Origin of the sequence: Actinomadura sp. SCN-SB (assembly GCF_043906805.1) — a bacterium.
Lineage (GTDB): Bacteria > Actinomycetota > Actinomycetes > Streptosporangiales > Streptosporangiaceae > Spirillospora.
On sequence record NZ_JBIMPP010000058.1, the window covers coordinates 1 to 51,994 of the forward strand.

At 71.7% G+C, this 51,994-nt stretch carries 51 protein-coding genes; 37 read left to right on the plus strand and 14 right to left on the minus strand.

Translation table 11 applies throughout. From position 1 onward, the window contains the following. A partial coding sequence (locus ACGWYJ_RS29260; protein WP_395109653.1) for a hypothetical protein occupies nucleotides 1-244 on the plus strand: 244 nt, incomplete at its 5' end. Nucleotides 245-268: 24 nt separating this feature from the next. Here the strand turns inward: ACGWYJ_RS29260 and ACGWYJ_RS29265 are convergent. After that, on the minus strand, nucleotides 269-2,425 hold the full coding sequence (locus tag ACGWYJ_RS29265; protein ID WP_395109654.1) for an acyl-CoA dehydrogenase: 2,157 nt from the start codon (nucleotides 2,423-2,425) through the stop codon (nucleotides 269-271). 154 nt (nucleotides 2,426-2,579) lie between these two features. Here ACGWYJ_RS29265 and ACGWYJ_RS29270 point away from each other — a divergent pair, with 154 nt between their 5' ends. Beyond that, complete coding sequence (locus ACGWYJ_RS29270) at nucleotides 2,580-3,596, plus strand: TIGR03617 family F420-dependent LLM class oxidoreductase (protein WP_395109655.1); 1,017 nt, start codon at nucleotides 2,580-2,582, stop codon at nucleotides 3,594-3,596. A gap of 36 nt (nucleotides 3,597-3,632) precedes the next feature. On the opposite strand, the gene ACGWYJ_RS29275 is transcribed toward ACGWYJ_RS29270, so the two are convergent. Next, complete coding sequence (locus ACGWYJ_RS29275; RefSeq protein ID WP_395109656.1) at nucleotides 3,633-4,391, minus strand: SDR family NAD(P)-dependent oxidoreductase; 759 nt, start codon at nucleotides 4,389-4,391, stop codon at nucleotides 3,633-3,635. Nucleotides 4,392-4,503: 112 nt separating this feature from the next. Continuing rightward, nucleotides 4,504-5,277, minus strand: a complete 774-nt coding sequence (locus ACGWYJ_RS29280; RefSeq protein ID WP_395109657.1) for an enoyl-CoA hydratase/isomerase family protein — start codon at nucleotides 5,275-5,277, stop codon at nucleotides 4,504-4,506. A 504-nt stretch (nucleotides 5,278-5,781) separates the two neighbouring features. Between ACGWYJ_RS29280 and ACGWYJ_RS29285 the strand changes: the two genes are divergently transcribed. The 9 genes from ACGWYJ_RS29285 to ACGWYJ_RS29325 all read left to right on the plus strand — a co-directional run bounded on the left by ACGWYJ_RS29285 (nucleotide 5,782) and on the right by ACGWYJ_RS29325 (nucleotide 15,106). After that, nucleotides 5,782-7,035: an ABC transporter substrate-binding protein gene (locus ACGWYJ_RS29285; protein WP_395109658.1), complete on the plus strand. Its 1,254-nt coding sequence runs from the start codon at nucleotides 5,782-5,784 to the stop codon at nucleotides 7,033-7,035. Between the two features lie 58 nt (nucleotides 7,036-7,093). After that, nucleotides 7,094-7,951 (plus strand): mycofactocin-coupled SDR family oxidoreductase, encoded by an 858-nt coding sequence (locus ACGWYJ_RS29290; protein ID WP_395109659.1) that lies wholly within the window; start codon nucleotides 7,094-7,096, stop codon nucleotides 7,949-7,951. 50 nt (nucleotides 7,952-8,001) lie between these two features. Then, on the plus strand, nucleotides 8,002-8,817 hold the full coding sequence (locus tag ACGWYJ_RS29295; RefSeq protein WP_395109660.1) for an NAD(P)-dependent oxidoreductase: 816 nt from the start codon (nucleotides 8,002-8,004) through the stop codon (nucleotides 8,815-8,817). 219 nt (nucleotides 8,818-9,036) lie between these two features. Further along, nucleotides 9,037-10,242, plus strand: a complete 1,206-nt coding sequence (locus ACGWYJ_RS29300) for a cytochrome P450 (protein ID WP_395109661.1) — start codon at nucleotides 9,037-9,039, stop codon at nucleotides 10,240-10,242. A gap of 72 nt (nucleotides 10,243-10,314) precedes the next feature. Continuing rightward, the gene (locus ACGWYJ_RS29305) at nucleotides 10,315-10,503 is read left to right on the plus strand and encodes a ferredoxin (protein ID WP_395109662.1); all 189 of its coding nucleotides are present in this window, start codon (nucleotides 10,315-10,317) and stop codon (nucleotides 10,501-10,503) included. After that, nucleotides 10,503-12,200 (plus strand): thiolase C-terminal domain-containing protein, encoded by a 1,698-nt coding sequence (locus tag ACGWYJ_RS29310; protein ID WP_395109663.1) that lies wholly within the window; start codon nucleotides 10,503-10,505, stop codon nucleotides 12,198-12,200. The genes ACGWYJ_RS29305 and ACGWYJ_RS29310 overlap by 1 nt, the downstream gene beginning before the upstream one ends. A gap of 9 nt (nucleotides 12,201-12,209) precedes the next feature. After that, on the plus strand, nucleotides 12,210-13,691 hold the full coding sequence (locus tag ACGWYJ_RS29315; protein WP_395109664.1) for an aldehyde dehydrogenase family protein: 1,482 nt from the start codon (nucleotides 12,210-12,212) through the stop codon (nucleotides 13,689-13,691). Between the two features lie 42 nt (nucleotides 13,692-13,733). Continuing rightward, a complete protein-coding gene (locus ACGWYJ_RS29320) occupies nucleotides 13,734-14,879 on the plus strand; it encodes an amidohydrolase family protein (protein ID WP_395109665.1) in 1,146 nt (381 codons plus the stop codon). Beyond that, nucleotides 14,876-15,106, plus strand: coding sequence for a hypothetical protein (locus tag ACGWYJ_RS29325; protein WP_395109666.1), 231 nt, complete (start codon nucleotides 14,876-14,878; stop codon nucleotides 15,104-15,106). The genes ACGWYJ_RS29320 and ACGWYJ_RS29325 overlap by 4 nt, the downstream gene beginning before the upstream one ends. A 19-nt stretch (nucleotides 15,107-15,125) precedes the next feature. On the opposite strand, the gene ACGWYJ_RS29330 is transcribed toward ACGWYJ_RS29325, so the two are convergent. After that, nucleotides 15,126-16,358 (minus strand): CaiB/BaiF CoA transferase family protein, encoded by a 1,233-nt coding sequence (locus ACGWYJ_RS29330; RefSeq protein WP_395109667.1) that lies wholly within the window; start codon nucleotides 16,356-16,358, stop codon nucleotides 15,126-15,128. 177 nt (nucleotides 16,359-16,535) lie between these two features. Here ACGWYJ_RS29330 and ACGWYJ_RS29335 point away from each other — a divergent pair, with 177 nt between their 5' ends. After that, nucleotides 16,536-18,041 carry a FadR/GntR family transcriptional regulator gene (locus ACGWYJ_RS29335; RefSeq protein ID WP_395109668.1) on the plus strand — a complete coding sequence of 502 codons (1,506 nt, stop codon included), beginning with the start codon at nucleotides 16,536-16,538 and terminating at the stop codon, nucleotides 18,039-18,041. Between the two features lie 86 nt (nucleotides 18,042-18,127). Continuing rightward, nucleotides 18,128-19,048, plus strand: coding sequence for a TIGR03619 family F420-dependent LLM class oxidoreductase (locus tag ACGWYJ_RS29340; protein ID WP_395109669.1), 921 nt, complete (start codon nucleotides 18,128-18,130; stop codon nucleotides 19,046-19,048). Here the strand turns inward: ACGWYJ_RS29340 and ACGWYJ_RS29345 are convergent. Together ACGWYJ_RS29345 and ACGWYJ_RS29350 are read right to left on the minus strand one after the other, a co-directional pair. Beyond that, the gene (locus ACGWYJ_RS29345) at nucleotides 19,029-19,901 is read right to left on the minus strand and encodes an alpha/beta fold hydrolase (RefSeq protein WP_395109670.1); all 873 of its coding nucleotides are present in this window, start codon (nucleotides 19,899-19,901) and stop codon (nucleotides 19,029-19,031) included. The two genes, ACGWYJ_RS29340 and ACGWYJ_RS29345, sit on opposite strands and share 20 nt — an antisense overlap. Before the next feature lie 102 nt (nucleotides 19,902-20,003). Next, complete coding sequence (locus ACGWYJ_RS29350; RefSeq protein WP_395109671.1) at nucleotides 20,004-20,135, minus strand: hypothetical protein; 132 nt, start codon at nucleotides 20,133-20,135, stop codon at nucleotides 20,004-20,006. Between the two features lie 134 nt (nucleotides 20,136-20,269). Between ACGWYJ_RS29350 and ACGWYJ_RS29355 the strand changes: the two genes are divergently transcribed. Further along, nucleotides 20,270-21,778, plus strand: coding sequence for a FadR/GntR family transcriptional regulator (locus ACGWYJ_RS29355; protein ID WP_395109672.1), 1,509 nt, complete (start codon nucleotides 20,270-20,272; stop codon nucleotides 21,776-21,778). Nucleotides 21,779-21,809: 31 nt separating this feature from the next. Here ACGWYJ_RS29355 and ACGWYJ_RS29360 read toward each other — a convergent pair whose 3' ends face one another. Then, nucleotides 21,810-22,442: a cysteine hydrolase gene (locus ACGWYJ_RS29360; protein ID WP_395109673.1), complete on the minus strand. Its 633-nt coding sequence runs from the start codon at nucleotides 22,440-22,442 to the stop codon at nucleotides 21,810-21,812. Between the two features lie 105 nt (nucleotides 22,443-22,547). Between ACGWYJ_RS29360 and ACGWYJ_RS29365 the strand changes: the two genes are divergently transcribed. Beyond that, a complete protein-coding gene (locus ACGWYJ_RS29365; RefSeq protein WP_395109674.1) occupies nucleotides 22,548-23,930 on the plus strand; it encodes a phosphotransferase family protein in 1,383 nt (460 codons plus the stop codon). Nucleotides 23,931-23,945: 15 nt separating this feature from the next. Here ACGWYJ_RS29365 and ACGWYJ_RS29370 read toward each other — a convergent pair whose 3' ends face one another. Beyond that, nucleotides 23,946-25,010, minus strand: a complete 1,065-nt coding sequence (locus tag ACGWYJ_RS29370) for a hypothetical protein (RefSeq protein WP_395109675.1) — start codon at nucleotides 25,008-25,010, stop codon at nucleotides 23,946-23,948. Between the two features lie 145 nt (nucleotides 25,011-25,155). On the opposite strand from ACGWYJ_RS29370, the gene ACGWYJ_RS29375 reads away from it, so the two are divergent. Both ACGWYJ_RS29375 and ACGWYJ_RS29380 read left to right on the plus strand, forming a co-directional pair. Next, nucleotides 25,156-25,704, plus strand: coding sequence for a DUF2243 domain-containing protein (locus ACGWYJ_RS29375; RefSeq protein ID WP_395109676.1), 549 nt, complete (start codon nucleotides 25,156-25,158; stop codon nucleotides 25,702-25,704). Nucleotides 25,705-25,760: 56 nt separating this feature from the next. Continuing rightward, on the plus strand, nucleotides 25,761-26,516 hold the full coding sequence (locus ACGWYJ_RS29380; protein WP_395109677.1) for a cytochrome c oxidase assembly protein: 756 nt from the start codon (nucleotides 25,761-25,763) through the stop codon (nucleotides 26,514-26,516). A gap of 21 nt (nucleotides 26,517-26,537) precedes the next feature. On the opposite strand, the gene ACGWYJ_RS29385 is transcribed toward ACGWYJ_RS29380, so the two are convergent. Continuing rightward, entirely contained in the window at nucleotides 26,538-26,936 is a 399-nt protein-coding gene (locus ACGWYJ_RS29385; RefSeq protein WP_395109678.1) for a VOC family protein, read from the minus strand. Further along, entirely contained in the window at nucleotides 26,933-27,688 is a 756-nt protein-coding gene (locus ACGWYJ_RS29390; protein WP_395109679.1) for an ArsR family transcriptional regulator, read from the minus strand. Before ACGWYJ_RS29390 ends, ACGWYJ_RS29385 begins: the two co-directional genes overlap by 4 nt. Nucleotides 27,689-27,766: 78 nt before the next feature. Between ACGWYJ_RS29390 and ACGWYJ_RS29395 the strand changes: the two genes are divergently transcribed. Further along, nucleotides 27,767-29,137, plus strand: coding sequence for an MFS transporter (locus ACGWYJ_RS29395; protein ID WP_395109680.1), 1,371 nt, complete (start codon nucleotides 27,767-27,769; stop codon nucleotides 29,135-29,137). 112 nt (nucleotides 29,138-29,249) lie between these two features. Here the strand turns inward: ACGWYJ_RS29395 and ACGWYJ_RS29400 are convergent, their stop codons facing one another. Beyond that, complete coding sequence (locus ACGWYJ_RS29400; protein WP_395109681.1) at nucleotides 29,250-30,107, minus strand: SAM-dependent methyltransferase; 858 nt, start codon at nucleotides 30,105-30,107, stop codon at nucleotides 29,250-29,252. Nucleotides 30,108-30,470: 363 nt separating this feature from the next. Here ACGWYJ_RS29400 and ACGWYJ_RS29405 point away from each other — a divergent pair, with 363 nt between their 5' ends. The 19 genes from ACGWYJ_RS29405 (at nucleotide 30,471) to ACGWYJ_RS29495 (ending at nucleotide 49,053) form a co-directional block, all read left to right on the plus strand. Continuing rightward, on the plus strand, nucleotides 30,471-31,796 hold the full coding sequence (locus tag ACGWYJ_RS29405) for an aromatic ring-hydroxylating dioxygenase subunit alpha (protein ID WP_395109682.1): 1,326 nt from the start codon (nucleotides 30,471-30,473) through the stop codon (nucleotides 31,794-31,796). Beyond that, nucleotides 31,793-32,314, plus strand: coding sequence for an aromatic-ring-hydroxylating dioxygenase subunit beta (locus ACGWYJ_RS29410; protein WP_395109683.1), 522 nt, complete (start codon nucleotides 31,793-31,795; stop codon nucleotides 32,312-32,314). The genes ACGWYJ_RS29405 and ACGWYJ_RS29410 overlap by 4 nt, the downstream gene beginning before the upstream one ends. Further along, entirely contained in the window at nucleotides 32,314-32,508 is a 195-nt protein-coding gene (locus ACGWYJ_RS29415; RefSeq protein ID WP_395109684.1) for a ferredoxin, read from the plus strand. Before ACGWYJ_RS29410 ends, ACGWYJ_RS29415 begins: the two co-directional genes overlap by 1 nt. A gap of 86 nt (nucleotides 32,509-32,594) precedes the next feature. Next, complete coding sequence (locus ACGWYJ_RS29420) at nucleotides 32,595-33,788, plus strand: amidohydrolase family protein (protein WP_395109685.1); 1,194 nt, start codon at nucleotides 32,595-32,597, stop codon at nucleotides 33,786-33,788. Nucleotides 33,789-33,832: 44 nt separating this feature from the next. Beyond that, nucleotides 33,833-34,408, plus strand: a complete 576-nt coding sequence (locus ACGWYJ_RS29425) for an amino acid synthesis family protein (protein WP_395109686.1) — start codon at nucleotides 33,833-33,835, stop codon at nucleotides 34,406-34,408. Next, nucleotides 34,405-35,079: a hypothetical protein gene (locus ACGWYJ_RS29430; protein WP_395109687.1), complete on the plus strand. Its 675-nt coding sequence runs from the start codon at nucleotides 34,405-34,407 to the stop codon at nucleotides 35,077-35,079. The genes ACGWYJ_RS29425 and ACGWYJ_RS29430 overlap by 4 nt, the downstream gene beginning before the upstream one ends. Before the next feature lie 2 nt (nucleotides 35,080-35,081). Continuing rightward, complete coding sequence (locus ACGWYJ_RS29435) at nucleotides 35,082-36,095, plus strand: dihydrodipicolinate synthase family protein (protein WP_395109688.1); 1,014 nt, start codon at nucleotides 35,082-35,084, stop codon at nucleotides 36,093-36,095. Then, nucleotides 36,092-37,096 carry an ornithine cyclodeaminase family protein gene (locus ACGWYJ_RS29440; protein ID WP_395109689.1) on the plus strand — a complete coding sequence of 335 codons (1,005 nt, stop codon included), beginning with the start codon at nucleotides 36,092-36,094 and terminating at the stop codon, nucleotides 37,094-37,096. The genes ACGWYJ_RS29435 and ACGWYJ_RS29440 overlap by 4 nt, the downstream gene beginning before the upstream one ends. Next, complete coding sequence (locus tag ACGWYJ_RS29445) at nucleotides 37,093-38,544, plus strand: NAD-dependent succinate-semialdehyde dehydrogenase (RefSeq protein ID WP_395109690.1); 1,452 nt, start codon at nucleotides 37,093-37,095, stop codon at nucleotides 38,542-38,544. Before ACGWYJ_RS29440 ends, ACGWYJ_RS29445 begins: the two co-directional genes overlap by 4 nt. A 58-nt stretch (nucleotides 38,545-38,602) precedes the next feature. Continuing rightward, on the plus strand, nucleotides 38,603-39,403 hold the full coding sequence (locus tag ACGWYJ_RS29450; protein WP_395109691.1) for a VOC family protein: 801 nt from the start codon (nucleotides 38,603-38,605) through the stop codon (nucleotides 39,401-39,403). A gap of 39 nt (nucleotides 39,404-39,442) precedes the next feature. Then, complete coding sequence (locus tag ACGWYJ_RS29455; RefSeq protein WP_395109692.1) at nucleotides 39,443-40,123, plus strand: GntR family transcriptional regulator; 681 nt, start codon at nucleotides 39,443-39,445, stop codon at nucleotides 40,121-40,123. Between the two features lie 153 nt (nucleotides 40,124-40,276). After that, the gene (locus ACGWYJ_RS29460) at nucleotides 40,277-41,980 is read left to right on the plus strand and encodes a thiamine pyrophosphate-binding protein (RefSeq protein ID WP_395109693.1); all 1,704 of its coding nucleotides are present in this window, start codon (nucleotides 40,277-40,279) and stop codon (nucleotides 41,978-41,980) included. Nucleotides 41,981-41,998: 18 nt separating this feature from the next. Beyond that, nucleotides 41,999-43,552, plus strand: coding sequence for an aldehyde dehydrogenase family protein (locus ACGWYJ_RS29465; RefSeq protein WP_395109694.1), 1,554 nt, complete (start codon nucleotides 41,999-42,001; stop codon nucleotides 43,550-43,552). Further along, entirely contained in the window at nucleotides 43,549-44,712 is a 1,164-nt protein-coding gene (locus ACGWYJ_RS29470; protein ID WP_395109695.1) for an NAD(P)/FAD-dependent oxidoreductase, read from the plus strand. Before ACGWYJ_RS29465 ends, ACGWYJ_RS29470 begins: the two co-directional genes overlap by 4 nt. A gap of 23 nt (nucleotides 44,713-44,735) precedes the next feature. Further along, nucleotides 44,736-45,581: an SDR family NAD(P)-dependent oxidoreductase gene (locus ACGWYJ_RS29475; protein ID WP_395109696.1), complete on the plus strand. Its 846-nt coding sequence runs from the start codon at nucleotides 44,736-44,738 to the stop codon at nucleotides 45,579-45,581. Between the two features lie 77 nt (nucleotides 45,582-45,658). Continuing rightward, nucleotides 45,659-46,681: an ABC transporter substrate-binding protein gene (locus ACGWYJ_RS29480; protein WP_395109697.1), complete on the plus strand. Its 1,023-nt coding sequence runs from the start codon at nucleotides 45,659-45,661 to the stop codon at nucleotides 46,679-46,681. Nucleotides 46,682-46,683: 2 nt separating this feature from the next. Then, nucleotides 46,684-47,475: an ABC transporter permease gene (locus tag ACGWYJ_RS29485; RefSeq protein ID WP_395109698.1), complete on the plus strand. Its 792-nt coding sequence runs from the start codon at nucleotides 46,684-46,686 to the stop codon at nucleotides 47,473-47,475. After that, nucleotides 47,472-48,254: an ABC transporter permease gene (locus tag ACGWYJ_RS29490; protein ID WP_395109699.1), complete on the plus strand. Its 783-nt coding sequence runs from the start codon at nucleotides 47,472-47,474 to the stop codon at nucleotides 48,252-48,254. Before ACGWYJ_RS29485 ends, ACGWYJ_RS29490 begins: the two co-directional genes overlap by 4 nt. A 13-nt stretch (nucleotides 48,255-48,267) precedes the next feature. After that, nucleotides 48,268-49,053, plus strand: coding sequence for an ABC transporter ATP-binding protein (locus ACGWYJ_RS29495; RefSeq protein ID WP_395109700.1), 786 nt, complete (start codon nucleotides 48,268-48,270; stop codon nucleotides 49,051-49,053). On the opposite strand, the gene ACGWYJ_RS29500 is transcribed toward ACGWYJ_RS29495, so the two are convergent. The 3 genes from ACGWYJ_RS29500 to ACGWYJ_RS29510 form a co-directional block, all read right to left on the minus strand. After that, complete coding sequence (locus tag ACGWYJ_RS29500) at nucleotides 49,016-50,419, minus strand: MFS transporter (RefSeq protein WP_395109701.1); 1,404 nt, start codon at nucleotides 50,417-50,419, stop codon at nucleotides 49,016-49,018. The two genes, ACGWYJ_RS29495 and ACGWYJ_RS29500, sit on opposite strands and share 38 nt — an antisense overlap. Further along, the gene (locus tag ACGWYJ_RS29505; protein WP_395109702.1) at nucleotides 50,406-51,107 is read right to left on the minus strand and encodes a cysteine hydrolase family protein; all 702 of its coding nucleotides are present in this window, start codon (nucleotides 51,105-51,107) and stop codon (nucleotides 50,406-50,408) included. Before ACGWYJ_RS29505 ends, ACGWYJ_RS29500 begins: the two co-directional genes overlap by 14 nt. 216 nt (nucleotides 51,108-51,323) lie before the next feature. Continuing rightward, complete coding sequence (locus ACGWYJ_RS29510) at nucleotides 51,324-51,701, minus strand: hypothetical protein (protein ID WP_395109703.1); 378 nt, start codon at nucleotides 51,699-51,701, stop codon at nucleotides 51,324-51,326. Nucleotides 51,702-51,994 lie beyond the last annotated feature (293 nt).

Genomic DNA, 51,994 nt, shown 5'->3' on the forward strand with positions numbered 1-51,994 from the left:
CTACATCGGCGACGTGACCTGGGTACGGGGCGAGGTCCGCGACAAGGTCCAGCGGGACGGCCGCAACGAGGTCCACATCGAGGTGCGGTGCGAGAACCGGCACGGCGAGGCCACGACCCCCGGCACCGCGGTCGTCCTGCTGCCCACCCGCGACCGGCCCCGTGTCGAGCTCCCCGAGCCGCCCGCGCCCACGCTGGACGGCATGCTGCGCCACGAGCTGGACCGGTACGGCGTCGGTTCGTGAGCCGGCGCCGTACCGGCGTCGCGGTCACTTGATCAGCGGGTCGCGGGGAAGGCCGAGGATGCGCTCGGCGATCTGGTTGCGGGAGATCTCGGAGGTGCCGCCCGCGATGGTCATCGCGCGCCAGGCCACGGCCATCCTCGCGGCGGCGCCGCCGAGCCCGTCGTCCTCGAACGCGGCGTCCTGCCCGGCGAAGGCGAGCAGCAGCGACGCGGTGCCGCGGCCGTGCTCGGCCAGGACGAGCTTGGTGATGTTGCCTTCCGGGCCCGGCTCGCCGCCCGCCACGGCCCGCTCCGCGCTGCGCAGGTTCAGCAGCCGCAGCGCCGCGTCTTCCGCGACGTGCTCGCCGATGCGCCGCGCCGCGGCCGGAACGCGGTCGCCGTAGCGCCTGTACAGGTCGAACAGGTCGGGGAGGTCCGTCTCGCCGCCCGCCCTGCCGCCGATGCTGACCCGCTCGTTGCCGAGCGTGGCGCGCGCGACCGCCCAGCCGTGGCCGGGCTCGCCCACCACGTCGGCGTCGGGGACGAAGACGTCGGTGAGGAAGACCTCGTTGAAGTCGGAGGCGCCGGTGGCCTGGCGCAGGGGCCGCACCTCGACGCCGGGATGCTCCATGTCGATGATCATCATGGTGACGCCGCGGTGCTTGGGCGCGTCGGGGTCGGTGCGGACCGTGGCCAGGCCGCGCCGGCAGTGGTGCGCGCCGCTCGTCCAGACCTTCTGGCCGTTGACGATCCAGCCGCCGTCGGCGCGCACGGCACGGGTCTTGACCGCGGCGGCGTCCGAGCCCGCGGAGGGCTCGCTGAACAGCTGGCACCAGATCTCCTCCCCGGCGAGCGCGGGACGGACCAGCCGCTCGATCTGGTCGGGGGTGCCGTGCTGGATCAGCGTGAGGATGACCCAGCCGGTGATGCCGAGCTGCGGGCGGCTCACCCCGGCGGCCTTGAACTCCTCCTCGATGACCAGTTGCAGCCCGGCGGGCGCCTCGATGCCCCAGGGCTTCGGCCAGTGCGGCTGGAGATACCCGGACTCGACCAGCCTGGCGCGCCGCCGGTCGGCGGGCAGCGCCGCGATCTCCCGGGCGAGCGCGCGGACGGCGGCGCGCTCGGCCTCGGCCTCGGGCGGCAGGTCCAGCGAGGGCTCCCGGACGACCCCCGCGGCGCCGAGCCGCGTCACGTCGGCGGCGGCGTCCGCGGGGTCGTACACCGCCTCCAGCGTGGTCGCGCGGCGCTGCAACAGGTGCGCGTCGTGCTCCCAGGTGAACCCGATGCCGCCGTGGACCTGGGTGTTGAGCGAGGCGTTGTGGGCGAACGCCGGGATCGCGAGGGCGCCGGCGATCGCGGCGGCCAGCTCGAACTGGTCGGCGGGACCCTGGGACGCGCGCGCGGCGTCCCACACGGCCGCGGTGCCGAGCTCGGCGGCGACCAGCATGTTCGCGAGATGGTGCTTGACCGCCTGGAAGGTGCCGATGGAGCGGCCGAACTGCTCGCGCACCTTGGCGTACGCGGTCGCGGCCTCCACGCACTCCAGGGCGCCGCCGATCGCGTCCGCGCTCGCCAGCGTCCGCGCGATCGCCAGGGCGTGCGCCCGCGCCCCCGGCAGCGCCTCGCACCTCGCCTTGTCCAGGCGCAGCCTCGCCGAGCGGCGGGCACGGTCGAGGCTCGGCGGGGTCTGGACGGTCACGCCCGCCGCGCCGGTGCGCACCACGGCCAGGTCGTCGCCCGCGGCGACCAGCACGAGCCCGGCCAGGGCGCCGCCCAGGACCGTTCCGGAGGTGCCGGTCACGGTGCCGTCCTCGATCCGCGCGTCACCGCCGAACGCGACCGCGCCGATCGTCGTGCCGTCCGCGAGGCCCGGCAGCAGCCGCGCCCTCTGCCCGTCCGTCCCCAGGGCGGCGATCACCGCGGACGCGGTCACGGTCGGCAGCGCGGGGCCCGGGGCGGCGGCGCGGCCGAGCTCCTCCAGCACCACCACCAGCTCGGGCAGGCCCGCGCCCCCGCCCCCGTACCGCTCCGGCAGGTGCACGCCGAGCAGTCCCAGCCCGGCGAACTCCTTCCAGAAGGAGGGCGGCGTCTCGGCCGCGGCCTCCAGCAGCGCCCGGTTCGCGTCACGCGCGCCGTGCGACGCCAGGAACGCGCGCGTGGTGCTCGCCAGCTCACGGTGCTCGGCACTGATGGCGATGGGCATGGCCCCTCCAGCCTGAGATCGACGAGGTAATTACCTTAACCTGTATTCCGGGCCGCCTTCAGAGCCGGGCCGGAGCATAGGCACTTTTCATTGAGCAGTCGGATAAAAGAGGCTACTGTTTAGCGAGTTTATCCGATCGACCGGTGGAGTGCGGATGAAGATCGACGCGAATCTGCGCGCTGACCTGACCGAGGCCCCGGCCGCCGCGGCGGCGCTGGAGAAGGACGGGTACGGCGGCGTCTGGATCGGGGAGGCCGGCAACGACCCGTTCCTGCTGAGCCTCCAGGCGATCTCGGGAACCGGGTCGGTGACCGTCGGCACGTCGGTCGCCATCGCGTTCGCCCGCACTCCCATGACCTTGGCCACGGTGGGCTTCGACCTCGCCAGGCATTCCCGGGGCCGGTTCGTCCTCGGCCTGGGATCGCAGATCAAGGCGCACATCGAGCGGCGGTTCTCGATGCCGTGGTCGCGCCCGGCCGCGCGCATGCGCGAGCTGATCCTGGCCATGCGCGCCATCTGGGCGTGCTGGCAGGACGGGGAGAAGCTGGACTTCCGCGGCGACTTCTACACCCACACCCTGATGACGCCGTTCTTCGCCCAGCAGCCCCACCCCCACGGCCCGCCGCCGGTCTACCTGGCCGGTGTCGGGGAGCAGATGACCGAGGTCGCGGGCGAGGTCGCCGACGGATTCTTCGTGCACCCGTTCACCACCGAGCGGTATCTGCGTGAGGTCACGCTTCCCACGCTGAGGCGCGGGCGCGCGAAGGCCGGCAAGAAGGGCTTCGACGGCTACACCGTGTGCGGCTCCTCCATGGTGGTCACCGGCCGCACGGAGGAGGAGATGGCCAAGGCGGCCAGGACCGTCAAGCGGCAGATCGCCTTCTACGCCTCCACCCCCGCCTACCGGCCCGTGCTGGACCTGCACGGCCTCGGCGACCTCCAGCCCGAGCTCACGGCCCTGTCCAAGGAGGGCCGGTGGCGGGAGATGACCGGCCTGATCGGCGACGACGTGCTGAACGAGTTCGCGGTGACCGGGGCGCCGGAGGAGATCGGGCCGGCGCTCCAGGCGAAGATCGGTGACGTCTACGACCGGGTGAGCCTCTACACCCCGTACCCCGTCGACCTGTCGTCGTTCGCCCCGCTCCTCGACGGCCGCGGAACGAGCGCGTGACCGGTGACCGGCGCGGCCCGGACCCGGGCCGCGCCGTCAGCGGGGCGCGAAACGCTGGCCCGCGTCCAGGCGCAGGCACTGCCCGTTGAGCATCGGGTTGTCGACGATGGCGAGGACGAACTTGGCGTACTCCACGGGACGCCCCATGCGCTTGGGGAAGGCGGCGTCCTTGGTGAGGTTCCTGGCGACCTCGTCGGTGATACGGGAGGTGATGCCGGTCGCGAACAGGCTGGGCGCGATCGCCAGGACCCGGATGCCGAGCGAGCCCAGGTCGCGGGCCATGGTCAGGCACATCCCCGCGATCCCGGCCTTGGCGGCGGTGTAGGCGACCTGGCCGATCTGCCCCTCGAACGCGGCGATGGAGGACGTGTTGACGATGACGCCGCGCTCCGCGTCCTCGGGCTCGTTGCGGCTCATGTGCGCGGCGGCCAGCCGGGAGATGTTGAACGAGGCGACCACGTTGAGGTCGAGGACCCGGCGGAAGGCGTCCAGGTCGTGCGGCCCCTCCCGGGTGAGGGTGCGCTGGGCGATCCCGCCTCCGGCGGTGGTGACGATGACGTGCAGCCCGCCCAGGCCGGCCACGGCGGCGTCGATCGCCTGCTCGGTGCCGGCGAAGTCGGTGACGTCCACGGGGTGGAACGGGCCGCCGAGCTCCTTGGCCACCTTCGCGCCGTCGGACCCCTCGCGGTCCAGCACCGCCACGGACGCGCCGCGCGCCGCGAGCAGCTCGGCCGTCGCCCGGCCCATCCCGGATGCGCCGCCGACCACGATCGCCTTCTTGCCGCTGATCTCCATGGTGCGTCCTCCGTCCGCCGGTACGGCGATGGCAACTGAGTTAACTAGGTTAGCCTAGAGCGGTCCGGGGGCGTCCAGACCGGATCGCCCGGTCTCTCCGGCGGCGCACCGCTCATCGCAGCGTCCACGAGCGGGTGGGCACCGCCGAGCGGTCGACCTGGGCGCTCCCGATCGGGTTGCCGATGTGCGTGTACAGCAGGCCGGACCGCAGCGCCTCGGACCTGGTGGCGTCGAGCGACTCCCACACGGCCCGGACCGTGCCCTGCACCGCGGCGGGCGGCTTCGCGGCGATGATCCGCGCGAGCTCGTCGCCCCGCGCCCACAGCTCCTCGCGCGGCAGCACCTCGCTGACCAGCCCGATCTGGTGCGCCCGCTGGGCGGACATGCGCTCGTCCAGGCCGAGCAGCGCGATCCGCATCACCTCGCCGATCGGGATCCTGCGCGCCAGGCCGATCGGTTCGAGCGCGGCGGTCAGCCCGTAGTTGACGTGCGGATCGAAGAACGTCGCGTCGTCGGAGGCGATGACGATGTCCGACTCGTTGATCCAGTAGAACGCGCCGCCCGCCGCCATCCCGTGCACGCACGTGATCACCGGCTTCCAGACCCGGTTGAGCTTGGGCGACAGCCGCTCGCCGGGGTCCTCCTGCGACCAGACGTTGTCCGGCCGGTCGAAGCCCTCCTTGACGTCCACGCCGGTGCAGAACGCCCGCTCGCCCGCCGCGCGCAGCACCACCACGTGCACGTCGTCGTCCTCGCGCACCATCGTCCAGAGCCGGGCGAAATCGCTGAGCATCGCCTCGTTGAAGCTGTTCATGGCCTCGGGCCGGTTCAGCGTGACCGTCGCGACATGGTCGGCCACCTCGTAGATGACCGTGGTGAACGCCATCAGCCCTCCCGGATCCGGAGCGTGCATCGTCCTGAGATCTATAGCGCCTCGCCGCCGCCGCACGCCAGGACGGGGCCGACCAGGCGTTCCTGGACAGTAACTTAGGTCACTACGTTGACGACGATACCTGGGTAGGCCGACACTCGAACGACCGCGCCGGTGGCGCCCGCCCCGCCGGGCGGGGAGGCCGGCGGAACGCCACCGTGCGGCCGCTACCACAAGTGCCCGTCAATATAGTGCACTCAGTTGTCCGAGCCCGTCATGGACTCCCGGTGTCCTCACCTGGCCGCAGTACGGCCGTGATGGGGCATCTTCCCAGTTCACAGCCATTTACAAGGATCTTGGACGTCGCCTCAGATTACGCTTAGGTTACGAGACCTCGCCTTGTCGCAGAAAATTGAGTTTACTTGGCTACCTATGAGGCCGGATGGTGCGGACCGTCCCGCAGTGGCGGGGACGGGCGTACAAGGCCGCCCGGTATATCGCCGGACGAAGGGAAGAACCATGCGAAGGTCAGCTCTCGTCACCACGGGCGCCGCCTGCGCCGCCATGCTCGCCGCGCTCCCCCTCGCGGGATGCGGAGCGAACTCCGGCGCGGGCTCGGGCGGCTCCTCCGCCATCAAGATCGGCATCGTCACGTCGCTGACCGGCCAGGCGAGCGCGGGCTTCACCGGCGTGGAGGAGGGGGCCAAGGCCCGGCTGTCGGCCTCCAAGGAGGAGCCGGGCGCCTGCACCCGCGACATCCAGGTCGTCATGGCCGACGACACCTCGACGCCCCAGGGGGCGCTCTCGGCGACCCAGAAGCTGGTGCGGCAGGACAAGGTGTTCGCCCTGCTTCCGGTCAGCTCGTTCTTCTATGGCGCCGGCCAGTACGCGGGCACGCAGGCCAAGGAGACGCCGGTGCTGGGCGCGGGCTTCGACGGCGGCAAGCAGTGGCTGAACAAGGACTACCGGAACCTCTTCAACGCCATCGGCAACGTCGACAACGAGAACATCTCCTCGGCCATGGGCACGTACTGGAAGAGCATCGGCGGCACCAAGGCGGCCGCGGTCGCCTTCGACACCCCGAGCGCGTCCGCCGCGGCCCTGGCCAACATCGAGTCCGCCGAGCGCGCCGGTCTCCAGCGCGGCTACGTCAACGTGAAGGTGCCGTTCGGCAGCAAGGACGTCGGATCGCTGGTGCTCGGCATCAAGAACTCCGGCGCCGACGTCCTGTACCTGCCGGTCACCCCCGAGACCGCCTTCGCCGTCGTCGGCGGTCTGAAGCAGGCCAGGGTCGAGCTGAAGTCGGTGATACTGGCCACCGGCTACGGCGCCGACCTCCTGAAGTCGGAGCCCGCCGTGCGGGCCGCGCAGGGCATCGGCTTCTCCACGAGCGTCGCGCCCATGGAGATCCCGACGCCGGGAGGCCAGGCGATGTCGGCCGCCCTGCAGAAGTACGCCGGGGCGACGACCAAGCTGCCCTCCTTCTCGCAGTCGATGGGCTGGCTCACCACCGACCTGCTGTTGCACGGGCTGAAGAAGGCCGGGTGCGACGCGTCCCAGAGCGAGCTGATCGACGCGCTGCGCGACAGCAAGGACTGGACCGCCAATGGCCTGTACCCGAGGCCGCACGACTTCACCAAGTACGGCGACCTCGCCAGCGGCCAGGGGCCGGGCAACTGCTTCTTCGTGTCGATCCTGCGCGGCAGGGAGTTCCAGACGGACCCGAAGGCCAAGCCCATCTGCGGAACCCTGCTCGGAAAGGTCAAGCGCTAGCGTCCCGCCCACCCCGGATCACGGTGCGCCCCGCATCGAGAACGACAGAGGAGCACGGATGTCAGGACGAGTCTCAGGCAAGGTCGCCTTCATCACCGGTGTGGCCCGCGGCCAGGGCCGCAGCCACGCGATCCGGCTCGCCGAGGAGGGCGCGGACATCATCGGCGTCGACGTGCCCCGGCCGATCGACGACATGCCCTACCCGCTGGGCACGCAGGAGGAGCTGGACGAGACGATCGAGCTCGTCCGCAAGCTCGGCCGCCGCATCGTCGCCAAGCCCGCGGACGTGCGCGATCGCGACGCGATGCGGCGGGTGGTGGACGAGGGCGTGGCCGAGCTGGGACGGCTGGACATCGTCGTCGCCAACGCCGGCATCTGCCCGCTCGGCCCCACACCGCCCGGCACCTTCCTGGACGTGCTGGACGTCGACCTCGTCGGAGTGATCAACGCCTACAACGTCGCCTACCCGCACCTGCCGGACGGCGCCTCCATGATCGCCACCGGGTCGGTCGCGGGCCTGGTGCAGGGCACCGTGGACAACCCGGCGACCGGACCGGGCGGCGCCGCCTACTCGCTGGCCAAGCGGACCATCGCCGAGCTCACGCGCGACCTGGCGATCGCCCTGGCGCCGAGGCGGATCAGGGTCAACGCGGTGCACCCCACCAACGTCGACACCCCGCTGCTCCACAACGATCCGATGTACAGGCAGTTCCGTCCCGACCTGGAGGCCCCCACCCGCGAGGACGCGATGGCGGCGTTCCCCGCGATGCAGGCCATGCCGATCCCGTTCATCGAGCCGGCCGACGTCAGCGAGGCGGTGCTGTTCCTGGCCTCGGACGCCTCGCGGTACGTGACGGGCATGCAGATGCGCGTGGACGCCGGCTCGGTGGCCAAGCAGATGCCGCGGTCGCTGTGACCGCGCCGCGAGGCACGGCGGTCCGCCCGTACCGAGGGAGCTGAGTCCACGTGGCCGACCCGGTGATCGGGTTCGTCGGCGCCGGGCGGCTCGGCGAGCCCGCGGCCGTACGGCTCCTTGACGCGGGCGCGCCCGTGCGGCTGTACGCCCGCCGTCCGGAGGTCCGGGACCGGCTCGGCCGCCGCCGGGCCGTGGTCGTGGACACGGTCCGGGAGGCCGCGCGGGACGCCGACGTGCTCCTGGTGTTCGTGTTCTCCGATGAGCAGGTCCGCGAGCTGCTGATCGGGGACGGCGGGGCGATCGCCGCCATGCGTCCGGGCACGGTCGTGCTCGTCCACACCACGGTCGCGCCGCGGACCCTGGACGCGCTCGCCCGCGCCGCGGCACCCGGCGGGATAGCGGTGGTGGACGCGCCGGTCAGCGGGAACGCGGACGACGTCAGGCGGGGCGCCCTCACCGTCCTGCTGGGCGGTGAGCCGGACGCGGTGGACCGATGCGAGAAGATCGTGGCCGCCTACGCCGATCCGATCCTGAGGGTGGGGCCTGCGGGGGCGGCGATGAAGACGAAGCTGCTCAACAACGTGCTGTTCGCGGCGCAGCTCCAGTTGGCCGCGCAGGTCGCCGGCATGGCGGAGGGGCTGGGACTGGATCCGATGCCCACGCTCCAGAGCCTCCTGCGGTGCAGCGGGGCCAGCGCGGCGATGGAGCACATGGCGCGGTCGGGCGACATCGCCGCGTTCGCCGCGAGCGTCGGGCCTTACCTGCGCAAGGACGTCCGGGCCTGCGAGGCCGCCTCGCGGGAGCTGTCCCTGAGCCTCGGCCTGGTGGGGGAGGTCGCCCGCGAGGGGCCCCTCGACATCGCGTGAGCGATCCGAAGGGATCAAATAAGGCTACACAATAGCCATACCGCCCGACGGTCACCGATCGTGGGCAACGGCCGTGACACTCACGGTATCCGCAGATAGAGCAGAGGTTCAGAGGAAGTCTTGACATGACGGCACCGCTGGAACAGGCTGAAAAACGCGCTAAAGCGTCTAAGGAATCCAGATCGATCGGTCAAGGCGGACGTCGCCGAGGAGGGCGTTATGACCGTTGCCGGTGACCCCCCGGTGGAGCAGGAGCCGACGATCCGCTACGAGGACATCAACGTCCCGGTCTCCGCTCCGTGCGCCCACTTCGACAGCTACGACAGGCTGCGCGAGCAGGCGCCCGCCCACTTCGGCACCGCGCTGGGCCACGAGTTCTGGCTGCTCACCCGGATGGAGGACATCCGGGCCGCCTTCCAGGACGCGGCCACCTTCTCCAGCAGCGCGGTCACCCCGTACGAGCCCGACCCGCCCTACAAGTGGATCCCGGAGATGCTGGACCCGCCGCTGCACACCAAGTGGCGTCACCTGCTGGGCCCGTTCTTCGCGCCCGGCGCGGTCAAGCGGCTGCGGCCGAGGGTGGAGGCGCGGTTCGAGGAGATCATGGATGAGATCGTGGACCGGGGGAGCTGCGACTACGTGGCCGACGTGGCGCTGCGGTTCCCCAACACCATCTTCATGGAGCTGATGGGCCTGCCCGTCTCCGACGCCGACCGGTTCCAGCGGTGGGAGACCGCGATCCTGCACGCCGGGACGTCGGACAGGGACGCCGCCTACCAGGCGATGGGCGAGGTCAACGCCTACTTCGCCGAGCTGATCGCCGAACGGCGCAAGAGCCCCCGCGAGGACATCGTCAGCGTCGCCTCCACCTGGAAGATCGACGGCGAGCCCGTCACCGAGGAGGACCTGCACGCCCTGTGCCTGCTGCTGTTCATGGCCGGCCTCGACACCGTCGCGCAGCAGCTGTCCTACTCCATGTACCACCTGGCGAACCACGCGGAGGACCGGCGGCGGCTCGTCGAGGACCCGGGCCTGTTCGAGCCCGCGATCGAGGAGTTCCTGCGCTACTACGCCTTCGTCTCGCCCGGCCGCAAGGTGACCAGGGACGTCGAGGTGGCCGGCTGCCCGATCAAGGCGGGACAGATGGTGTGGCTGCCGATCGCCTCCGCCAACCGCGACCCGGAGGAGTTCCCGGACGCCGACAAGGTGATCATCGACCGGCGGGACAACCGGCATCTGGCCTTCGGCGGCGGCCCGCACCGCTGTCTCGGCTCGCACCTGGCGCGCCAGGAGCTGCTGGTCGGGCTCACCGGCTGGCACCGCCGCATCCCCGACTACCGGCTCGATCCCGACGTCCCGGTGAGCGAGCACGGGGGGCAGGTCGGTCTCAGCAACCTGCCGCTCGTGTGGGAACCCCGGGCCTAGACCGCGGCCGGCGCCGTCCCGCCCGGGCCCCGGGCGTCCCGCCGCCCCCCTGCCAGCGACGAGAGAGGCTTCATGAAAATCGTGATCGACAAGGACAGGTGCCGGGGCCACGCGCGCTGCAACGCGCTCGCGCCCGAGCTCTTCGACCTCGACGACCTCGGGTACGCCGCCGCCGGCGAGCTGGAGGTCCCCGAGGGCGGCGAGCGGGCGGCCCTCGCCGGCGTCCGGGGCTGCCCGGAACGCGCGATCACCACCGTCTGATGACGGCCGCCGACCTCCAGGGCGGCGGGCCGATCTCGCGTCCCCTTCCGCAGCCCACGCTGAGCTCGGAGGGCTTCTGGCGCTCGGGCGAGGACGGGTTGCTCCGCATCGCGCGCTGCCACGACTGCGAGCGCCTGATGCACCCGCCGCTGCCGATCTGCCCGACCTGCCGTGGCCGCAAGGTCGAGCTCGCCCCGGTGTCGGGACGGGCGACCGTGGTGGGTTTCAGCGTGAACCACCAGACCTGGCTGCCGTCCTTCCCGCCGCCGTACGTCGTCGCGATCGTGGCGGTGGAGGAGGACGACCGGGCACGGCTCACCACCAACATCGTCAACTGCGATCCGGACGAGGTCCACGTCGGCATGCGCGTCCGCGTGCTCTTCGAGCATGCCGAGGACGTGTGGATCCCCCTCTTCGAACCGGATCCCGGCGCGGGCTTGGACGCCCCGCGGCCCGGCCCCGTGCCGGAGCCGCGGGACGTCCGCGCCTCCCTGCGCGCGCCCGCCTCGACCGTGAGGTTCGAGGACAAGGTGGCGCTGACCGGCGTGGGCCAGTCGCGCGTCGGCCGCCGCCTGATGGTCGACCCGCTGTCCCTCACCGTCGACGCGTGCTTGGCGGCGATCGACGACGCTGGACTGACCGTCGCCGACATCGACGGCCTGTCCACCTATCCCGGCCCGCAGTTCGGCGGCATGTCCGAGGGCGGCGTCACCGCCGTCGAGGAGGCGCTGGCCATCCGGCCGACCTGGGTGAACGGGGGACCGGAGACCGCCGGCCAGAACGGCTCGATCATCACCGCCATGCTGGCGGTGGCGGCCGGGCTGTGCCGGCACGTGCTGTGCTTCCGTACGGTCTGGCAGGCGTCGGAGGCGGCGATGCTGCGCTCGGGCCGGATCCAGCCGCCCGACGCCCGCGCCACGGGGATGATGGAGTTCCGCGCCCCGTTCGGCGCGATGTCGGCCGCGCAGTGGATCGGGATGCACGCCTCGCACTACTTCCACCGGTACGGCGCCGGACGGGAGCTGCTCGGCACCATCGCGGTCAACGCGCGCGCGAACGCGGCGCGCAACCCCGAGGCCGTGTACCGCGACCCGATCACCCTGGACGACCATCTGTCCGCCCGGATGATCACCACGCCGTTCGGGCTCTACGACTGTGACGTGCCGGTGGACGGGGCGGTCGCCGTGATCGTCTCGGCCGTCGAGACCGCCGTGGACCGGCCGAGGCCGCCGGTCCTGGTGGAGGCCGTGGGCACGCAGATCCTGGAGCGGCCGTCCTGGGACCAGGACACCCTCACCCACATGCCGCAGGCGCTCGGGCCCGGCGCGCACCTGTGGACCAGGACCTCGCTGCGGCCCGAGGACGTCGACGTCGCGCAGATCTACGACGGCTTCACCTTCAACACCGTCTCCTGGATCGAGGCGCTCGGCTTCTGCGGGCTCGGCGAGGCCGCGGACTTCCTCGACGGCGGGCGCACGATCGCCCTGGACGGCCCGCTGCCCCTCAACACCCACGGCGGGCAGCTGTCGGCGGGGCGGACGCACGGCTACGGCTTCGTCCGGGAGGCGATGCTTCAACTGCGCGGCGAGGCGACAGGCCGGCAGGTGCCGGACGCGAAGGTCGCGGTGGTCGCCTCCGGCGGGGGCGTGCCCGCCGGGGTGATGCTGCTGCGCCGCGGTGACCACGGCCACGACTAAGGAGCGAACATGACCGGCGTACCGACCGCACGACTGTTCATCGACGGCGCCTGGACCGAGGGCGACGGGGACGCCTGGACCGACGTGCGCAACCCCGCCACCGAGGAGGTCATCGGCCGGGTCCCGCGGGGCACGCCGCAGGACGTGCGCCGGGCGATCGAGGCCGCGCGGCGGGCCTTCGACGAGGGGCCGTGGCCCCGGATGACGCCTCGTGAGCGCGCGGCCGTCATGCTCCGGATGGCCGACGCGATGGAGCGGCGGCTGCCCGAGCTGCTCGACCTCAACATCGCCGAGGCGGGGTCGGTCCGCCCGCTGGCCGAGTCGATCCAGGTCGGCATCCCGATCGCCCACTTCCGCGACATGGCCGAACGGGTCATGCCCTCGTTCGCCTGGGAGACGCCGCTGGCCGCGACGGTCGCGGGGCCCGGCCTCGGCATCGGGCAGGGCGTGCGGCGGCGCGAGCCCTTCGGCGTGGCCGCCCTCATCTCCGCCTACAACTTCCCGTTCTTCCTGAGCGTCATGAAGCTGGCCCCGGCGCTGGCGTCGGGATGCACCGTGGTGCTCAAGCCGGCGCCGACGACCCCGCTGGAGGTGCTGATCCTCGGTGAGTTCGCCGAGGAGGCCGGCCTGCCCCCGGGCGTGCTGAACATCGTGACCGGGGACGTCGACGCGGGCCGGGAGCTCACCACCCACCCGATGGTGGACATGGTGAGCTTCACCGGCTCGGACTCCGTGGGCCGGATGGTCTACGGGCAGGCCGCCGGGACCATGAAGAAGGTCGTCCTGGAACTGGGCGGCAAGTCCGCGGTCATCGTCAACGACGACGCCGACCTGGACAGGGCGATGGGCGACTCGCTGTTCGGCATGACGGTCCACGCCGGACAGGGCTGCTCGCTGATGACCCGGACGCTGGTGCACCGCTCCCGGCACGACGAGCTCGTCGAACGGCTCACCGCCGCGCTCGCGCACGTCACGGTGGGCGATCCCGCCGATCCCGGCACCGCGATGGGGCCGCTGATCAGCGACGCCCAGCGCGCCAAGGTGGAGAAGCTCATCCGCGCCGGTGAGGAGGAGGGCGCCCGCGTCGCGTTCGGCGGCGGCCGCCCGCCCGGCCTCGACCGCGGCTACTTCGTCGAGCCGACGCTGTTCACCGGTGTCGACAACGGCATGACCATCGCGCGGCAGGAGTTCTTCGGCCCGGTCGGCGTCGTCATCCCGTTCGACGACGACGAGGAGGCCGTGCGCATCGCCAACGACAGCCCGTACGGGCTGGCCGGTTCGGTGTGGGCCAAGGACCCCTACCGCGCGTACGAGATGGCCAAGGGGATCCGGGCCGGGCTGGTGTCGGTGAACGGCGGCGGAGGAGGCGTCAGCCCGCACGTTCCGTTCGGCGGCTACAAGCAGAGCGGCCTGGGACGTGAATGGGGCGAGTTCGGACTGGACGAGTACCTCCAGACCAAGGGCATCACCTGGAGCGCCGCCGCCGGCTGAGGTCGGGCCCGGCGACCGGTCCGTCATGGAAAGGAAGACATCATGCCCCTGCAGCCGCACATGAAGCTGCTGTCCACCGACGATCACTTGATCGAGCATCCGGCGGTGTGGTCGGACCGTCTGCCCGCGCGCTACCAGGACGCGGGGCCGCGGATCGTCGAGCAGGCCAAGCCCGGCGGCGGCGCGCCCGCGGAGGTCTGGAAGTACGAGGACCGGATCTACCCGTACATCGGGCTGAACGCCGTCGCGGGCAAGCGGCCCGAGGAGTTCGGCATCGAGCCGATCCGCTACGACGACATGATCCCGGGCTGTTACGACCCGGTGGCGCGGCTGGCCGACATGGACATCGACGGGGTCTGGGGAGCGCTCAACTTCCCCTCGTTCCCGCGCTTCGCCGGCACCGTGTTCCTTGAGGGCCGGGACCGCGAGCTGGCCCTGCTGTGCGTGCAGGCGTGGAACGACTTCGTCCTGGACGAGTGGTGCGCCGCCGCCCCCGACCGCTTCATCCCGCTGGTGATCCTGCCGCTGTGGGACGCCGGCCTGTGCGTCCAGGAGATCCACCGCACGGCGGCCAAGGGCGCCAAGGCGGTCGCCTTCCCCGAGAACCCGGTCCCGCTGGGGCTGCCGTCGTTCCACACCGACCACTGGGACGGGGTGTTCTCCGCGGTCGAGGAGACCGGCATGCCGCTGGTCATGCACTTCGGCACCTCCGGCCAGGCGCCGTTCACCGCGCCCGAGGCGCCCTTCGCGGTCGCGATCTCGCTGTTCGGCTGCAACTCCATGTACACGACGGCCGACCTGCTGTTCTCGCCGGTCTTCCACCGCCATCCCCGGTTGAAGGTGGGGCTGAGCGAGGGCGGAATCGGCTGGATCCCGTACATGCTGGAGCGGATCGACGCGACCTGGGAGCGGCACCGCTACTACCAGAACGTCAACCAGACCGTGCGACCGTCGGACCTGTTCCGCGAGCACATGCACGGATGCTTCATCGACGACTTCTTCGGCGTCGAGAACCGGCACCACATCGGCGTCGACAACATCACCTGGGAGTGCGACTACCCGCACTCGGACTCGTACTGGCCGCACAGCCGCAAGCGCGCCGCCGAGGCGTTCCGCGACACCCCCGACGAGGAGGTCCACCGGATGGTGGAGCTGAACGTCCGCAGGCTGTACAACTTCCCCGCATGAGCCAGGTCAGGAAAGAGCGGCCCGTTGGCGCGCGGCCGGAGTCCGAGCGATCCGACTGGACCGAGCAGGACCTCCTCACCATCGAGGAGGCCCTGCCCCGGCTCCGCGACGCGATCGCCGAGGCGGAGGCGGAGCTGGCCACGGCCGCCGGTCCCGAAGAGCGCGATCTGCTGGAACGGCGGATCACGGCCATGCGCGATGCGTGCAGGCGGCTTGAGGCGCGTTAGGGCACGGCCGTCCCGCCCGTCAGGTGATGGCGCCGGCCAGCTTCAGCTCGATCAGCCTCTCGTCGGTGTAGCCGAGCTCGCGCAGCACCTCGTCGGTGTGCTCGGCGAACTGCGGCGCGCGGGTCAGCTCGACGGGGGACTCGTCGAACTGCACCGGGCTGGCGACCAGCTCGCGGTCGGTGCCGTCGGCGTCCACCACGGGGGCGATCATGCCGTTGGCGCGCAGCGAGGCGTCCTGGCCGACCTCCCAGGCGTTCTGCACGACCGACCACTGCGCCTTCATGTCCTTGAACGTCTCCACCCACTCGGCCAGCGTGCGCTTCTCGATGATCCGCGCCACGATCTCGGCGGCCTCCCGGGCGTTGGCCATGATCTTCTCGGTGCCGTCGAACCGCTCGTCGCCGATCAGGTCCTCGCGGCCCACCACCGTGCAGAACTCCGGCCAGTAGACCCCCGGCTGGAGCATCGAGAACTCCAGCCAGCGCCCGTCGGCCGTCCGGTAGCTGCCGATCAGCGGGTTGGTGGGGGAGCCGTGCTTGGGATGGTCCTGGACGGGCAGCGGCCCGTCGGACATCAGCGCCAGGTTCACCGAGAACTGGGTGGCCCACGCGCCGACGCCGAGCAGGGACACGTCGACCACCGAGGGCTCGCCGGTGACCGCCCGCTTGTACAGCGCCGCGGAGATGCCACCGGCGATCGTCATCCCGCCCATCGAGTCCCCGTAGGCCCCCGCGGGCATCCGCATCATCCGGTCGGACGTCGGCGGGGTGACGCCCGCCGCGCTGCCGCCCCGGGCCCAGAACGCCGTGCTGTCGTAGCCGCCCTTGTCCGCCTCGGGCCCGCGGGCGCCGAAGCCGCTGCCGCGAACGTAGATGATGTCCGGATTGATCGCCCTGATGTCCTCGACGTCCACCCCGAGGCGCGAGCGCGGCCCGGGAAGGAGGTTGGTGAGGAACACGTCCGAGGACCGGACGAGCTCCTCCAGCACCGCGCGGGCCTCCGGCTTCTCCAGCGCCAGGCCCACGCTGCGCTTGCCCCGGTTGGGTCCCTCCATGATCGGGAAGAAGGAGGTCCCCGGGTTCCGCACGTCCAGGCCCAGCAGCCGCACCAGCCCTCGCTGGGCGTCGCCGCGCTCGGCGTGCTCGACCTTGATGACGTCCGCGCCCCAGTCGGCGAGCACGGCGCCCGCCGCGGGGACGAAGGTGAACTGCGCGACCTCCAGGACCCGGACGCCTTCCATCGGTCGGTGCACGGGGAACCGCCTCCTCCTCAGCTCGTGTGCCGCCGTGGGCGAGCCGCAGCGATCCTAAAAAGGATACGTAATTAAGTCAATGCTGTCACGAGTTGGAGGCGGAAAGCGCCATGAGCAGTACATTAGTTGCACGCTGCGTAGAATGAGGTTACTCGAAGTCGGCGAGGGGTAGCCACGATGGCCAAAGCCTCCGGCGGGCGGCCGGCCGAGGAGCGCGCCGGCCGATGGGCGCCGGCCGGGGACGACGACGGCGGCAATCTGGCGTCCCGGGTCGCCCGCGAGATCGAGGCGGAGATCATCCGGCTGGGCTGGCCGATCGGCCACAACCTCGGCTCGGAGCCCGCGCTGCGGGAGCGGTACGGGGTCAGCAGGCCGGTGATGCGCGAGGCGGTCCGCCTGGTCGAGCACCACAGGGCCGCCCGGATGCGCGGCGGTCCCAACGGCGGCCTGCTCGTGTGCGCGCCGGACGCCGCGCCGGCCACCAGGGCGGTGGTCATCTACCTGCAGTACGTCGGGACCGGCATCGAGGACCTGCAGTACGCGCGCCTGCAACTGGAGCCGCTCGCCGCCTCGCTCGCCGCGGAGAACATCAGCGAAGCGGGGATCTCCCGGCTCCGGGCCATCCTCGACGAGGAGTCCGCCCGCCGCCGGGAACCGGGCGTCCTCTCGCGCAACGTCCTGCACACGGCGCTGGGCGAACTGTCCGGCAACCCGGTGCTGCACCTGTTCGTCGAGGTGCTGGCGCGGCTGTCGGCACGGTACGCCCACATCGCCCGGCCGGCACCCTCGGAGGAGATGACGGCCGGGAAGGACAGGGCGCATCCGCCCCACGCCGACATCGTCCACGCGGTGGTCGCCGGTGACGCGGCGGCGGCGCAGCACCTGCACACCGAGCATCTCGCCCGGGTCACCGAGTGGATGAGGGAGCGCCGGGCCGGCGGCGCGGGGGAGGCGATCCCCGACCTGTTCGACGTCTCCGACGGGCCGCAGGTCAAGCTCGCCGAGGTGGTGGCCGGGCGAATCCACGACGAGATCGTCCGTGGCGGCTGGCGGGTCGGCGAGGTGCTCGGCTCCGAGGCCGAGCTGCGGTCCCGCCACGATGTCAGCCGGGCGGCGCTGCGCGAGGCGGTGCGGCTGCTGGAGCATCACTCCGTCGCCCGCATGCGCAGGGGGCCGGGCGGCGGGCTGGTCATCGCCGAGCCCCGTCCCCGGGCGAGCATCGAGAGCATGGCCCTCTACCTCGACAGGCAGGGCGCCGGGGCGGACGACCTGGCCACCGTCCGCGAGGCCGTCGAAGTGGGGATCGTGCGCCGGGTGATGGCCGGGGGCGTGTCGCCGGAGGCGCTGCGTCGGCTGGAGGGGGTGCCGGCCTGCGGCACGCCCGGTGCCGGTTCCGCCAGGGCGCGTGCCGAACGGTTCCACACCACGCTCGCCGAACTCTGCGGCAACCCGGTGCTTGCGCTGTTCCAGGGCATCCTTCTCGAACTGTGGAGCCGGCATTTCCTGGACACCGAGCCGCCATCGGGGCCGCCATCGGGGCCGCCGTCCGGCACGGGCCCGTCCGCCGCCGAGGCCGAACGGGTGCATCGCCGGATCCTCGACGCGATCCGCGACGGCGACGAAGGGGTGGCCCTGCGCCGCATGCGGCGCCATATCGCGGCGCTGACCGCCTGGTACCGGTGAACCGCGTCCTGGTGCACCTATTGCTTACACTCTATTTTCCCGATAGGAAGGGCTGAACGGGCGAGCGGGCACGGCGGGAGGCGAGGGTGCGGTTCACGGTCGAACACCCGGTCGGGCGGGCCGATTGCGATCCCGCGCTCTACGGGCCCGCGGGACTGCCGGCGTTCGCCCGCGCCGCCGAGGAGGCGGGCTTCTCCGCGCTGGCGTTCACCGAGCACCCCGCGCCGTCGCTGAAATGGGTGCGCGGCGGCGGGCACGCGACGCTGGATCCGGTCGCCGCCCTGGCCTTCGCCGCGGCGTGCACGACCCGGCTCACGATCATGCCGTTCCTGATGGTCCTGCCCTACCGGAACCCGTTGGTGGCCGCGAAGTCGATCGTGTCGCTCGACGTGCTCTCCGGAGGCAGGCTGGTGGTCGGGGCGGGCGGCGGCTACCTGCGCTCGGAGTTCGGCGCGCTGGGCGTGGCGTTCGAGGAGCGGGGCGCGCTGTTCGACGAGGCCCTGGAGGTGCTGCGCGAGGTGTGCGTCACCGAGGAGTTCCGGTACGAGGGGCGGCATTTCACCGCGCGCGGGGTGACCATGAGCCCCCGGCCCGTCCAGCGGCCGCATCCGCCGGTGTGGATCGGCGGGAACGGGCTCAACGCCCGCCGCCGGGTCGCGCGGTTCGGCCAGGGCTGGAGCCCGTTGATCACCAGCGCGGAGCAGGCGGCGACCACCCGGATGCCCGCGATCACGAGCGTCGGACGGCTGGCCGAGGCGATCGGGGAGCTGCGCGAGCTGGTGGCCGGGGCCGGGCGGGATCCGGCGTCGATCGCCGTGCAGGTCCGGTCGCCCTGGAGCCGGGTGCTCGGCACCGAGGTGCCGGCCGAGGAGGTCCGCGACCATGTCGGTGAGCTGGCCGAGGCCGGGGTCACCCAGTTCGTGACGACCGTGCCCGGGGACTCCACCACCGCCGCCCTCGACGCGCTCGCCCGGTTCGGCGAGGAGGTCATCTCCTCGCGGTGGTGAGGAGCCTCCACTGCGTCAGGATCGTCCGCAGGGCGGTGACCAGTGACAGCGGCTGGTCCAGCATCGGGTGGTGCCCGGCGTCGGGCAGCTCCACGATCAGCCCGGGACGGCCCAGCAGCCGGTCGATCTCGGCGGCCATCGCGGGCGGCACCAGGCCGTGCTGGGAGCGCAGGAAGGCCGTCGGGCAGGTGATGCGCGGCAGGAGGTCCCGGAGCGGCGCGCGCGGGCCGAAGAAGGACGGGTCGAACTTCCACGTCCAGCCGCCCTCGACGGCGTGGACCGACTGCTCCGCGATGTGCTCCCGCACGTAGGGCAGCAGGACCGCCTGCCGCGGCACCGTGGTGAAGCGGCCGACGATCTCCTCGCGGGTGGGATGGACCCTGGTCGCGCGCCGCCGCCGGCGCAGCCGCTCCTCCTCCGGCGGCCGGTCGTTCAACGGCGAGTCGATGATCGCGATGCCGGCGATCCGGTCGTCGCCGAGCGCTCCGACGGTGGACGTCACCCAGCCGCCCAGGCTGTGCCCGGCCACATGGAAGGGGCCGCGGACGCCTCCGGCGCCGGCCGCCGCGACGACCTCCCGCGCCCAGAGGGTCAGATCGTAGGATCGGCGCCGGCCGCTGTCGCCGTGCCCGGACAGATCGGGCGCGACCACCCGGTGGTCGCGGGCCAGGAGCGGGCCGATGTGGTCCCACCAGCCGGAATGCGCCGATCCGCCGTGCACCAGCACCAGCCCCGGGCTGTCCTCGTCACCCCAGCAGCGCAGATGGATCCGGCAGCCGCCGACCGTCGTGTCGCGATGCTCGGGCGCGTCGGCCAGCGCCTCGCGGAACCACCCTGGCGCGTCGGTCGTCATCCGGCCTCCATGTCTCTCCGCCGTCTCTCCGCCACCTCGGCATTTATAGTATCCTTATTGGTTTCGCGCTCATCCGGCGGCCCGGCCCGCGCGGGGTCGCGGTCAGATCGCGAAGACCGAGTCCGGGCGGGCGGCGTCCACGCGGACGTAGCGGTGGGCGATCTCCCGGTGGTCGCCCACCGGCACGTGCCGGTCCCGGTAGCGGCCCCAGTGGCCGGGCCCTTCGGCGGTCATGACCCACATCTCCACGAATCACCCACCTCCGGCGTTAAAGTAACCTCATTGGCCGCCTTTCGGCGTCCAGCGGCATTGCTGGTCGTGGCCCTGGCTAGAATGGGTGCCCTGACAGCCGAGGTAGAGGAGGCGCCGTGCCGAGGTCAGCCGCCGGTGCCACCGCGCGGGACGACTCCGGGATCCACGCGCTGTCGCCCGACGGGCGGCCGGATCCGGTCGCGCCCGGCGGCAAGCTCGCCTCCCAGGTGGCGCTCCGGATCGAGAACGAGATCATCCGGCGCGGCTGGCCGGTGGGGACCGTGCTCGGGTCGGAGCAGGACCTGCGCGAGAGGTACGGGGTGAGCCGCGCGGTGCTGCGGGAGGCCGTCCGCCTCGTCGAGCATCACCAGGTGGCCCGGATGCGGAGGGGCCCCAACGGCGGGCTGCTGGTCTGCGTGCCCGACGCGGCCCCCGCCACGCACGCGCTGGTGATCTACCTGGAGTACATCGGCACGTCGGTCGACGACCTGATGTACGCCAGGCTCCTGCTGGAGCCGCTGGCGGCGAGGCTGGCGGCGGAGCGGATCAGCGAGGAGGGCATCGACCGGGTCCGCCGGGCGCTGGCCGAGGAGAGGGAGCGCCGCGACGAGCCCGGCATCTTCGCCCAGGACGTCATGCACGTGCTGCTCGGCGAGGAGTCCGGCAACTCCGCGCTGTACCTCTTCATCGACGTGCTGACCAGGCTCACCGCCCGCTACGCGCACACCACCCGCCGGATTCCCAAGGACGAGGTGGCCAAGGGCAAGGACGAGGCGCACGCGGCCCACATGACGATCGCCGACGCGGTGGTCGCGGGGGACGCCGGCCGGGCGGAGTCCGCCACCACGGAGCACCTGGAGAGCGTCAGCGAGTGGCTGCTGGCGCACCGGAGCCGCCGCGCGGGCCGGACCGTGTCCTCGGCGGCGCGGACGCCCGAGGAGCCGGGCGCGAAGCTGGCGGAGGTGGTCGCCGCGCGCATCCGCGACGAGATCGCCCGCCGTGGCTGGCCGATCGGGCAGGTGCTGGGGTCGGAGGCCGACATGCTGGCCCGTCACGGCGTCAGCCGCGCCGTGCTGCGCGAGGCGGTCCGGCTGCTGGAGTACCACTCGGTCGCCGTCATGCGCCGGGGGCCCGGCGGCGGGCTGGTGGTGACCGAACCGGAACCGAGCGCCAGCATCGAGGCCATGGCGCTGTACCTGGACTACCGCGGCGTCACGTCCGAAGACCTGCGCGTGGTCCGCGACGCGATCGAACTGGGCGCGCTGGGACTGGTCATGGAACGCCGGGACGGGACGGAGGTGGCCGCCCGGCTGGAACCCGTCATCGAGCAGGGCGAGGCCGCGGCAGCCGACACGAGCGTGCCCAGCGTGGCGGACCGCTTCCACACCGAGCTCGCCGACCGGTCGGGCAACCCGGTGCTCGGACTGTTCCTGCGGATCCTGACCGAGCTGTGGGCGCGCCACCGGGTGAACTCGCCGACGGCGCCGCAGCCCGGACCCGCCGGCGCCGCGGAGGCGGCCGGCGTCCACCGCCGCATCCTGCAGGCGATCGTGGACGGCGACGAAGGGGTGGCCAGGCACCGGATGCGGCGGCATCTGGAGGCGCTGACCGCCTGGTACCACTGAACGCCCGGTGAACGTCAGGACCGGGCCGGGGTCAGGAGCGGTCCGTGGCGGGGGCCAGCGCGGCCAGGACGTCCGCGGTCGTGGTGACCGTGGCCAGCAGGGGCAGGATGTTCGCCACCTGGAAGTCGTGGATCTCGGCGCTGCTGCCGGCGATCGCGTCCTCGGGGACGACGGCGGTGAACCCCCGGTTGATCAGCTCCAGGCAGGCGCCGGGCACGCCCACATTGGTCGAGACGCCGGTGACGATCACGGTGTCGACCCCGCGCTCGCGCAGCACCGGCTCCAGCTCCGTGCCGTGGAACGGGGTCAGCCCGTGGACGCGCCTGGACACGTGATCCCCGGGCCGGGGTGTCAGGTCGGGGTGGATCTCGGCGCCGGGGCGTCCCTCGACGCAGGTGCCGCGCTTGCGCAGCGCGCCGAGCAGCAGGCAGGACGGGATGGTGCCCACGCCGTCGGGCCGCAGCACGATCGTCGAATGCACCACCAGCGCCCCCAGGTCGCGGCAGGCGTCCGCGAGGGCGGCGATCCGCTTGGTCACGCCCCGGTCGGCGATGTGCCGGACCAGCCCCTCGTTGTCGCTGTGAGCGCCGTTGATCATGGCGTTCTGGCACTCGTTGATCAGGAGGGCCGGGCGGCGGCCGGGTCCGAGTCCGCGGACGGTCATGAGCTCCCACCTTCCGGACGCAGTTAACTTAGTGCACCATATTGGGATAGCCTCTGGAAGTCCGGGGCAGGCGATGAGGTAGCCACGGATAAGAGGATACTCTGAATGGTGTTGGCGAGGGGAGTCGAGGTGGCGGACGGGATCGCGGAGCTACCGCGGGACATCGTCTCCTGGCTGGAGGAGACGACCGGGCTGCCGTTGATCAGAGCCCTTCGCATCCCGGGCGGCGGCGTGCGCCAAGGGTGGTTCGTCGACTTCCGCGAGCCGGACGGGTCGACGCGGGAGCTGTTCCTGCGCCACAGCCCCGAGCCGGAGAGCCCCGCGTTCCACCGCCTCGCCACCGAGGCCGAGGTCGTCCGGGCGCTCGGCGAGGCCGGGGCGCGGGTCGCGAAGGTGCACGCCGTGCATCCGACGCTGGAGGCCGTGCTCCAGGAGCGCGTCGAGGGCGGCACCTGGTTCTCCCGCATCCACGACCCCGACGAGCAGGTGAGGGTGGCGCAGGACTTCATCCGGCAGCTCGCCTACGTGCACCGGCTGGACCCGTCGCGACTGCGGGTGCCGTCCCTGGGCCCGGTACGGTCGGCGCGCGAGCACGCGCTGGAGCGCATCCAGGCGATCCGCGACCGGGCGCGTAGGCCGGACGGCTCCCTGGACCCCCTGGTACGGCTCAGCGCGGACTGGCTGGAACGCAACGTCCCGGATTACGAGGGCCCGGTCGTGCTGGTCCAGGGCGACACCGGCCCCGGCAACTTCATGTACCGCGACGGCCGGGTCACCGCGGTCGTGGACTGGGAGCTGTCGCACTGGGGCGACCCGATGGACGACATCGCGTGGCTGTCGCTGCGGACCGTGCAGGACACCTTCACCCATCTGCCCGACCGGCTCGCCGAGTACGCCGAGCTGTCCGGGCACAAGCTGGACGAGGAGCGCGTCTGGTACTACCGCGTGTTCGCCGAGACCACCATGGCGACGCTGCGTCCCGAGGAGCCGGGCACGCGGCAGCCGCCCCAGGACGTGGGCAACAGGATCATCTACGCCCAGCTGCATCGGCGGCTGTGGCTGGAGGCACTGGACGTGGTGATGAACCTCGGCCTGCGGCGCCCCGCCATCCCCGAACCCCCCGCGCCCGAGCCGTGGCACCACCTCTACGACGACGCGCTGGAGATGCTGCGCACGATCACCCCGCGGATCGACGATCCGCTGGCGCAGCGGTGGGCGAAGGGCGTCGCGCGTGCGCTGCGGTACCTGCGGGACGTGGACGCGTCCGGACGCGCACTGGCCGCACAGGAGCTCGACGAACTGGAACAGGAGCTGGGGGAGCGGCCGTCGTCCCTGGCCGAGGGGCGCGAGGCGCTGACCGGTCCGACCGCCTCGGTCCCCGATGACCGCCTGGTGCGGCACCTGTGGAACCGGATCATGCGGGACGACCATCTGATGCGGTCCGCCTCCGGAGCCCTGCACCGGCGGACCTGGCCCCCGCTCAGGTGACGGCCGTGGGCCGCGTCATCGGCGGGTGGTGGCGCGCAGCGCGCCGAGCATCTCGCGGAAATGCTCGGGCCGCCACCTGTCCTGGTCCTCGCCCCAGCCGATCTTCCCGTCGTACTCCCAGCGCATGAGCGCGTTGGCGCCGGCGCCGTGCTCGCACATGTGGCTCACGGCGAAGCCCTCGGCCTCCATCGTCCGGCCGGTCACGTCGGTCAGCTCGACCTGCATGTGGGCGCTCCAGCCCGTCGCCGGATCACGATAAGTGCGCATCCGGCTCCGGGACCGGTCCAGGCGCTGGAACCGCCCGTCGCGCAGCAGCCAGCCCACGTTGAGCGGTGACCAGCCTTTCGCGTCGCCGTCCTGCGGGCGGACGAACCCGAGGAAGCCGGTCTCCGCGTCCGTGTGGCCGAAGACGTACTGGATCCGGCCGCGGCCGCGCTCTCGTTCGCTCTCCCGCCAGCGCGGACCGCCCGGCTCGCGTACCTCGTGCTCGCCACGCAGGTGCGACGGCTTCCGGCTGCTCGCGTACGGGCCGCCCCGAGGACCCCATGTCCGGTCGCGTACCGAATGACAGTCGATCGGAATGCGTTCCCCGCGCAGCGTCAGCTCGCCCGTGATGTGGCCGAGCTGGTCGAGATGGGGGGTGTCCATCATCGGCGGCTCGCCGGGGGTGAACCGCTGGGGCGGATGCACGCCGCGATGCTCGAACTCGATCGCGAACCCCGCCTCGCGATCGGCGTAGGTCACGTGGTAGTCCATCAACGGCCGCAGCATCTTGATCGAGAAACCGCCGCCGGGAAAGGTGATATCCCGCGGATCCGGTGCCCCGGGCATCGGCACGTTCAGGGCGTTCTCGTAGTACGCGAGCCGCCCCGGATCGGTGCCCGACGGGTCCCAGGCGAACACCTTCCAGGAGACCTCGCGCTGGTTGCCGTGGTAGCCCGCGTGCAGCCAGGCCGCCAGCCGGCGCTCGGGGATGTTGAGGGACCACCACGTGGTCTCCAGCTCGTGCGGATCACCCGAGAACGGATGGTAGGCATCGTCCTCGGGGACGAACGGGGTGTCCTCATCAGGCGTCCTCACCCCTCAAAGCTAGCAACGAGTTCGCACAAGATCAATATTAAGTATCCTTTATCCCTGAATTGAGGTCGCACCCGCCCGCCGGGGCGATTACCCCGCCCGATGCCGGGTAGCGCCCCATTGCACCTGCGCCCGCAGAGGAGGGTCCATGGCCGTCGCCACCGACCGGGCCGGGCCGGTGAGCCTGCGGCTGCCGGGGATCGTGCTGGGGGTCGGCCTCGGCGGGTTCGCCGACGGGATCCTGCTGCATCAGCTCCTGCAGTGGCATCACATGCTCACCGGCACCGACACCGACAACATCGGCGTGAAGTACTACAACCCCCGCACCGTCTCCGGGCTGGAGATGAACACGGTGTGGGACGGGGCGTTCCACGCGGTGTGCTGGCTGGCGGTGCTGACCGGGCTGGCGGTCCTGTACTCGCGGATCACCCGCCGCCGGAGCCGGGTGTGGACCTCCCCGGTGCTGTGGGGGTGGATGCTGGTCGGCTGGGGTCTGTTCAACCTCGTCGAAGGTCTCATCGACCACCAGATCCTGGGCATCCACCACGTGCACGGCGGTCCGCATCAAATCTGGTGGGACATCGGTTTCCTGGTGCTGGGCGCGGCGCTGGTGGTCGCCGGATGGTTGTTGCAGCGCACCGGTACCCCGTTCGACCCCGAAGGCGATGACGCCGCCGCCCGGCCACGATCCGCATGATGCACGAGCACCCGATGCCCGCTCACAGCGGCGTTGGATGGGACACCGTACTGGCCGTGGCCGGTGTGGCGGGTCTTGCGTTCGCCTACCTGCTGATGGCGCGTCGCGGAACCGGCCGGCCGGCCCGGGACCGGTGGCGCACGGCGTTCTTCCTGACGGGATGCGCTCTGGTCGCGGTGGCGTTGCTGCCGCCGATCGCGCCGTTCGCGCACGAGGACTTCCGTGGGCACATGCTCCAACACCTGCTGCTCGGCATGTATGCGCCACTGGCCCTGGTCCTGGGCGCCCCGATCACCGTGCTGCTGCGCGCACTACCGGCGCAGCGGGCGCGGGACCTGACCGGTGTGCTGCGCAGCAGGCCGGTGGGCGTCCTGGCCCACCCGCTCACCGCCCTGACGTTCAGCACCGGCAGCCTGATCGCGCTGTACTGCACCCCGCTCTACAACGCCACGGCCACCCGGCCCGCCCTGCACTGGCTGCTGCACGCGCACTTCGCGCTGTCGGGATGCCTGTTCGCATGGGTCATCGCCGGACCCGATCCCGCGCCGTCGCGGCCCGGCGTCAAGGCGCGGCTGTTCGTCCTCGGCGCGGCCATCGCCGTGCACGCCGTCCTCGCGCAACTGATGTACGGCGGGTTCCTCATCGACGTGCACGCGCCCGTCGCCCAGGTCCGCGGCGGCGCCGAGATCATGTACTACGGCGGCGACATCGCCGAACTTCTGCTCGCCGCCGCTCTCGTCGCCACCTGGCGTCCCGCCCGGCGCACCGTACCGCTTCGGCCGAAGCCGGAACGTGCCGCCTCGGTCCGATGAACCCGAGCACCGGCCTGCGCATCACGGCCGTGCCGCGGGCTCGAACAGTTCGACGAGGTTGCCGGCGGGGTCGGTGAGCAGGATCTGGCGGCCGCCGGGCCCGGCGACAAGGTCGCTGTGGAAGGTCAGCCCGGCGCCGCGGAGCCGGTCGATCTCGGTGTCGAGGTCGTCGCAGACGAGGTGGATGCGGTTGCGGCCCGGGACGGCGGGTTCGGGCGTGGCGCGGGCGCCGGAACTGGCCGGGCCCGACAGCAGCAGCCGCAGCGGCCCGCGGAGCACCTCGGCGAACGCCGGCGCGGCACTGAAGCCGAGGGTGAAGCCCAGGTGGGCGGTGTAGAAGTCGACGGCGGCCTGCACGTCGTCGACGAGGTAGCGGACGCTGGCGAGCCGGTCGGTCGCGGTCATGGCCGGGCCTTTCATGCCGGAAGGGTGAGCTGGGGCAGCAGATGGCGGACGCGGAGGTCGATCTCGGCGGCCGTCCGCGCGAAGACCTCGGGGTCGGCGCCTTCGGCCGCGGCCGGGTCGGGAAGGCTCCAGTGCACCTTCCGGGAGTGGTCGCCGAAGTCGGGGCACACCTCGCGGACCTTGTCGCACAGGCTGATCACGTAGTCGAAGCGGCGGCCGGTGAGGGTGTCCAGGTGGCGTGGCCGCCGGTCGGCGATGTCGATGCCGTACCGCTCGCGCAGCACCGCCACCGCGCCGGGGTGCAGCCGCGGCCGGGGATGGCTGCCCGCGCTGGTGACGGCGACGCGCCCGCCGGTGTGGTGACGCAGCAGGGACTCGGCGATCGGTGAGCGGGCGCTGTTACCGGTACAGGTGAACAGCACCGTGGGCACGGTGTCCGTCGTGGTCACCGGCGGGGCGGGCGGCGAAGCGAGCGCGGGGTGCAGGGCGGCGCCGGCGGCGGCCAGCCCGTGCCTGAGGCGCTCCAGGTCCAGGTGGTAGTAGCTGTCGCGGCCGTCGAAGCTGCTGCGCCGCGCGGTGACCAGCCCGCCCGAACGCAGCAGCCGGAGGTGGTAGGAGACCAGGTTCTGCGGCTGGCCGACCAGCGCGACCAGTTCCCGCACGCGCAGATCGCTGCGCGCCAGCTCGCTCAGCAGCCGCCATCGCAGCGTGTGGGCGACCAGGCCGAGCAGCGGCGGGAGGGCGGCGGCTTGACCGGAGAGCGACATGCCCCGCATGATACATCAAGCCCGATTGATGCATCAAATCAGGTTGATGTATTTGGGCGAGGCGAGGGAGATCCGGTCATGGTCGAGAAGATCGATCGTCCTGGCGGTGCCGCCGCCGTGCGGCGGGACCAGTGGTGGCTGGTGATCGCCGCCGCCCTGGCGGTGTTCATGGCCTCGGTGGACATGAGCATCGTCAACGTCGCGCTGCCGGCCATCGAAGGCGACCTCCAGGTCGATCCCAGCCTGGCCGAATGGGTGGTGCTGGCCTACCTGCTGCCGCTGGCCGGTCTCGCGCTGCCGAGCGGGCGGTGGCTGGACGGCGTCGGGCGGCGCCCGGCGCTGCTGTTCTCGCTCACCGGGTTCGCGGCGGCCAGTGCCGCGGCGGGCCTCGCGCCCGGCCTGTCCTGGCTGATCGGCGCCCGGCTGGTGCAGGGCGCCTTCGGCGCGCTGCTGTTCTCGCTGGTGCCGGCGCTGGCCACCGCGGCGGTCGGGCCGCGGGCGCGCGGCCGCGCGATGGCCGTGATCACCACGCTCGGCCCGCTCGGACTGATCAGCGGGCCGGGGCTGGGCGGCGTGCTGGTCGACGCGATGGGCTGGTCGTGGATCTTCTTCGTCAACGTCCCGGTGAGCCTGCTGGTCATGGCGGTCGGCCTCGGCACGCTGCCGCGCGGCGCCGCGCTGCGCGTCCCCGACCGCCGCTGGTTCGCCGAGGCCGGGCTGCTGAGCGCGGCGGTCGCCGCGCTGCTGCTCGCGCTCTCGCTCACCGCCGACGGCGGACCGGCCTGGATCCTGCTCGCGCTCCCGGCGGCGCCGCTGCTGGCGCTCTGGCTGCGCATGCCCGACGGCGGCGCCGTGCGCGGTCTTCTCCAGGCCCCGGGGCAGGTGGGGCCGCACGTCGCCCTGGCCACGTCCGCGACGGCCATCGGCACCGTGTTCTTCATGGCCCCCTTCTTCCTGCAACGCCAGCTCGGGGAGTCGGTGTCGGCCGCCGGTGCCACCCTGCTGCTCTTCCCCCTCGGCATGGCGGTGATGGGACCGGTCGGCGGCCTGCTGGGCGACTGGTGGAACCCCCGCGGGACCGCCATCGCGGGAGCGGGGGTGTTCACCCTCGGCCTGGCCCTGCTGCTCCCCCTGGACGGATCGTGGGATCCCGCGGACGTGGGCTGGCGGCTGTTCGTGGCGGGCTGCGGCAACGGCCTGTTCAACGCCCCGAACATGGCGATGGCGATGACACGCGCGCCGCGGCGGCTGCTGGCGACCATCGGGTCCTCCACCGGGCTGGCCCGGACGCTGGGCTTCGCCCTGGGACCCGCCCTGGCCACGCTGGTGTGGTCGGCGTCCTCCTACGGGCTCGCGGGGATGCGGGCGGCCCTCGCCGTGGCCACCGTGCTCAGCGCGATGGCCGTCCTCGCCCTGGTGAGAACGCCGCCGCTCCCCGCCACCGCGTGACCTATGGCCTTCTCATCAGTTCGAAGAGGCTCGCGAAGCTGTGCGCGCCATGGCCGTCCGCCACCCGCCGGTCGAGGAAGGCCCGCAGCGGCCCGTGCGCTCACGGTCGTGGCTACGGTCGGCGCAGGACACCCCCGCACTGGTACACGCGGCGGTTGATCTTGGACGCGCCGAGATAGGGCTGCAACGGCTCGTCCACCGGGGCCAGTTCGGGCTGGTCAGGGTCGGGACGCCAGGCGGAAAGCTCGACCACGCCCGGATCGACCGGCTCCAGGCCGTCCAGGAACGCGGTCAGTTGGTCCGGGGTCCGGGTCTGCCAGGGGACGCCTGCGTTCAGGATCATCTCGCTCAGCTCGGCGCCCTTGTCCGGATCATCGGACACGACCTGGGACAGCGCGAGGTAGCTGCCGGGCACCGCGCGGTCGATGATGGTCCGCAGCACCCGGCGCGGGTCGTCGTCGTCCAGCAGGTGGTGCACCACCGACAGGAACAGCACCGCGACCGGCCGGTCGAAGTCGATCAGCCGCCGCGTCTGGGGATGCGCCAGCACCGCCTCCGGGTCGCGCAGGTCCGCTTGGATCACGGCGGTGCGCTCATTGTCGGCCAGCAGCGCCCGGCCGTGCGCCAGGACGACGGGGTCGATGTCGACGTAGACCACCGAGGCGTCGGGCGCGAACGCCTGCGCGACCTGGTGCACGTTGTTGTCGGTCGGGAGCCCGCAGCCCATGTCGATGAACTGGCGGATGCCCACGTCCCTGGCCAGGTAGCGGACCGCGCGGTACAGGAACCGGCGGTTCTCCCGCGCGATGTCCACCGACTCGGGGAAGGTCTGCAGCGCCATCAGCATGGCCTGCCGGTCCACCTCGTAGTTGTCCTTGCCTCCCAGCGCCCATCCATAGGACCGCGCGGAGGTCGGTACGTCTTCCCGGATGCCTGCGTCCGCGGCCGGGACCGGCTCGTTACCTGTCATCGGGCGGCTCCGTTGTCGCTCGCTGTTCCTGCGGTCATGGTCGTGTCGCTGAGTTGCGGCATGCACCGGATCATTGCAGGCCATGCGCCCTTTCGGGATGACATTTCGGCAACATGATCTATGTCCTGCCATGCGCACGCGGCCACGGCCGCTCCCAGGAGGATCGGCACTTTCCCGGGATTTGACTACTGAATACAGTGTCAGTGTGCGTGAGGTGCTCCACGGTGGACGGATCGCGGCCCGCGTCCCCGCCCTGGAGAGGCGAGGGGCCATCGGGTGTCGCGCGCCCGCTCGATCTCGGCGTCGTCCCCCTGGTCGCGGGCCCGGAGCGGACGCGTGCTCCGGTAAGTGTATTCTGTCTACATGAGCCGATATGACCTGCGGGGCCGGCAGGAGCTCGAGGACCGTATCCGCAAGACGGTCGATCCCGAGCAGGGCCGGATCCCGATGTTCGTCTACACCGATCCGGACGTGTACGCGCTGGAGCTGGAGCGGCTCTTCGGACGTACCTGGCTCTTCCTGGGCCACATCTCCGAGATCCCGAACCCCGGTTCGTTCGTGGTGCGCACCATGGGGGAGGAGTCGGTGATCGTCGGCCGCGGCGACGACAGCGTCGTGCGCGTGTTCCTCAACGCCTGCCGCCATCGCGGCATGCGCCTGGCCTGCGAGGACTTCGGCGAGACCACGATGTGGCGCTGCCCCTACCACGGCTTCACCTACGGCTCGAAGGGCGACTTCCTGGGGACGTTCATGGGCGCCCCGTTCGAGAAGGTCGCCTACCCGGAGGGTCTCGACCGCGACTCGCTCCACCTGCTGGAGGCGCGCTGCGAGACCTACCGGGGGCTGATCTTCGCGACCTGGGCGAAGGACGGCCCCTCGCTGGAGGAGCACCTCGGCGACGTCCGCTGGTACCTGGACCTGATCGTCGGCAGGGCCGAGATGGAGGTCGTCGGCGTTCCGGAGAAGTGGGTCGTCCCCACCAACTGGCGGCTGCCGGCGGAGAACTTCGCCTCGGACGCCTACCACACCGCCACGGCCCACTCCTTCCTGTCGCGGCTGGGCATGGTGAAGGGCGTGGACTTCGGCCGCGACGGCTACCACATCGACCCCGGCGGCGGCCACGGGCTGGGGGTCGGCGTCCACTTCGACGACGAGTCCTACTTCCCGGCCGAGCTCCGGGAGGAGTACGAGCGGAACCTGGACGCGGGCCAGCTGGCGACGCTGGCGCGGCTGAAGAACATGCACGGGAACGTCTTCCCGAACTTCACGTTCCTGATCCCGAACTTCATCGAGATCGAGGGGCGCCGCGTCACGGGCGCGATGCTGCGCGTCTGGCAGCCGGCGGGGCCGAACCGCACGCAGGTGTGGGCGTGGCACCTGGTGGAGCGCGACGCCCCGGAATGGTGGAAGAAGCTCGGCCGGCGGATGTACACCCAGACCTTCAGCTCCTCGGGCATGTTCGACCAGGACGACACCGAGAACTGGGAGGCGCAGACCAGGACGTCGGACGCGGCGCTGTACCGGCCGGAGGAGTTCGACCTCCACTACGCCATGGGCCTCGGCGTCCCCCCGCTCCCGGAGTCGGAGTTCCCGGGTCCCGGCGACGTCTACGACGGCAAGTTCAGCGAGTCGGCCGCCCGGTCCTACTACCGGGTCTGGCGCGACCATCTCCTGGAGGACGGGCGATGACGGAGAGCGCGGCCGGAGCGGTCGACCTGGCGACCCGGATCGAGCTTGAGGACTTCTACTACCGGGAGGCGGAGCTCCTGGACGAGCGCCGGTGGGAGGAGTGGCTGGAGCTCTTCGCCCCCGAGCTGGAGTACACCGCTCCCATCAGGGTCAACCGCAAGTCCCCGGCCCCCGACATCATCGACGGGCTCGGCCACTTCGACGACACGCTGAGCTCGCTCACGCTGCGGGCCAAGCGCCTGCGCACGGACGTGGCGTGGTGCGAGGACCCGCCGTCGCACACGCGCCGCCTGATCACCAATCTGAGGGTCCGGCCGGCCGAGGACGCCGGGCGGCTGTCCGTGCGCACCAACTTCATGCTCTATCGAAGCCGAGGCGACATGGGCGCGTACGACCTGATCGTGGGGGAGCGGCAGGACACGCTGCGCCGTGAGGGCGACCGCTGGCTCATCGCCAAGCGGCGCATCATCATCGACCAATCCTCGCTCGGCACCAAGAACCTGGGGGTGTTCCTCTGATGCGCGCCACGATCGATCTCTCGCTGTGCCAGGGCTACGGCAACTGTGTCTCGGCGGCTCCCGAGTACTTCGACCTGGACGACTCCGGGCAGGCCGTGCTGCTGAAGGTGGAGGCGGCCACCCCGGCCGAGCAGGACCGGGTCCGGGAGGCGATCCCGCTGTGCCCGGTCGGCGCCATCCGGCTCGAGGGCTGACCCTTGCGGTTCCCGTCGCGGGTGCAGCACACTGTGTTAATGTATACAGTCAACAGTCCCCATAGTCTCAGGGAAGGGCGACGCGCGTGAGCCTTGCCATCACCTCGATCGGGTTGAGCCACGTGGGAGACGCCGCGGGCACGCCCCTGGACGGCGACGCCATCGTGTGCGAGGACGGCGTCATCACCTGGATCGGGTCCTCGGCCGACGTCGCTCCCGGCGATCACGAGATCGTGCTCGACGCGCAGGGGGCCGGCGTCGTCCCGGGGCTGATCGACTCCCACGTCCACAGCACCTTCGGCGACTACACGCCCCGCCAGAAGACGGTCGGCTTCCTGGAGAGCTACGTCCACGGCGGCGTGACCCGGGCGATCAGCGCCAGCGAGGTGCACGTGCCGGGCCGCCCGTCCGACCCCGAGGGCGTCAAGGCCCTGGCGGTCGCCGCGCAGCGCGCGTTCGCCCACTTCCGGCCCGGTGGGATGACCGTCCATGGGGGCTCGGTCATCCTTGAGCCCGGCCTGACCTACGACGACTTCGCCTACCTGCGCGAGCAGGGGGTGTGGCTGGCCAAGGGCGGCTTCGGCGCGGTGTCCTCGCCGCTCGACTACGTGGACCTGGTCGCCGACGCGCGCCGGGCGGGGATCGTCACCACCGTCCACACCGGCGGCGGGTCGATCCCCGGGACCCTGGAGCGGATGGACGCCGAGGCCATGCTGAGGATCGACCCGGATGTGTCCTTCCACTGCAACGGCGGCCCGACGGCCATGCCCACGGCGGCGGACAACGAACGGCTCGTCCGCGAGGGCCGGATGGCGCTCCAGCTCGTCATGGCGGGCAACCTGCGCTCGTCCCTCGACATCTGCCGGCTCGCCCGCGAGCACGGCCAGGAGCACCGCATCCTCATCGCGAGCGACACCCCCACCGGCACCGGCGTCGTCCCGCTGGCGCTGTGGCACCTGAGCGCCGAGCTGGTGTCGCTGGGCGGGCTGACCTGGCGGCAGGCCGTCGCGAGCATGACCGGCCAGGTCGCCGACGTCTACGGCCTGGACGCCGGGCGCCTGGAGGTCGGACGCCCGGCGGACCTGGTGATCCTGGACGCCCCCCTCGGCTCGGCCGGGACGACCTGGGCCGAGGCGCTGGAGGCCGGTGACGTCCCCGGGGTCTGCGCCGTCGTCACGGACGGGACCGTCCGCCTCACCAAGAGCCGCAACACGCCCGCCGCCCGGCGCAACGTGCGCGTCACCGGGACCATCCCGGCGCCGTCCGCGGGCGGCCACTGACCCACCGGCGGCCGTCCGAGAACACCGATCAAGAAAGACCACCCATGAGCGACTTCGAGATACGCGCCTGGTACACCACGGTGGAGGAGATCCACTCCGACGGCGGCCCGGCGGTCGGCGAACCGCTGGTCAAGGCCGCGGTCACCGCCGTGATCAAGAACCCCTACGCGGGCCGCTACAGCGAGACCCTGGACGAGCTGATCGAGCCCAGCGGCGCGCTCGCCGAGGAACTCGTCGCGCGCTGCGTGCGCGCGCTCGGCGGGGCCGAGGCGCAGAGCTGCGGCAAGGGCGCGATCGTCGGCCTGGACGGCGAGCAGGAGCACGGCGTCGCGTGCCTGACCACGCCGTTCGGCGACGCGATGCGCAACGGCATCGGCGGCAACGGCTGGGTCACCTCGGCCACCAAGATGGGGTCGGCGGGCACGCCGATCGACATCCCGCTGGCCTACAAGAAGGCCCTGTTCGTCCGCGAGTTCTACGACGCGATCACGGTGACGGTCCCCACCGGGCCGCGCCCGGACGAGATCGCCGTGATCGCGGCCCTGGCCACGCGGGGCCGCGTGCACCACCGGATCGGCGGGCTCGCCAAGGCCGACGCCGTCGGGGACGGCCTGCGATGACCAAGGGCCTGCTGTTCTCCCAGATGGCCCCGCCCGCGGGCTGGGAGGACGACTTCGAGGACTGGTACGACACCGAGCACATCCCGGCGCGGATGGCCATCCCCGGGTTCTCCCACGCGCTGCGCTACCGCCAGGACGCCGAGCCGTGGCATCTGGCCTGCTACTTCATCGACGACATGGCCGCCCTCGACACCCCGGAATACCGGTCGCTCAAGTCGGACCCGTCCGAGCGGACCGCCCGGATGCTGGCGAACGTCACCGGCTTCACCCGCTACATCACCGACGAGATCTCCGACACGGCCCCGCCCGGGACGCCGCCGGACCTGACCGGCACCGAGCACACCCTCTTCGTGGTGGCCTTCGACGTCCCGGACGGCGAGGTGGCCGAGTTCGAGGGCTGGTACGAGGAGGAGCACGTCCCGCTGCTGATGAAGGTCCCGGGCTGGCTGCGCGTGCGCCGCTACCGGGTCCGGCCCGGGTTCGACGGGCCGTCGTGGACGCACCTGGCGCTCCACGAGATCGCGGATCCCGGCGTCCTGAACGCTCCCGAACGGGCGGCGGCCCGCGACACCCCGCGCCGGGAGGCGCTCGCGTCCCGGCCCTGGTTCACCAGCGGCCGGTGGGTGTACCGGCCCATCTCGATCGCACGATCCACGTCGAAAGGCAACTAGTCATGGCACTCCCCTATACGCGCGGTGAGGTCAAGGACCGCGCGCGAACCGAGTGGGAGGGCGGTTGCACCGTCACGCTCCCGTCGTTCACCGAGGACTTCTCCGGTCTCAACGAGGCGGGGATCCGCCACGACATCGCGCGCGCCGCCGAACTCGGCTTCTGGGGGACGCTCGTCGCCTCCGAGAGCGGGACGAGCTTCACCGAGTACAAGCGCTTCCTGGAGGTCGCCGCCGAGGCGGCGCCCGAGGGCTTCAAGCTCGTCGCCCACCTGAGCTTCGACACCGTCGAGCAGTCCCTGGAGGTCGCCGAGCTCGCCACCGCCCTGGGCGTGGAGGCGGGGCTGCTGTCCTACCCGCCGGGCTTCCGGCCCGGCAGCGCCGCGGAGATCGTCGAGCACACCCGGTACGTCACCGACCGGACCGACCTCGCGATGATCCTGTTCGCCTCGTCGGCCTGGGGCTTCAAGTCGCTCGCCCCCAACGGGTTCCCCATCGAGGCCCTGGAGGAGATGAGCAAGATCGAGACGGCGGCGGCGCTGAAGTACGAGGGCGGCGGCTCGGCGCTGATGACCTCCCTGGTCGAGGTGCACGAGAGGTGCGGCGCCCATACGATCGTCCAGAACCCGATGGAGCAGCACGCCCCCGCGCTGTCCCGGATGTTCGGCGTCCGGTGGTGGGGGACCAGTGGCTACGACTCGTTCGGCGACCGGGTCCCCAGGATGATGCGCGAGCTGAACGCCGGTCGCTACGACGCGGCGATGGAGATCTTCTGGAGCTACAATCCGGCCCGCGAGGCCAAGGGGGCCTTCCACGCCGGCTTCGCCGGGGCGAACCTTATCCACCGCAACGGCTGGAAGTACCTGGGCTGGCTGAACGGCTTCAACGGGGGGCTGCTGCGGATGCCGCAGATGCGCCTCGCCCCCGGGCAGATGAAGGCCCTGCGCGCCGGGCTCGCCGCCTCCGGCTTCGACCTTCCCGAGGACGACGCCGAGTTCTACACCGGCCGGGTGCGATGACGCTCCATCTCGACAGCCAGGTCATCAGGCGGCTGTGCACGCCCCAGCTCGCCTTCGACGCGGCCCATCAGGCGCTCGCCGACCAGCGCGAGGGGCGCTACCAGCTCCCTCCTCGCCTGGACGTGAACGTACCCACCGGCTTCTTCCGCGCCATGCCGGCGGCGCTCGGGGAGTACATGGGGGCCAAGCTGATGACCCTGGCCAAGGGCGTCGGCAACCGCTACCTCCTCCTTCTCTATCGCCAGGACACCGGCGAGCTGGTGGCCACGCTCGACGCGGCCGAGGTCACCAAGCTCCGCACGGCGGCGACCACGGCGGTGGCGGGCGACCTGCTCTGCCCGGAGGGGACGAGCGTGCTGGGCCTGGTCGGAAGCGGTTTCGAGGCCGAGGGCCACCTCAGGGCGTTCGCCGCGCTCTGGTCCCTGGAGAAGGTGACCGTCTTCAGCCGGTCGCCGGAGCGGCGCGAGGCGTTCGCCGCGCGCCTGGGCGCCGACCTCGGCATCGAGATCGAACCCGTCGGCGACGTGGCGGAGGTCGCGGCGGCGAGCCCGGTGACGGTGCTGTGCACCAAGGACACCTCACCCGTGGTGGACGGCGGTTCCTTCGCCCCGGGCGCCGTGGTGCTGTCCATCGGCTCCACCCGTCCCGACCTGCGCGAGCTCGACGAGGCCACGTTCGCGCGCGCCAAGGCGGTCATGGTGGACGACCCGAGGCAGGTCCTCGCCGAGTCCGGCGACGTCGCCGCCGCCATCGCCGGCGAGGCGATCACGGCCGACTTCCTCGTCGGCATGGCCGAGTGGGACGCGGGCGGCGCCGTCTGCGACGACTCCCGCGATCTCTACGTGTTCAAGTCGGTCGGCACGGCCCTCCAGGACCTCGCGCTCGGCGCCGTCCTCTTCGCCCACGCCAAGGAGCACGGGCTGGGACGCGAGATCGGCGACATCACCGAGCTCAAGAGCGCCGCCCCCGCCGGACCGTCCACGAAGGAAGGTGCCCGGTGACGACCGCGACGGAGGCGGCCGCCGGGGTCCGCGGCGGCCTGCTCGTCCATGGCGACTGGCCGGCCACCGAGGCGACCTTCGATGTCACCGACCCGGCGACCGGCACGGTCATCGCGCGGGTCGCGGACGCGACCGTGGAGCAGGGACTGGCCGCGCTGGACTCGATCGTGGCCGCCGCGCCCGGCTGGGCGGCGACCACGCTCCGGGACCGGGCCGAACTGCTGCGCCGCGCCTTCGACGCCGTCATGGCCAGGCGCGCGGAGTTCGCCCACCTGATCTCCGCGGAGATGGGCAAGCCGCTCGCGGAGGCGAGGGCGGAGGTCGACTACGGCGCCGAGTTCCTCCGGTGGTACTCCGAGGAGGCGGCCCGTCCCAAGGGCGAGTACCGGCGCTCGCCGGACGGCGGCTCCCGGCTGCTGGTGTCGCGGCGGCCGGTCGGGCCGTGCCTGCTGATCACGCCCTGGAACTTCCCGCTGGCCATGGCCACCCGGAAGATCGCCGCGGCGCTGGCGGCCGGATGCACGGCCATCGTCAAGCCGGCGCCGCAGACACCGCTCACCACGATCAAGTTCGCCGAGCTCCTGCTGGAGGTCGGCCTGCCGCCCGGCGTCCTGAACGTGGTGACGACGCTCGACGCCGCCGGGGTCTGCGGGGCGCTGCTGGCGGACGGGCGGATCCGCAAGCTGTCCTTCACCGGGTCGACCGCGGTGGGACGGCTGCTCATCGCCCAATGCGGCCCGAAGGTCGTGCGGCCCTCGATGGAGCTCGGCGGCAACGCCCCGTTCATCGTCGACGCCGACGCCGACATCGGCCGCGCGGTCGACGGCGCCATGGTCGCGAAGATGCGCAACATGGGGGAGGCGTGCACGGCCGCGAACCGGTTCCTGGTGCACCGGGACGTCGCCGAGGAGTTCGGCGCGCTGCTCACCGGCCGCATGGCGGCCCTGACGGTGGGCCCGGGCCTCGATCCCGCCAGCCAGGTGGGCCCGGTCATCGACGAGGCCGCCCGGCAGAGGCTCGGCGCCCTGGTCGAGGACGCGATCGAGGCGGGCGCCCGGTTGCGGACGGGCGGCCGCGCCCTGGACGGCCCGGGCACCTTCTTCCAGCCGACCGTGCTGACGGAGGTGCCCCCCGGCGCGCGCATGAGCCGGGAGGAGATCTTCGGGCCGGTCGTGGGCATCACGGTGTTCGACGAGCTGGACGAGGCGGTCCGGCTGGCCAACGACACCGAGTATGGTCTGGTCGCCTACCTGTACTCGGGAAATGCCGAACGCGCGCTGCGTTACGCGGAACGGCTCGACTTCGGGATGGTGGCGATCAACAGGGCCCTGGTCTCCAACGCGGCCGCGCCATTCGGCGGAATCAAGCAGTCCGGGCTGGGCCGTGAAGGCGGAAGGGAAGGAATTGATGACTACCTCGATCTCCAATACGTCGCGATCGACGCCTGACCGGCCGGCCGGCGATCGCGCGCCGGCCGTCGGGCGGGTCGAGCGGATCGTCGTCGGCGTGCCGGATCCGCAGGCGACCGCCGAGTTCCTGTCGTCCGGGCTCGACTTCGCGATCGTGCCGTCGGAGGCCGGGCTGCTCGCGGTGTGCGAGGGCGAGTACCACGCCCGCCGAGGGCAGGGCGCCGTCGAACTGGTCCGCCGCGAGAAGTTCGGGGTCGAGCGGCTCATCCTCGGGGTCCCGCCGGACGCGGACCTGAACGAGCTCGGCACGCTGCTCGGCGCCACCCGGATCTCCGACACCGCCATCGCCGTCTCCGAACCCGGTGGGGTGACGGTCGCGCTGGAGAGCATGGCCGCGCTGGAACTGGAGGTTCCGGAGGCGTCGGTGCTGCGGCCGCGCCGGATGGGGCACGTCAACCTCAAGTCCCCGAATCCCGCGGAAACGGCGAGATTCTTCACCGGCGTGCTCGGCCTGCGCCTGTCGGAGTACATCGGCGAGGCGCTGTTCTGGATGCGCACCGACACCGAGCACCACGCCGTCGCGCTGCGGCCCGGCGACCACGGAACGGTGCACCACCTCGGCATGGAGGTCGCGGGCTGGCACTCCTACCAGCCGATCCTCGACCACCTCGACAGCCGCGGCTACAAGGTGGAGTACGGGCCGGGCCGGCACCGTCCGGGGCGCAGCCTGTTCACCTACGTGTGCGACCCGTCGTCGGGGCTGCGGATCGAGCTGTACGCCGACATGGTCCACATCACCGACCCGGACGCCCCCGCCATCGGCTGGGAGCCGGGTGACCGGCTGACCAAGACGCTCAACACGTGGGGACCGACTCCACCGCAGTCGTTCCTGGACTGAATGTATCCTGTTTACATGGATGGGGATGTGGATCTTTCGGTGATCGAAGTCGACACGTCGCTGCTCGGGCGGCGCGTCACGGCCGACTACATCGCGGAAGCGCTGCGCAATGCGATCAACTCCGGGAAGTTGATCGACGGCGCCGTGCTCAACCAGGTGGAATTGGCCGCCCATTTCGGCGTCTCCCGGGTGCCCGTCCGCGAGGCCCTGCGGCAGTTGCAGGCCGAAGGGCTCATCGAGAACCGCGCCCACCGGCTCTCGCAGGTCCGCGGGACCGACCCGGACCGCCTCGTCCAGGTCTTCTCGCTGCGCGCGCTGATCGAGGGCTGGCTCATCGAGCAGGCGGTCCCGAACATCGACCCGGCGACGATCGCCCAGGCGCGGGAGATCAACGAACGGCTCCGCAAGGAGTCCGACCATCCGGCCTGGCTCGGGCTCAACGCCGAGTTCCACGAGCTGCTGATGCGGCCGTCCGGGGCGGTCGAGGGCCTGGAGCTCCTCGCGCCGCTGCGGATGCGCTCCGAGCGCTACACCCGCCTCTGGTCGAAGGGCAACGGCGTGCACCGTCCGGTGGAGACCTGCGCCGAGCACGACCAGATCCTCGACCTCATCGAGGCCGGCGACGCCGAGGGAGCCCGCGCCGCGGCCGAGGAACACGTGCGGCACACCTGCCGGGCGGTCCTCGAAGCGGGCCGGCGCATGCAGCAGCCCGCCGGCTGAGCCCCGCCGGTACCGCCCGGCCCGGTCACGGTTCCGGCGCGGCGCCTGGCGTGCCCTCTGACGCATCGGTGCAGGTAGTGCTTGACGCACTATCCACAGCTAGTGTCTACTGAATACACATTCTCTGCCCGTTCTCTCCCAGGAGTCACGTCTGTGTCTGATCCGTCCCTGATGCTCTACGGCTCGGATCTCATCGTCGACCTTCTGGTGGAGGCGGGCGTCGAGCAGGTCGCGTTCAACCCCGGCGCGAGCTTCCGGGGCGTGCACGACTCGCTCGCGCGGCGCCCGGGGGCCCCTGAGATCTCGCTGTGCATGCACGAGTCGATCGCGGTGAGCATGGCCCAGGGCTACGCGAAGGCGGCCGGCAAGCCGATGGCGGTCCTGCTCCACAACGTCGTCGGGCTGCAGAACGCCAGCATGTCGATCTACAACGCGTGGTGCGACCGGGTTCCCATGCTCCTGCTGGGCGGGACGGGGCCGAAGTCGACGAAGAACCGCAGGCCGTGGATCGACTGGATCCACACCGCCTCCGTCCAGGCCGACATCGTGCGCGACTTCGTCAAGTGGGACGACGAGCCGCATGACGTCCACAGCGTCGAGGAATCGTTCGCCCGCGCCGTCGCCGCGACGTCCAGCGCGCCGCACGGGCCGGTCTACCTCTGCTACGACGTCGACTTGCAGGAGGACCCGCTTCCGGACGGCTTCGCAAGGACGGGCCTGGACCGGTACGCCGTCCCGAGCGACCCCGCGCCGGCACCCGCCGACCTCGCCTGGGCGTTCGAGCGACTGTCGGACGCCCGGTTCCCCGTGATCCTCGCGGGCTACGCGGGGGAGTCCCCTGAGGCGTTCGCCGACCTGGTCGAGCTGGCCGAGTCGATCGGCGCGCCGGTCGTCGACACCGGGGTCCGGCACGCCTTCCCCACCACGCACCCGCTGGCCGGCCTGCACGTGCCGGGCCTCATCGACGAGGCCGACGTCGTGCTGGCACTGGACGTCGAGGACGTCCACACCTGGCTGGGGACGCGCTTCCGGGACGCCGCGCCGACCCTCGTCAACGCCTCGGTCGCGAACCTGAAGCTCCGGGCGTGGGCGCACGACTACCAGGCCATGGTGCCGGGCGAGCGGCACATCACGGCGACCTCCGACCGGATGGTCTCGGCGCTGCTGGAGCAGGTGCGCGCCCGGCCGCTGCCCGCCGAGCGGGTCGCGCGGCGGCGCGCGCTCATCGCGGAGCGCACCGCCGCGGCCCGCCGCACCTGGCGTTCCGAAGCCGGCACCGGCGATGGGGTGGTCCCGCTCGAACGGATGCTGTCCGAACTCGCCGAAGCGCTGAACGGCGTCGACTACGTCCTCGGCGGCGGCACCAACGGGCGCCTGGAGCACAAGTACCTCACCCTGGACAGGCCCCGGCAGTACACCGGCTGGGCCGCGGGCGGCGGTCTCGGATACGGCGTCGGCGGCGCGCTGGGCACCGCGCTCGCGCAGCCGCCCGGCACGATCACCGTCGACGTGCAGGCGGACGGCGACCTGCTCTACCTGCCCTCGGCCCTGTGGACGGCCGCGCACAAGTCCCTTCCCGTGCTGGTGGTCGTCAACAACAACCGCCAGTACGGCAACACCGTCGAGCACGCGATGCGCATCGGCGAGCGGCGCGGGCACGGCGGCGCCCTGCGCCACGTCGGCGCCGGGCTGGCCGAGCCGCCGGTCGACCTGGCGGGCATGGCCCGCTCGTTCGGCGTCTGGGCCGCCGGGCCGATCACCGACGCCGGCACCCTCGCCGAACGGCTCGCCGAGTCGGTCGAGGTCGCGAGCTCGGGCAGGCCCGCCCTGCTCGACGTGCGCACTCCCGGATTCTGAGCGAAAGGTGGACCTCCCATGACCACGGCCCAGGCCGCCGACCCGATCGCGGCGCACGTCCGGTCGCGGGACTTCAAGATGCTGATCGGAGGCTCCTTCGTCGGCAGCGCGGACGGCGGGGTGCGCCCGGTCTTCGACCCCTCCACCGGCGAGGCCCTGACCGAGATCCCGCTGGCCTCGTCCAGGGACGTCCAGGCGGCGGTGGCCGCCGCGCAGGAGGCCCAGCCCGCATGGGAGGCGCTCGGGGTCAGGGGCCGTGCCGCCTGCTTCGAGCGCTTCGGCGAGCTGATCCGCGAGAACCGCGAACGGCTCGCCATGCTCGACGCCATCGACTGCGGCAACCCGGTCAAGGCGATGCGGATCGACATCGACATCTGCGACGCCTACCTCGACGGCTGGCCCGCGTTCGCCAAGTCGCTCGCCGGCGACGTCTACCCGGCCAGCCCCGGCAACCTGCACTACACCGCGCACCGGCCGTACGGCGTGGTGGGCCGCATCACGGCCTTCAACCATCCGGCGATGTTCGCCATCACCCGCCCGCTGCCGTCTCTGATCACCGGCAACACCCTGGTGATGAAGCCCTCGGACGAGACGTCGCTGTCCACCCTCGCCCTGGCCGAGCTGTTCGACGAGGCGTTCCCCCCGGGGGTGGTCAACATCGTGACCGGCGGCGCCGAGGCGGGGGACGCGATCGTCACCCACCCGAGGATCAAGCGCCTGGCGTTCACCGGTTCCGTCCCGACGGGGCTGCTCATCCAGCGGCGCGCCGCCGAGTCCGGCCATGTCAAGCACGTCTCGCTGGAGCTCGGCGGCAAGAACCCCATGGTCGTCTTCCCGGACGTGGACCTCGACCTCGCGGTCGAAGGCGCCGTCCACGGCATGAACCTCGACGTCTGCCAGGGACAGTCCTGCGGCTCCAACTCACGGATCCTCGTGCACGCCAAGATCTACGACGAGTTCGTGGCGCGGCTGGCGGCCAAGCTGGACACCTACCGCGTGGGCGTCGCCTACGACGAGTCCACCGATGTCGGCCCTGTGGTCAGCAAGGCGCACTGGGAACGCGTCAACGGCTACATCGAGTCGGGGGAGCGCGAGGGCGCGACGCTGGTGCGCGGCGGTGGCCGGCCGGACGGCCTGCCCCGCGGCGGCCACTTCATCGACCCCGCCCTCTTCGCCGACGTGACCTCCGACATGCGCATCGGCCGCGAGGAGATCTTCGGGCCGGTCATGTCGGTGTTCCGGTGGGACGACTACGATGCGATGATCGCCGAGGCCAACGGCCTCGACCTGGGCCTGACCGCCAGCGTCTGGACCAACGACCTGGCCATCGCGCACAAGACCGCGGACGCGCTCGACGCCGGCTACGTCTGGATCAACGACTCGACCCGGCACTACTTCGGCACCCCGTTCGGCGGCTCGAAGAACAGCGCGATCGGCCGTGAGGAGTCGAAGGACGAGCTGCTGACCTACCTCGAACACAAGGTGGTCCACACCCGCCTCGGCGATGCCAGGACGTCCCTGGACCGCCTCATCGGCCGCCAGGAAGGGAGCCAGGAAGGGAGTACGGCGTGAGCGAGCCGCGGAGGATCGTCGTGGTGGGCGCGTCGCTCGCGGGCCTGCGCGCCGCCGAGGCCCTGCGGCGGCAGGGGTTCACGGGCACGCTCACCATCGTCGGCGACGAGAGCCGGCCGCCGTACGACCGCCCCCCGTTGTCCAAAGAGCTGCTGCGCGGGGAGTGCACCGGCGAGGACGTCAAGCTGGCGGCGCACGCATCGCTCGACGCCGTCTGGAGGCTCGGGTCGCCGGCGGTCTCGCTCGATCCGGCCGAACGCGAGGTCGTCACCGCGTCCGGCGACCGGATCCCTTACGACGGCCTGGTGGTGGCGACCGGCAGCAGCCCCCGCACCCTGCCGGGCCTGCCGGACGCCCACACGATCCGGACCATCGACGACGCGTACCGGCTGCGGCGCGTCCTGTCCGAGGGAACCCGGCTGCTGATCGTCGGCTGCGGCTTCATCGGCGTCGAGGTGGCGTCCTCGGCCGTGTCGCTGGGCGCGCGGGTGACCATGGTCGGCCTCGACCCGCCCGTGGCGCCGGCGGGCCGGGTCGCCAGTGCCCGCGCGGCACGGCTGCTCGCCGAGGCCGGGGTGGCGCTGCACGTCGGCCGGACGGTCGCCGACGCCGGGAACGGCCAGGTGACCCTCTCGGACGGCACGGAGCTGGACGCCGACCAGATCGTGGTCGCGGTGGGGGCGGCGCCGAACGCCGGCTGGCTGGCCGGCTCGGGCGCCGACACCTCCGACGGCGTCCTGTGCGACGCGTCCCTGCGGGTCGCCGGGCTGGACGGCGTCGTCGCGGCGGGCGACGTGGCGCGCTGGCCGAACGCCACGTTCGGCGGCATGGTGATGCGGGTCGAGCACTGGAGCAACGCGGTCGAGCAGGCCACCGCCGCCGCCCGGACGCTGCTCGCGGGCGACGCGGCCGCGCCCTTCGGCTCGGTGCCCAGCTTCTGGTCGGACCACTTCGGCGTCCGCCTGCAGAGCGTCGGCCTGCCGCGCCTGGCCGACCGGTTCGAGGTGGTCGAGGGGGAGCCGGACGGCGACTTCTGCGCCCACGCCTACGCCGGCGACGTCCTGGTGGGCGGCGTGGCCTACGGCATGGCGCGGCCGCTGGCGCCCGTACGCGTCAAGCTGGTCAAGGCGGGGGTCCGGTTGCCGGCCTCGGTCGCCTGATTCCTACGAAGGAGAGGACGAGGATGGGCTGGCTCGAAGGCGAGGTCGCCGTCGTCACGGGAGGCGGCTCCGGGATCGGCCGCGCGATCGTCGAACGCTATGTGGCGGAGGGCGCCCGGGTGGTCGCCGCGGACATCAGCGAGGAACGCCTCCAGGAGGTCGAGGACCGGCTGGGCGACCGGGTGGCGACCATCGTCACGGACGTCCGCTCGCACGCCCAGAACGCGGCGGCGGTGGCGAAGGCCGTCGAGGTCTTCGGCAAGCTCGACGTCTTCGTCGCCAACGCGGGCCTGGGCGACAGGTTCACGGAACTGGCCGACCTGCCCGCGGAGGACATCGACGACGCCTTCGCGCAGATCTTCGACATCAACGTCAAGGGCATCGTCCACGGCGCCAAGGCCGCGCTGCCCGAACTGCTCAAGACCCGCGGCGCGATCGTGGTGACCCTGTCCAACTCCTCGTTCTGGCCGGACGGCGGCGGCGTGATGTACATCGCCAGCAAGCACGCCGCGCTCGGGTGCGTGCGCCAGCTCGCCCACGAGTTCGCCCCCTACGTCCGGGTGAACGCGGTCGCGCCCGGAGCGACGCGGACCAACTTCACCAGCCCGTCGGCCTTCGGTGAGGCGGCCCCCGGCCCGCAGGTCAAGGCCGACAGGGTCGCGGCGGTGCGGGCCACGACGCCCCTCGACGTGTTCTCCAGGCCCGAGGACCACACCGCCGCCTACGTGCTGGTGGCGTCCAGAACCCAGGCTCCCGTGATGACCGGGACCGTCATCGAGTCCGACGGCGGGCTCGGTGTCCGCGGCCTGCGCCGGGTGAGGGGCGGGGACGACCTTCTCCAGCGCGTGCTCGGCGAGCCATCACAGTAAGCGCAACGATCTAATAATGGGACAAAAGGGGTCTTCTGTGCTTGGCAAGTGGCAACTGAATACAGTAGGTTCCTGTCATGGTTGAGCTCAATGATCCGGTGCCGGCCGCCCGCGCGACGGGGGCCGTCAAGACCGCCTGGAAACGGGCCCTCACCGGCGTCGTCGCCGCCGGGATGGCCCTCGTGCTCGCCGCCTGCGGAGGCGGCTCCGGCAACGCGGACAAGGGCGCGGGCTCAGGTCTGGCGACGCTCAAGATCGGCGTCGTTCCGGCGGCGACGTTCGCCCCGCTGTTCGTCGGCGTGAAGCAGGGCATCTTCAAGAAGCACGGGGTCGACCTGAAGCTCGATGTCGGCGGCCTCGCGCCCACCATCTTCCCGCGGGTGCTGAAGGGCGAGCTCGACCTCGGGGCGAACACCTGGGGCACCCTGGTCACCGCCGGCAGCAACGGGCTGCCGCTCGTGGGGATCTCCCCGGTCGACCGCGGCGGCGACTCCGCTGGGAACGACTACCAGGGGCTGGTGGCCCGCAAGGGCGGGGTGAAGGACCTGAAGTCGCTGGAGGGCAAGACGATCGCCGTCCCGAGCCTGAAGTCCTTCACCGACTCGCAGGTGCGGTCGGTCCTCCAGGCCAACGGCGTGGACACCAGCACCATCAAGTTCCTGGCGCTCGGCTTCCCGGACATGCCCTCCGCCCTCGCCCAGGGCCGGGTCGACGCGGCGAGCGTCATCGAACCCTTCCTGTCGGGCGTGGTGAAGCAGGGCAACACGCTGCTGGCGCCCCTGTCGCGGGGCCAGGTGATGGGCTGCATCGTCACCTCGAAGAAGTTCCTGGCGGAGAACCCCAAGGCGGTGAAGGCCTTCCAGGCGGGCATGCAAGAGACCCTCGCGTACTCCAAGGCCCACCCGGACGCGGTGCGGGCGGCCCTGGTCGAGGGCATCGGTCTCCCGCCCGAATCGGCCAAGGCGATGACGCTTCCCATCTGGGCGCCGTCCGTGACCGAGGGCGACGTGCAGGCGATCGCCGACATGATGCTCAAGGTGGGCGGCGTCGACAAGCCCGTGAAGGCCGCGGACATCATGGCACCCGCGCGCGGAGACTGACCATGGCGTCATCCTTGGAGAAGGCGGCCTCGACCAGGCGAGGCGTGCTCGGCGTCGTCGGCGTCCTGCTCGCGCTGGCGGTGTGGCAGGCCCTCCCCGCGATCGGGCTGCTTCCCGAGGGGGACGTCCCCGGGGCGCTGGCGGTGCTCGGAGCCCTGGTCTCCCTGCTGGACAGCGGCGAGTTCTGGAACGCGGTGTGGGCGACCCTCGCCGGTGCCGGGCTCGGGTTCCTGATCGCCGTGGTGGCGGGCGTCGCGATCGGCACCCTCATGGGGGCCGTCGATCTGATCGGCAGCGCGCTCGGCCCGGCCGTGGAGTTCCTGCGGCCGGTCCCGGGCGTCGCCCTCATCCCCGTCGCCATCCTGATCTTCGGGCCCGGTCTGAGCAGCGACGTCGCGCTCGTGGTCTTCGGCTGCGTCTGGGTGGTGATCGTGCAGACGATCTACGGGGTCAGGGCGGTCGAGCAGGTCGCCATCCAGACGGCGACGTCGTTCCGGATGTCGCACCTCAACCGGATCAGGTACGTCCAGATCCCGAGCGCGCTCCCGTTCATCGCCACCGGCATGCGCATCGCCTCCGGCATCGCCCTCATCGTCGCCGTCACCTCCGAACTGGTCGCCGGCAACGACGGGCTGGGGTCGTCGATCGCCCTGGCCCAGTCGTCGGGACGGACCGAGGACATGTACGCCTACATCGTCACGGCCGGGCTGCTCGGCATCCTCGCGCACTTCGCGTTCGGCGGCGTCGAACGGCGCCTGCTGCACTGGCACCAGTCCCAGCGGGCCGCGGCATGAGCGCGATGAGATGGCTCACCGGCAGCCGCGCCGGGAGGATCGTGGTGCCGGTCGTGTTCAGCGCGCTCATCCTGGCCGCGATCTGGCTCTACACCGAGGCCAACGCGAGCTACACCGTCCCGACGGTCGGCGACATCCTCGTCTCGTTCAAGGACAACTGGCTCTTCGACAAGGTCGGCAGCGACGTCGTCCCGAGCCTGCGGCGGATGGCGATCGGGTTCGTGATCGCGGTCGCCGGGGGAGTGCTGGCCGGGTTCGCGCTCGGCTCGTTCCGGATCCTGGACGAGCTGTCGGCCCCGCTGGTGAACTTCCTGCGGTCCGTGCCGGCCGCGGCGCTGCTCCCGCCCGCGATCGTCATCCTGGGGATCGGCGACACCACGAAGATCGCGGTGATCGCGTTCGTCTGCTGCTGGCCGATCATCCTCAACACCCGCGACGGCGTCCGCGAGCTGGACACCACCATGCTCGCCAGCGCCACCATGTACGGGATCACCGGGCTGAACCGCTTCCTGCTGATCGTTCTCCCGGCCGTGGCGCCGCGCATCTTCGCCGGGATGCGGGTCAGCCTGTCCATCGCGATCCTGCTCCTGGTCACCAGCGAGATGGTGGCCAGCACCAACGGCATCGGCTACTTCGTGTTCCAGTCGCAGCAGATGTTCGCCGTCGACGACATGTGGGCGGGAGTCATCCTGCTGGGGCTTCTCGGGATCGTCCTGAACTTCCTGCTCGGACGTCTCGAGCGGTTCGTCCTGCGGCGGCACCGTCCCGGGCAGCACTGAGAAAGGGAAACCCGTGCTCGAAATCTCCGGACTCGGCAAGACCTACCGCAGGGGCGGCGTCGACACCAAGGCCATCGACCGGCTGGACTTCACGGTCGACGAGGGCGAGTTCGTCGGCATCGTCGGCCCGTCGGGAGCGGGCAAGACGACCCTGCTGAACTGCATGTCCGGCCTGCTCGCCCCGACCACCGGAGCGGTCCGCCTGCGCGGCGTCCCGGTCGACAGGCCCCCGCTGGAGATGGCCGTCGTCTTCCAGGACTACAGCCGCTCCCTGTTCCAGTGGTTCAACGTCCAGCGCAACGTCGAGCTGCCGCTGCGCAAGGGAGGGAAGCGGATCGCGACCGACCCCCGCGAGGCCGCCGCGAAGGCCATCGAGGCGGTCGGGCTGAAGGGCTTCGAGCGGCACTACCCCTGGCAGCTCTCCGGAGGCATGCAGCAGCGCGTCGCGATCGCGCGGGCGCTGGCGTACCAGCCGGAGGTGCTGCTGATGGACGAGCCCTTCGCCTCGGTGGACGCCCAGACGCGCGCCGAGCTGGAGGACCTGGTCCTGCGGGTGCGCAGGGAGTTCGACATCACCATCGTCCTGGTCACGCACGACATCGACGAGGCGGTCTACATGTCCGACCGGGTCGTCGTCCTCAGCCGCCCGCCGTCGACGGTGCGGGAGATCGTGCCGATCGACCTGCCCCGGCCGCGCCACCAGATCGAGACCAAGGCGCTGCCCGAGTACGCCCGGCTGCGGACCCGCGTGCACGAATCGATCATGCTTCGGGAGCCCGCCCTGGACGCGACGGCCTGACCGGTCGCCGCAGCGCGAGCAGGGTCGTGGAGGCGACGAGCATGACGCCCGCGAGCAGGGCGAAGGCCGCCGTGTAACCCGCCTGCCCCGCGATGAGGGAGCCGCCGACGAGCAGCGCGGCGACCTGGCTCCCGGCGGCTCCGCCCAGCGTCCGGGCGGCGGCGTTGACCCCCGCGGCCTCGCTGATCCGGTCGGCGGGGGCGTTGACGGTGACGGCGCCGGAGAGCGAGCTGAGCACCAGGTTCATGCCGACCCCGTGCGCGAAGAAGGCTCCCACGGCGACCTGCCACGCCTCGTCCCGCGACAGCGCGAGCCCCAGGTAGCCGGCGGCCATGATCACGATGCCCAGCATCAGCGGGATCGCGGGCGTGCGCCTGCTGAGCCGGCCGGCGGCGTACCCGGTGCCCAGGCCGCTCAGCAGCGCGGGCAGCAGCACCAGGCCGGACGTGGTGACCCCGGCGCCGAGACCGTCCGCCGCCTGGACGTACAGCGGCACCAGGAACCCGGTCGCGGCCATGCACAGGCCCAGCGCCGTCGCCAGCACGTGGACCGGCCAGATCGCGCCGTCGGCCAACCCTCGGACGTCCAGGATCGCGTCGTCCTGCCACCGTGCGCGGCGCCACCACAGGCCCAGGACGAGGGCACCGAACAGCGCCAGCGGCACCGACGCGGTCAACCAGCCGAACCTGCTTCCCTCGGAGATGGCCAGCAGGACGCACCCGAAGCCGAGGGCGACGACGAGCGCGCCGCGCCAGTCGAGCCGCCGCTCGCGGGACGGCTTGCTCGCGTGGCGCGTCGGCAGCACGCACCACAGCGAGATCGAGCCGAGCACCAGGCTGACCCCGAAGACGGCACGCCACGAGACCAGATCGCTCAGCGGGCCGCTGATGACCAGGCCCACGCTCCCGCCGATGCCGAAACCGCCGCTGATGAGGCCCACGGCCGTCGGCACCTTCGCGGGCGGCAGGACCTCCCGCGCCTGACCGAAGGCGAGGGGGAACACCGCCCCGCCCGCGCCCTGTAACACCCGGGCCACGACGAGGACCGCCAAGCTCGGCGCGGTCATGCCGAGCACGGAGCCCATCGCCGCCAGGGCCAGGGCCACCAGCAGCACCTTCGCGCGCCCGATCACATCGCCGAGCTGCCCCAGCAACGGGGTGGTGAGCGAGGTGCTCAGCATGAAGGCGCTGACCACCCACACCCCGCGAGCGGGATCGGCATGCAGATCGGCGAACATCGACGGCAGGGTCGGCACGACCATCATCTGCGTCGTCGAATAGCTGAACACGCCCAGCCCCAGCCCCGCCAGGAGGCGGCGCGGCGCCGGAGGCGTCTTCGGCGGGCCGGTCACCTCATCGCTGGACACGCTCGATGAGCTCGGACGCGGTCACCACGTCGGCATACTTCGCGTTCATCTCGAAAAGGTTAACTCCGTGGCTCAGCCTGGAACGGTCGAAACAGGCGTCCTCCACCACGAAGGTCGGGTATCCGTGAGAGTGGCCGTCGACGACGGTGGCCCGCACGCACCCGGACGTGGTCGCGCCCGTCACGACCAGGGAGTCGACGCCGCGCCGGATCAGGTACGACACCAGGGCGGTGTCGAAGAAGGCGCTCGCCTTGGGCTTGGCGAACACCAGCGCGTTCTCCGGCGGCTTGATCGCGTCCGGGATGTCCTGCGCTCCCGGGAGGTCCATCGGCGACCCGAGACCCGACAGCTCGCTCTTGACGGTCCCGCCGTAGAGGGAGGCGCCGCCGGGGAGGGCCGTGGTGTAGACGACCGGCCAGTCCTCGGCCGTGGCGAGATCGATGACCTGCTTGATGCGCGGAATCGCATCCCAGGCGCTGGGACCGCACGCGGTCGGGAACGCCGCGACGGCCTCCTCCAGGCTCTGCCCTTCGTCCCCGGTGAACGAGCGGACGACGTCGATCACCAGCAGGGCGGGACGCCGCCCCAGGCTGTTCCGGGCCGACCAGTGCCCAGGGTTGTAGCCGCCGCCGTCCCGGCTCTCGAAAAGCTCGACCCACCAGCGCTTGGCCGATGCCGAATCCGTCATGAAGTGGTTCTCCCGAAATCTCAGGTTCCGTGCCTATCTGTCACGCTTGTCACCAAGGCAACTGTATAGTGAATACATATGCTCGGCCAACGCGCACACCATCCGGCTCGCCGCCGGGATCGCGGCGAGCCGGACGCGGAGGTCACCGCCGCAAGCCGATGAACGTGGCGCCACGACGGTTCGTCAGGCTGTGATCAGCCTCCGGTTGGGGACGGCTTAGCAGGAGATGCGGACCTGGGCGGTCGAGATCGTGCCCCCAGGGCCACTGAGCCGGCCGATGTAGTTGTGGCTTCCGCTTCCTGCGCAGTTCCAGGAGGCAACGGAGCCGCCGCCGTTGTAGAACCTGTTGGAGGCGAGACCTTCCCAGCCGTACCACCGCTGGCGTTGGAGAGTGATGCTCCACGGGCCGTCGGGGCATCCGTTCACGTTGGCGCCGGTCGTGACCCAGTCGCCACTCCGCCATGGGTCGCTGAGATTGATCTGGCAGGCGGCCGTGCCCGTGTCCGCGCCGGCGGGGGCGGCGACCGCCACCGAGGCGGCCATCACGCCGCACAGACCGACCGCCACCACCTTGCTCCTGCTCTTACGCCTCATGGACACACGCTCCTTGCGGGATCCTTGATCACAGATGGCTCCTTTCCGCCGGCGCACACGTCGGTGCCCCGACCGCCTGTGGGTGACCAACGGATGGTGGGCCGACGCGCCTACCTGTTACTGCCGTCGTTCTGTCATCCACTGCGGTCTGACTGCCGCTCGCCCGTCCCAGGGTGCTGAGCAGCCGAAACGTGAGTCTTCAGGGGCGGTACGGAGCGTGCGGCGGTTCAGCGCCGTGGGTCATCGTCGAGTGGAGGCGCGTCCTTCGGGGATCGCGGGATCACCAGGTCCCT

Excerpts from the sequence above, each read along its gene's own strand:
- ACGWYJ_RS29265 (WP_395109654.1), bottom strand. The coding sequence starts at position 2,425 with ATGCCCATCGCCATCAGTGCCGAGCACCGTGAGCTGGCGAGCACCACG.
- ACGWYJ_RS29270 (WP_395109655.1), top strand. The coding sequence starts at position 2,580 with ATGAAGATCGACGCGAATCTGCGCGCTGACCTGACCGAGGCCCCGGCC.
- ACGWYJ_RS29275 (WP_395109656.1), bottom strand. The coding sequence starts at position 4,391 with ATGGAGATCAGCGGCAAGAAGGCGATCGTGGTCGGCGGCGCATCCGGG.
- ACGWYJ_RS29280 (WP_395109657.1), bottom strand. The coding sequence starts at position 5,277 with ATGGCGTTCACCACGGTCATCTACGAGGTGGCCGACCATGTCGCGACG.
- ACGWYJ_RS29285 (WP_395109658.1), top strand. The coding sequence starts at position 5,782 with ATGCGAAGGTCAGCTCTCGTCACCACGGGCGCCGCCTGCGCCGCCATG.
- ACGWYJ_RS29290 (WP_395109659.1), top strand. The coding sequence starts at position 7,094 with ATGTCAGGACGAGTCTCAGGCAAGGTCGCCTTCATCACCGGTGTGGCC.
- ACGWYJ_RS29300 (WP_395109661.1), top strand. The coding sequence starts at position 9,037 with ATGACCGTTGCCGGTGACCCCCCGGTGGAGCAGGAGCCGACGATCCGC.
- ACGWYJ_RS29305 (WP_395109662.1), top strand. The coding sequence starts at position 10,315 with ATGAAAATCGTGATCGACAAGGACAGGTGCCGGGGCCACGCGCGCTGC.
- ACGWYJ_RS29310 (WP_395109663.1), top strand. The coding sequence starts at position 10,503 with ATGACGGCCGCCGACCTCCAGGGCGGCGGGCCGATCTCGCGTCCCCTT.
- ACGWYJ_RS29315 (WP_395109664.1), top strand. The coding sequence starts at position 12,210 with ATGACCGGCGTACCGACCGCACGACTGTTCATCGACGGCGCCTGGACC.
- ACGWYJ_RS29320 (WP_395109665.1), top strand. The coding sequence starts at position 13,734 with ATGCCCCTGCAGCCGCACATGAAGCTGCTGTCCACCGACGATCACTTG.
- ACGWYJ_RS29325 (WP_395109666.1), top strand. The coding sequence starts at position 14,876 with ATGAGCCAGGTCAGGAAAGAGCGGCCCGTTGGCGCGCGGCCGGAGTCC.
- ACGWYJ_RS29335 (WP_395109668.1), top strand. The coding sequence starts at position 16,536 with ATGGCCAAAGCCTCCGGCGGGCGGCCGGCCGAGGAGCGCGCCGGCCGA.
- ACGWYJ_RS29345 (WP_395109670.1), bottom strand. The coding sequence starts at position 19,901 with ATGACGACCGACGCGCCAGGGTGGTTCCGCGAGGCGCTGGCCGACGCG.
- ACGWYJ_RS29350 (WP_395109671.1), bottom strand. The coding sequence starts at position 20,135 with ATGACCGCCGAAGGGCCCGGCCACTGGGGCCGCTACCGGGACCGGCAC.
- ACGWYJ_RS29360 (WP_395109673.1), bottom strand. The coding sequence starts at position 22,442 with ATGACCGTCCGCGGACTCGGACCCGGCCGCCGCCCGGCCCTCCTGATC.
- ACGWYJ_RS29365 (WP_395109674.1), top strand. The coding sequence starts at position 22,548 with ATGGTGTTGGCGAGGGGAGTCGAGGTGGCGGACGGGATCGCGGAGCTA.
- ACGWYJ_RS29375 (WP_395109676.1), top strand. The coding sequence starts at position 25,156 with ATGGCCGTCGCCACCGACCGGGCCGGGCCGGTGAGCCTGCGGCTGCCG.
- ACGWYJ_RS29385 (WP_395109678.1), bottom strand. The coding sequence starts at position 26,936 with ATGAAAGGCCCGGCCATGACCGCGACCGACCGGCTCGCCAGCGTCCGC.
- ACGWYJ_RS29390 (WP_395109679.1), bottom strand. The coding sequence starts at position 27,688 with ATGTCGCTCTCCGGTCAAGCCGCCGCCCTCCCGCCGCTGCTCGGCCTG.
- ACGWYJ_RS29395 (WP_395109680.1), top strand. The coding sequence starts at position 27,767 with ATGGTCGAGAAGATCGATCGTCCTGGCGGTGCCGCCGCCGTGCGGCGG.
- ACGWYJ_RS29400 (WP_395109681.1), bottom strand. The coding sequence starts at position 30,107 with ATGACAGGTAACGAGCCGGTCCCGGCCGCGGACGCAGGCATCCGGGAA.
- ACGWYJ_RS29405 (WP_395109682.1), top strand. The coding sequence starts at position 30,471 with ATGAGCCGATATGACCTGCGGGGCCGGCAGGAGCTCGAGGACCGTATC.
- ACGWYJ_RS29410 (WP_395109683.1), top strand. The coding sequence starts at position 31,793 with ATGACGGAGAGCGCGGCCGGAGCGGTCGACCTGGCGACCCGGATCGAG.
- ACGWYJ_RS29415 (WP_395109684.1), top strand. The coding sequence starts at position 32,314 with ATGCGCGCCACGATCGATCTCTCGCTGTGCCAGGGCTACGGCAACTGT.
- ACGWYJ_RS29425 (WP_395109686.1), top strand. The coding sequence starts at position 33,833 with ATGAGCGACTTCGAGATACGCGCCTGGTACACCACGGTGGAGGAGATC.
- ACGWYJ_RS29430 (WP_395109687.1), top strand. The coding sequence starts at position 34,405 with ATGACCAAGGGCCTGCTGTTCTCCCAGATGGCCCCGCCCGCGGGCTGG.
- ACGWYJ_RS29435 (WP_395109688.1), top strand. The coding sequence starts at position 35,082 with ATGGCACTCCCCTATACGCGCGGTGAGGTCAAGGACCGCGCGCGAACC.
- ACGWYJ_RS29440 (WP_395109689.1), top strand. The coding sequence starts at position 36,092 with ATGACGCTCCATCTCGACAGCCAGGTCATCAGGCGGCTGTGCACGCCC.
- ACGWYJ_RS29465 (WP_395109694.1), top strand. The coding sequence starts at position 41,999 with ATGACCACGGCCCAGGCCGCCGACCCGATCGCGGCGCACGTCCGGTCG.
- ACGWYJ_RS29475 (WP_395109696.1), top strand. The coding sequence starts at position 44,736 with ATGGGCTGGCTCGAAGGCGAGGTCGCCGTCGTCACGGGAGGCGGCTCC.
- ACGWYJ_RS29480 (WP_395109697.1), top strand. The coding sequence starts at position 45,659 with ATGGTTGAGCTCAATGATCCGGTGCCGGCCGCCCGCGCGACGGGGGCC.
- ACGWYJ_RS29485 (WP_395109698.1), top strand. The coding sequence starts at position 46,684 with ATGGCGTCATCCTTGGAGAAGGCGGCCTCGACCAGGCGAGGCGTGCTC.
- ACGWYJ_RS29490 (WP_395109699.1), top strand. The coding sequence starts at position 47,472 with ATGAGCGCGATGAGATGGCTCACCGGCAGCCGCGCCGGGAGGATCGTG.
- ACGWYJ_RS29505 (WP_395109702.1), bottom strand. The coding sequence starts at position 51,107 with ATGACGGATTCGGCATCGGCCAAGCGCTGGTGGGTCGAGCTTTTCGAG.
- ACGWYJ_RS29510 (WP_395109703.1), bottom strand. The coding sequence starts at position 51,701 with ATGAGGCGTAAGAGCAGGAGCAAGGTGGTGGCGGTCGGTCTGTGCGGC.